The sequence below is a fragment of the Stutzerimonas kirkiae genome, from assembly GCF_004327335.1.
GTDB classification, from domain to species: Bacteria; Pseudomonadota; Gammaproteobacteria; order Pseudomonadales; family Pseudomonadaceae; genus Stutzerimonas; species Stutzerimonas kirkiae.
Genome location: NZ_QJUO01000003.1, coordinates 112615 through 168000 on the forward strand (window position 1 = coordinate 112615; position 55386 = coordinate 168000).

A 55386-nucleotide genomic window follows, 5' to 3' on the forward strand; every position below is an offset into this window, starting at 1 on the left:
GCAGGACGGCGAGCTGTTCGGCCGCGAGGCTGTCGCCGGCGCTGGTGTCGTCCAGGGCGGGGATATGCAGTACGTCGCCGGCCCGCAGGGCACGGCCGGCGTGGCCGCCGAATTGACCGAGGGTGAAGGTGCTCTTGCTGCCCAGGTAGTCCGGCACCTGCAGGCCGCCACGCAGGCTGAGGTATGCGCGTGCGCCGCTGCCGGCGATGGTGCCGAGGGCGAGGGTGCTGCCGGCCTTGACCCGCAGGCTGGTGTTCATCGGTTGCGGGGTGCCGTCGAGGCTGACCGGGATTGGCGCGCCGGTCATCGCCACCACGGCGTCGGTGTTGAAGCGCAGGCTCGGGCCACTCATGGTGATTTCCAGGCCGGCGGCTCCTTCCGGGTTGCCCAGCAGGCGGTTGCCCAGGCGCAACGCGCGGTCGTCCATCGGCCCCGACGGCGGTACGCCGACCGCCCAGTAGCCGAGGCGACCGGGGAGGTCCTGTATGGTGGTCTGGGTGCCGGCGGTGAGCACTTCGAAGGTATGCGCCTGGTACACCAGGCCCTCCAGGCAACGTGTCCAGGGCGAGCCGCTGGCGAACGGCGCGTCCGAGAGGATCTGCCGCAGGTAGTCGCGGTTACATTCCACGCCGTACAGCAGGCTTTGCCCCAGCGCGGCGTCCAGTGCTGCGCTGGCCTGGTCGCGGGTCGGCGCCCAGGTGATGAGCTTGGCGATCATCGGGTCGAAGTAGGGTGGAATCTCACAACCGGCCTCGACCCAGGTGTCGATGCGCAGGGCCTTGCCGTCGGCCTCGGGGAAATCCACGGCGGTGAGCAGGCCGGGGCTGGGCTGGAAGTCGCGACCCGGATCTTCCGCGTACAGGCGCGCCTGGATGGCGTGGCCGCTGGGTTTCAAGCCTTTGCCCAGTTCGCTCAGCGGCGCCAGCTCGCCCGCTGCCAGCTCGATCATCCAGCGCACCAGGTCGACGCCCCAGACCTGCTCGGTGACGCCATGCTCGACCTGCAGCCGGGTGTTCACTTCGAGGAAGTAGAAGCGCTCGGCCTCGCTGTCGTAGACGAACTCCACGGTGCCGGCGCTGCGGTAGTTCACGGCGCGGGCCAGCTCGATCGCCGCCGCACACAGTTCCCCGGCCATGCCGGCCGGCAGGTTGGGCGCCGGGGTTTCCTCCAGCACCTTCTGGTTGCGCCGCTGCACCGAGCAGTCGCGCACGCCGAGGGCCAGTACCTCGCCCTGGCCGTCGCCGAATACCTGTACCTCCAGGTGGCGGGCGCGCTGGATGTATTTCTCGATGAACACGCCACTGTCGCTGAAGTTGTTCTGCCCGAGGCGCCTGACCGCTTCGAAGGCGTCGGACAGCTCCTCGGCCGAGCGGCACACGCGCATGCCGATGCCGCCACCGCCGGCGGTGCTTTTCAGCATCACCGGGTAGCCGACCTGGTCGCCGGCCTGTAGCGCGGCTTCGAGGTTTTCCAGCAGTTCGGTGCCTTCCAGCATCGGTACGCCGTGGGCTTTCGCCAGCGCCCTGGCGGTGTGTTTCAGGCCGAACACCCGCAATTGCTCGGGGGTCGGGCCGACGAAGGCGATGCCGGCGGCCTCGCAGGCTTCGGCGAACGCGGCGTTTTCCGAGAGGAAGCCATAGCCGGGGTGGATGGCCTTGGCGCCGCTGGCCCTGGCTGCGGCGAGAATCTTGTCGACCACCAGATAGGTCTGTGCGGCTGGGCCTTCACCGAGCGAGAAGGCTTCGTCGGCCTGCTGGATATGCAGGCTGGCGGCGTCGGCTTCGGAGTACACGGCGACGCCTTGCACACCGAGCGCGCGCAGGCTGCGCAGGATACGGCAGGCGATGGCGCCACGGTTGGCGATCAGCAGTTTTCCAAACATTCGAGGTGCCCTCGAAGAAGGCGGGCCGTCCCGCCGGTATTCGGTCTGCGCCACGGTCGTCCGGGCGGTAAGGACGAGAAGAGCGCTGGAAAGCTGGAGGCTGAACGAGGTTGCTCTTTCGACCAGCCTTCCGGCCTTCAGCGCTCTTTTCGGTTTTTATTCACCACACCAGCACCTCGGCCGGGGTCGGGTTCCAGCCATTGCAGGGGTTGTTCAATTGCGGGCAGTTGGAGATCAGCACGATGACATCCTGGTGCGCGAGCAGTTCTACGTACTTGCCGGGCGCGGAGATGCCGTCCTCGAAGGTCAGGCCGCCCTCGGGCGTTACCGGTACGTTCATGAAGAAGTTGATATTGGCGCCGATGTCGCGTTTCTCCAGGCGGCCATCGTGCAGGCTGGCGCGCAGGAAGTTGTCGCGGCAGCTGTGCATGTAGCGCTTGTCCAGGGCGTAGCGCACCGTGTTGCTCTCCTGGGCGCAGGCGCCGCCGAGGGTGTCGTGGCGGCCGCAGGTGTCGGCGACGATGCTCAGCAGCGGCTTGCCGAGGTTGGAGTAGAGCACCGTGCCGGTGGTCAGGTAGACGTTGTTCTGCCGGCGCAGGGTGCGCTGCGGGTCGAAGCGTTCGCGCGGGTTGCTGGCGCTGTAGAACAGCGTGTCCACCGCCTGGTTGCCCTCCAGGTCGAGCAGGCGCAGGGTCTGCCCGGCCCGGACCTCGAACAGGTAGGGCTCGCCGGCCGGGATGGTGTGGCGGAAGCTGGCGGTGGCAGCGTGTTTGTCGCTGGCGGTCAGGCTCATGGGGACTCCCTCAGATATAAAGCCGTTCGGTGTTGTGGAAGGCGCGGCCGTTCTCCGGGCGCGAGGTGCGGCAGAGCACGCTGATGCCGTCGCTCTCGACCTTGCTCCAGCTCAGCCTGACCGGCTTGGGCGCGTAGTGGGGGTTCGGGTCCATCGGGTGTTGCAGGGCGGTGAGCACCACCAGGGTGTCCATCGGCGCGTAGAGTTCGATGTAGTCGCCGGCCTTGCTGTTGCCGGGCTGGAAGTGGAAGGTTCCGGCGGCATCGACATCCACCCGGCTGAACAGGTTGAGGTTCATCAGCAGGTCCTGCAGGTTCAGGTTCCACTTGCCCATTTCCACCAGCAGGTTGTCCATGCCGTTGCGGAAGAAGCCGTTGCGCAGTTCCTGGTAGCGGCCCTGGCCATACTTCTCGGCGACTTCCTCGGCATTCAGCACGCCGCCGAAGCTGTCGTGCCAGCCGCAGGTGTCGGCGGTGATGGCGGCCAGTACGCGGCCCATGTCCGAGTACAGGCAGTGGCCGCTGGTGAGCCTGGCGGTGTGCTGGCCCTTGAGGGTGTCGGGCAGGTTCAGGCGCTCGCTTTTTTCGCTGGCGTTGAACAGCAGCAGGCTGACGTTGGCGCCGCCTTCGACATCGCTGATGCGTAGCAACTGGCCGCGCTTGAGCACGAACGAGGTATGGCCGCCAGCGGGGACGGTTTCCTCGTAGAGAGTCGGGCGCAGGGTGAGGGAGGCTGTCATGCTTGGGCTCCTTGGTGATCGGCTTGCAGGCTGTCGACGAGATGCGTCGGCAGCAGCTCGATGGCGGCGCGGCGGCCGCTGTTCAGGGGAATGTCGTAGGTGATGCGCGCACCGAAGGCGTTCGGCGCATGTGGGTCGTGGCGTACCTTGTCGAAGACCAGCAGGCGGGTGCCGAGGCTGAAGCCTTCGCTGAGGTCATGGGTGACCATGAAGACGGTCAGCCGGGTCTCGTTCCACAACTCCAGCAGCAGGCCGTGCATGTCCTTGCGGATGCCCGGGTCGAGGGCACCGAAGGGCTCGTCCAGCAGCAGGATGCGCGGTTTCATGATCAGCGCCTGGGCGATCGCCAGGCGTTGCTGCATGCCACCGGACAACTGGCTCGGGTACTTGTCCAGGGCATGCCCGAGGCCGACCCTGGCCAGCATCGCCGCGGCCTGTTCACGGGCTTCGCGTTTCGCCTTGCCGAGCAGGCGGCCCAGCAGCGGTGCGCGCGGCAGTTCCAGGCCGATGGCGACGTTGTCCAGTACCGACAGGTGGGGGAATACCGAGTAGCGCTGGAACACTACGCCGCGGCTGGCGTCCGGTTCGTCCGCCAGCGGCGTGCCGGACAGCAGGATGCGACCCTTGCTCGGGCGCTCCTGGCCCAGCAGCAGGCGCAGGAAGGTGGACTTGCCGCATCCCGAGGCGCCGACCAGGGTGCAGAATTCGCCTTCGGCGATATCCAGGCTCAGGCCTTCCAGCACGACCTGGTCGCCATATTGCTGCCAGATATTGCTGACACGGATAAACGGGAGTGCGCTCATGACTTGGCTCCTTCGTACCAGGGAAAGGCCAGCCGCGTCAGTTGTCGCAGGCCGAGGTCCATCAGCCAGGCGAGCAGGGTGATCCACAGCACGTAGGGCAGGATCACGTCCATCGCCATGTAGCGGCGCACCAGGAAGATGCGATAACCCAGGCCGTCGGTGCTGGCGATGGCCTCGGCGGCGATCAGGAACAGCCAGGCGGCACCGAGCACCAGGCGCAGGGCGATCAATAAGCGCGGCAGCAGTTGCGGCAGCACCACCCGCAGGATCAATGTCCAGGTGCTGGCGCCGAGGGTCTGTGCCTTGATCAGCAATTCGTTGGGGATCTCCCGCGCGCGTTGTTCGATGTCGCGGGCGAGGATCGGCGTGATACCGATGACGATCAGCATCACCTTGGACAGTTCGCCCAGGCCGAAGACGATGAACAGGATCGGCAGGATCGCCAGCGGCGGCACCATCGACAGCACCGCCAGCAGCGGCGACAGCGAGGCACCGAACAGCGGCAGGGTACCGGCCGCCAGTCCCAGGCTCAGGCCGCACAGGGCGGCGATGCCGATGCCCATGCCGAGCCGCTTGAGGCTGGAGGCGGTGTCCTGCCAGAACAGGTAGTCGCCGCTGCGGCGGTCTTCGGTAAAGGCCAGGCGCTCCATGGCCGTGGCCATCTGGCTGGCGCTGGGCAGCAGCTTGTCGTTGGGATTTTCCGCCAGGCGGCTGGCCGAGCCGCTGAAGTAGATGAACAGCAGCAGGGCGAAGGGCAGCAGTGCCAGGCTCAGGCGTGTGCTGCGCGTAGGTGTGCGATTGATCAGGCGCATGGCAGTTTCTCGCGTATCCGCATGGGGGCTCTGTTCCCGTGGGAGCGGGCTGCCCCGCGAAGCGCTTGGCGCTGGCGGGTGGCACCGCTATTCGCGGCCGGGGCCGCTCCCAAGGGCTCTATGGGTTTCAGAGCGCGCCGTCGGCGGCCAGTTGCATGTAGCCTGGCTCGAAGCGCAGCTTGATGTTGTCGCTGTCACCATGGCTGACGCCGTTGGCGAAGCTCATGCCCACGGCGTCGGCGCTCTGGGCGCCGGCGCCGAGCAGGCCGTGCTCGAAGGAGAAGGCGGCGATGCGCGCCATGGTCTGCGGCAACTGCTCGCCGTTGGCGAAGGCGGCGGCTTCGTTGGCCGAGTAGAACATGCGGGTCTTGGCGAGCTGGGCCTCATAGCCGGGCAGGTCGGTGCCGGAGGCTTTGGCCATATGTTCCCGGGCCGCCTTGCCGCGCTCGGAGTCTTCGCTCATCACCGCCATGATCTCGTACCAGGCGCCCGTCAGCGCCTTGCCGAAGGCCGGGTTGTCCTCGAGGGTGTCGCTGTTGACCACCATCAGGTCGATGATCTCGCCGGGAATCTGGCTGGAGTCGAACACCTTGCTGACCCCGGGCCGGGCCTCGATCTCGGCCAGCAGCGGGTTCCAGGTGGCGCTCGCCTTGACCTCGGCGCTGCCGAAGACCGCGACCATGTCGGCATCCGAGGTGTTGACCACTTTCAGGTCGCGTTCGCTCAGGCCGACACTTTCCAGGCCACGGGCCAGCAGGTAGTGGGACACCGACAGTTCGACCAGGTTGACCGGCAGCCCCTTGAGGTCCTCGAGGCGCTTGCCTTCGCCCTTGATGACGATGCCATCGTTGCCGTTGGAGAAGTCGCCGATGATCAGCGCCGTGCTGTCCACGCCGCCCGCCGCGGGAATGGTCAGGGCGTCCATGTTGGTCATGCTGCAGCCGTCGAACTGGCCGGCGCTGTACTGGTTGATCGACTCCACGTAGTCGTTGATCTGTACCACGTCGATGTCGATACCGTACTTCTTCGCCCATTTGTCGACGATGCCTTGGGAAGCACCGTATTCCCAGGGCATCCAGCCGGCATAGATGCTCCAGCAGACGCTGAAACTGTCCTTGCTCGCGGCGTGTGCGGGAATGCTGAGGAGGAGGGCGGACAGGCTGGCGGCGGCCAGGGTGCTCGACAGGGATTTGCGCATGGGAACCTCCGGGTTCGTTTGAATGCGGGCAGGGAACGGCGCGACCATGCATGGCGCGTTCTCCCGGGCTTTTGTCCCGCCGTGTAACCCCGAACGAGGTCGCCAACTCTCGGACCAGACGCTCGCCTCATGGGCGGGCCGGAACCCTAGTCAGCCATTGCAAATTGTCGTACCGCACCCTTGCGGGTCTCTCCGCCAGGACAGAGCGAATACCGTGCCAATCGCCTGCAAGTCGTCCGCAAGCCTGCAAGGCCGCGGGGGCAAGAGGTTTTTCCAGGGAGGGCTGAAGAGTGTCCGTGCGCTATTTTGGTGCTATTGCATCATCCGGGTGCATCAGCGAATCAGCCAACTCATCAACCACAGGCCGAGCAGCAGCCAGATCAGCCCACTGATAAAGGATCTGCGCATGAAGGCGCGCACGGCGCTGAACAGCAGCCACAAGCCCAGCACCAGGGCCACCAGGCTGAGCAGGGAGTGGTCCATGCCCAGCGCACCGGACAACCCTTCGAGGAAGTTATGGCCGGCGCTGGCGATCAGATCGAAGAAGCCTTCCAGAGCATCGACGATGGTGCGGATGATGCTCCCCAGTAACTGGCCCAGCCATTCGAAAAAACTTTCCGTGCGCATTGCGTCATTCCTCAGCCATTGTTCGCTGAATCATCGGATGGCCTGGCCAACGGTGAGTTCCCAGGGAAAGCCTGTTATGTCGTTATCCCACGCCAAGGCAGTTCGGTAAATGCGCTGGAGGCTGGAGTGCTGGACGAAAACCACGGGCTGTCCGCATTTTCGTCCGACCCCGGCTTGCCAGCGCTTTTCCCGGCTGTTTGGCATGCCTGACGCGATCGCCCAGGGCGGGTTCCCTTTTGTAAGGTAATTGCCATGACGCTGGTGTAATGTCGGTGCTCATTTCAGAAATAGAGAAAAAAATGATTTCAATTGCCAAGGGGATGCTGGGACAGCTACCCGTGGTACGCCCATGGATGTGGTTATCGGCAGCGGGCTTTTCCGGCCTGTTCCTCCTGGCTGCGTTTTTCCACCTGGATGATCGGTTGCTGTTCTCGATCAAGACCTCCTGGCATGAGAGTAACTGGTCGACGCGCAGCCTCTGGTTGCCCGAATACGAAGTGAAGATCGATGCCCTGCCGGTGGCCACGGTGGAGAACAATCTTTCCGGCCTGACCTACGACGAGCGCGCCGATCATCTCTGGGCCGTGGTCAACAACCCCGAGGAACTGCTGGCGATCGGCAAGGATGGCCGCTTTATCGCGCGTTATCCGTTGCAGGGCTTCTCCGATGTGGAGGGCGTCACCTACCTCGGCGACGGGCTGCTGGTAGTGGCCGAGGAGCGTCGGCAGTCGCTGGTCATCGTGCCGGTGCCGAAGACGCCGGGGCCGTTGCAGCGTGAGGATTATCAGTCGATCACCCTGGGCTTGCACAGCGATGACAACAACGGTTTCGAGGGCCTGGGCTATGATCGCGCCGGCGACCGGCTGTTCGTGGTCAAGGAGCATTCGCCACGCAAGCTCTACGAGATCCAGGGATTGCGCGACACCCTGGCGGGGCGCCTGGGCCTGAAGATCATCGACCGGGAGAGCTGGATCGCGGACAAGGAAATGGCGACCGACCTGGCATCGGTGCATTTCGATGAGCGCACCGGGCACCTGGTACTGCTCAGCGAGGAAGCGAACATGATGCTGGAGCTGGATGCCGAGGGGAACATGGTCAGTTTCCGCTCGCTCTGGCGCGGCTTCGCCGGCCTGGAGGAAAGCGTGCCGCAGGCGGAAGGGCTGACCTTCGACGACGACGGCAACCTGTACCTGGTGAGCGAACCCAACCTGTTCTACGCCTTCGAGCGCAAGCGCGAGGGGTAGACGCTCCAGGGGCCGAAAAGAGCGCTGGAGGCTGGAGTTGGACGAAAAGCCTGGATCTCAGTCGCTTTCCGTTCGGCTTCCAGCCTCCAGCGCCTTTATGCGGTTTATTAGTGTGTCGGATACCGGGCCAGCACCTTGGCGACGATCTGGCGAATCCTGCTGGCGCGTTCCGCGGGGCTGAGCTGGCGGTCGCTCAGCGCCTGCTCGGCGCTGCCGCGCCAGACCAGCTTGCCGTCGCGGGCGTCGTGCAGGTCGATCTGCAGGGTGGCGACCTGGTATTCCACGATGCGGTTGTCGGCATAGATCGAGGGGCCCCAATAGGGATGCCAGGGGCCGCCCCAGTAACCGCCGCCGGTGCTGTATTGCTGGGTGCGGGTATCGACGATCAGCCAGGCGCGCACCTGCAGGTCGGCAGTGCCCTGGGCCGGACGCAGGCCGTGCTGGTCGAGCTGTTCGCTCACCGCTTCGCGAATGCGCTGTTCGGTCAGGCCGCTCTGGATGCGTGGATCGGCCGGGCGGAATTGCACGGCGGGCTCCATCCAGCTCCAACTGCGATAGGCGGAGAAGTCCCGGGTCGGGTCGAAGTCGCGCAGCGCGGGCTGGCTCTGGCAAGCGGCGAGCAGCAGTAGCAGGGGGATCAGTAGAAGCTGCCGTAACATGGTCGTTCTCCTGAAAGGGTTGTCTCGACAGTCTACGCCGAAAACGGCCGGATACTGCATAAGCCCGGGCGTCGTTTTCAACGTCGTGCGGCGACGGCCCGAAGGGGCGGGGCGATGGATGCCCATGCATAAAAAAGGGAAGATGGCGTTGCCTGGCGCCATCTTCCCTGAACTTCAGTGAGCGCCGGATGAGCGCTCACCTGCGAGGTTCACCTCCCTGTGGAATCTTGCTCGACAAGATTCACTCCGTAAGGCCCGCATGGGCATGCGGAAAACTTCAATTCCAGATGGTCACGTCCTGTGCATCGACTTTGCCTGGCAACAGTTTCTCCTTGAAGAAGGCATCCGCGATCTTCTGCTGTTCGCCCAGGCTTTGCGCGTTGACCTTGCGTACATCGTAGCTGCGCCGGGCATTGGCCTTCTCGACGATGGCCGGGTCCAGGTTGCCCCACAGTGGCCCGAGGATACTGGCCGCTTCCTGCGGATTCTGGCGCAGCCACTGGCCGGTGCGCACCAGTTCCTCGAACAGGGTTTCCAGTACCTGCGGGTGCTGTGCGGCGAAGGTGCTGGAGGCCAGGTAGTAGCGCTTGTAGTCCGCCAGGCCCTGGCCATCGGCCAGGGTGCGGGTGTCGAGCTGCTGCTGGGCGCTGCTGAGGAAGGGTTCCCAGGCGACCCAGGCATCCACTTTGCCATTCTCGAAAGCGGCTCTGCCATCGGCCGGCGTCAGGTAGGCCGGCTGTATATCGCTGAAGGAGAGGCCGGCCTTGGTCAGGGCGGCCAGCAGCAGGTAGTGGCTGCCCGCCGCCTTGGTCACGGCGACTTTCTTGCCCTTGAGGTCGCTCAGGTCGCGCAGTGCAGAATGCTCGTGCACGAGAATCGCCTGGGCGGTGGGCGAGGCGGTTTCCTCGGCGAAATAGGTCAGCCTGGCCCCCGCGGCCTGGGCGAATACCGGCACGGTATCGGCCACATCGGCGGAAACGTCGATATTGCCGACATTCAGGGCTTCGAGCAGTGGCTGGCCATTGGGGAATTCATGCCAACTGATGCGGATGCCCTGCTTGCCCAAGACCTGTTCCAGGCTGCCCTGGGTCTTCAACAGGCTGATCAGTGTCGAGGATTTCTGATAGCCGATACGCACCTGGGTATCGGCCTGCGCCGTCCAGGGCAGGGCGGTAAAAATGCCCAGTGCCAGGCCAAGGGCCAGCAAGGGGCGGCGTTTGAGTTGCAGAGACATGGGGAACCTCATCCATAGCTGCACAGCCTGGTGTGGCTGAGGGGAGTCGTTCGGCGGTTCAGGCCGGGCTTTGACAAGCTATACGATATAAAAAATCTAAAATAAATAATTTTTAGGAATTAGCTTAGAAAGACGGGTCGTCGCCTCATATTACTTTTTAGAATTTGTTTTAAATGAAATATTCTTTTTAAGAATTACAGTGACTGCTTAATCTTGTCATCAAGCTTTCATAAAGCGCACAGCGCCGAAGCTGTGGAAAAAGACCGCCCCGTGGGAAAACGCCGGCGGCCCATAAGAAGTCAAGTCCTGCAACTGGAGCATCGAGCATGAACAAATCTACCTTGGCACTGGCTATTTCTCTGGGCGTCATCGCCCAGCAGGCCGGTGCGGCCGGTTTTATCGAAGACAGCAAGGCGAACCTGGGATTGCGTAACTTCTATTTCGACCGCAACGACAAGGACACAGCCAACAGCAACAGCGAAGCCAGCGAGTGGGGCCAGGGCTTTATCTTCAACTACCAGTCCGGTTTCACCGAAGGGACTGTAGGGGTAGGGGTCGATGTGATCGGTCTGGCAGGTATCAAGCTGGACTCCGGTGGCGACAGCAGTATCCCGCGTAGCCGTGCGCCGGGTGCTCTGTTCCCGCAGGAAAGCGATGGCAGCGCCGTGGACAGCTATGGCAAGGCGGGCGCCACCCTGAAGCTGCGCCTGTCGAAGACCGAGGCGCGTATCGGTACCCTGCAACCCAAGCTACCGGTAGTGAACATCAACGATGGCCGCCTGTTGCCACAACTGTTCGAAGGCGGGCAGGTCACGTCCAATGAGATCGACAACCTGACCCTGACCGCGGGCCAACTGGAGCACACCAAGACCCGCAGCTCCAGCGACAGCATCGGTCTGCGGATCGGTGTGCCGAACAACACGCCCTTTGCGGATTCCAACAAGTTCTACTTCGCTGGTGGCGACTACAAGCTGAGCAAGGACCTGACTGCCCAGTACTACTACGGCAACCTGAAGGATTTCTACAAGCAGCACTTCCTCGGCCTGGTGCATAACCTGGTGTTGCCGGCCGGCTCGCTGAAGACCGACCTGCGTTATTTCGACAGCAGTTCCGATGGCAAGAACGGCAGCGTTGCCGGTCGCGCCGAGGGCTACAGTAGCAATGGCTACTACGCTGGCAGCGCTTCCCCGGGTGAGGTCGACAACCGTACCTGGAGCGCCCTGTTCACCTACAGCCTGAGCGGTCACTCGCTTGGCCTGGGCTATCAGCAGGTTTCCGGTGACAGCGCCTTTCCCTTCCTGAGCCAGGGCGACGGTGCGACCGCCTACCTGATCACCGACCGCCAGATCAACAAGTTCCTCAGTGCCGGCGAGCGCACCTGGCTGGCTGAATACGGCTATGACTTCGCCAGCCTCGGCGTGCCTGGCCTGAAAGCCAGCGTGGCCTACCTGTCCGGTACCGATATCGATGCCGCGCAGAGTGATCGCAAGGAGTGGGAGCGCGATTTCCGCGTGGACTACACCCTGCAGGATGGAGCATTGAAAGGTCTTGGTTTCTCCTGGCGCAATGCGAGTTTCCGCAGCAACGCGAGCACCAGCCAGGATGAGAATCGCCTGATCGTCAGCTATAGCATTCCGCTGCTGTAAGCGTTGATTCGCGACTCCCTGGAGAGATGCTGCGGGCCGCCATCCTCGGTCCGCCGTAGCGCGAGCTTTATGTGTAGGTGTCTTTTCGCCGGCCTTTGGGGTCGGCTTTTTTTTATGGTGCGCCCGGCAGGGCGCTGTCTGCTCGATGTCTGCCATTCCTTCGGGGCGGGAGGGCGGCAGAATTGCCCCGGGTCGTTTGTGTGGCGTCGATCAGCTTGCCGAGCGCAGGCCCGACCAGGCCACGGCGCCCAGGATCAGGGCACCACCGAGCAGCATGCCGCCACTGGGCGTCGAGCCGAACACCAGCCAGGCGCCGGCAATGGCATATACCGGCTCAACGGCGATGACCACCGCAGCGGTGCTGGTCCTGACTTGCTTGAGGGCGGTGATGAACAGGCTGTAGGCCAGGCCGGTGCAGAATACCCCCAGTGCCATCAGCAGCAGCCAGTCGCGGCTTTCGACCAACGGCAACTCCCGCCAGAGCGGCGGGAGGAGCAGCAGGCTGATGGCCAGGCATTGCCACCAGCAGGCCGGCAGCCCGCCGACATCGCTGGAGAAATGCTTGTTGGCCACGGCAATGGCGGCATAGCTGGCGCCTGACAGCACGCCCCAGAGCAGGCCCTCGGTGCTGCTATCGTTGAGATCGAAGGACGGCGTGACCAGCACCAGGCCGGCCGATACCAGGAGCAGGATCAGGCTGTCGATGTGCCCTGGCCGCAGGCCGGACAGCAGCCATCCGATCAGGGCGGTGAAGGCTGGAAACGTCGCGAAACCCAATGTCGCCATGGCTACGCCACCGGTCTGCACCGCGACGAAAAACAATATCCAGTGCATGCCCAGCGCGCTACCGGTGGCCAGCAGCTTGCCCGCCGTCGCCACCGGTACCCCGCGCCAGGGGCGCTGCCGCAGGCACAGGCAGAACAGGCTGAGGGCGAGCAGGGCGAAGGCCGCCCGGCCGAGGACGATCATGCCCGCACTGACTGCAAGGGATTGTCCGAGCAGGGCGGAAATACCGACCAGGAAGGCTGCGCCGTGCAATTGCAGGTGGGCGATATATCGGTTCATGGAGCGCTGTGCTGGGCTGGGGCGGTTATGGTGGCGCTGAATGCACCTCCCGTAAACGGGCTGTGATGACCCACGCGCCTCGATAGAGGCGCTGGAGTCGGGGTGCTGGGCAGGAAAGTACGGCGGCAGGCGATTTTTCGTTCAACGCAGCGCTGTCCAGGGCTCTTGCCGGGGCTTCTGGCGTATGGGCGCGGGTGTGGCGGTGAGTCGTGCGCGTCAGGCATCGCAGGCGGTGGTCGTATGACTCGCCAAGGCTGGCGATGCTGGCCTGTTTATATTCTTTTTTAGGATAAATAAATCATTATTTATTCTTTTTAATTTTGATGATTCCTGAGCATAGTGTCCCCAGCAAACAGACAACCTCAGGAGCAAGGCAAATGAGTATTCGACTTGGCGATATCGCCCCGGACTTCGAGCAGGACTCCAGCGAAGGGCGTATCCGCTTCCATGAGTGGCTGGGCGACAGTTGGGGGATCCTGTTCTCCCATCCCGCCGATTTCACACCGGTCTGCACCACCGAACTGGGGTTCACCGCCAAGCTCAAGGACGAGTTCGCCAAGCGTGGCGTCAAGGCCATCGCGCTCTCGGTGGACCCGGTGGAGTCCCATGTGAAGTGGATCGACGATATCAATGAAACCCAGAGCACCCGGGTCAATTTCCCGATCCTGGCCGATGCCGACCGCAAGGTTTCCGATCTCTACGACCTGATCCATCCCAACGCCAGCGATACCCTGACCGTTCGTTCACTGTTCGTTATCGATCCGAACAAGAAGGTGCGGCTGACCATTACCTACCCGGCCAGTACCGGCCGCAACTTCAACGAAATCCTGCGGGTGGTCGATTCGCTGCAACTGACCGACAGCCACAAGGTCGCCACGCCGGCCAACTGGCAGGACGGCGATGAGGTGGTGATCGTGCCGTCGCTCAAGGACGAAGAAGAGATCAAGCAGCGTTTTCCCAAGGGCTACCGTGCGGTACGTCCCTACCTGCGCCTGACGCCGCAACCCAACCGTTGATTCCATACACAGTCGTTCAGGTGGTGTGATGCTGGTTGTTTCTCTTGCGGGCAGTCCGAGTGAGCGTTCGCGCGGCGGGGTAGTGCTCGAAAAGGCCAGGGAATGGCTGCAGGGGCGCGGGGTCGAGGTGGTGTGCTACGGCATACGCGACTTCGTTGCGGAAGATCTGCTGCATGCGTGTTTCGACAGCCCCCAGGTACTACGCCTGCGTGAGCACATCGCCGCGGCCGACGGCCTGCTGGTGGCGACGCCGGTGTACAAGGCGTCCATCGCCGGAGCGCTGAAGGTGCTGCTCGACCTGTTGCCCGAGCGCGCCCTGGCGGACAAGGTGGTGCTGCCGATCGCCACGGGGGGCAGCGAGGCCCACATGCTGGTGGTCGACTATGCGCTGAAGCCGGTGCTGGCGGCGCTCAAGGCCCAGGAGGTGCTGCAGGGGGTGTATGCAATCGACCGTCAGGTCAGCTATGCCGAGCCTGAGCGGCCGGCCAGCCTTGAGCCCAGTTTGCAACGACGGCTGGACGATGCGCTTGCGCAGTTTTTCGAGATCCTGGCGCGACGCCCCCGTGCGCTGGCGCCGGAAACACTTTACGAACGGCTGGTGCAGTCGCGCTGGAGTATCTGATTTTTTCGGTGCCCGGAACGATTCCGGGTATCGGCTGGTTCACGGGTGGTTGCCGCTGGCGGTCGTCCATTCATTGATCTGTTCAAGGAGAGTGCCATGCGCACCATTACTTTGCGCCGTAGCCTGGCGGCCCTGCTCGCCGCGGCCATTTCGCTGGGTGCCATCACCCAGGTCCAGGCCGAATCCCTGCGTATCGGCTATCAGAAATACGGCACGCTGGTGCTGCTCAAGGCCAAGGGAACCCTGGAGAAACGCCTGGCCGAACAGGGCGTCGAGGTGCAGTGGACCGAGTTCCCTGGCGGGCCGCAACTGCTGGAGGGCTTGAACGTCGGCTCCATCGACTTTGGCGTGACCGGGGAAACGCCACCGGTATTCGCCCAGGCGGCGGGCGCCGACCTGCTTTATGTCGCGCATGAGCCGCCAGCCCCCAGTGGCGAGGCGATCCTGTTGCCGAAGGACTCGCCGATCAAGTCGGTGGCCGAGCTGAAGGGCAAGCGCGTGGCGTTGAACAAGGGTTCCAACGTGCATTACCTGTTGGTGCGTGCGCTGGAGGATGCCGGCCTGAAATACAGCGATATCCAGCCGGTCTACCTGCCGCCCGCCGATGCGCGCGCGGCATTCGAGCGTGGCAGCGTGGATGCCTGGGTCATCTGGGACCCGTTCCAGGCCGCCGCCGAGAAGCAACTGGATGCACGCACCCTGCGCGATGGCAATGGCCTGGTCGACAACCACCAGTTCTACCTGGCGACCCGCCCCTTCGCCGAGAAGCACCCGCAGGTGATCAGCACTCTGGTGGAAGAGATCCGTGGCGTTGGCGAGTGGGTGCAGAACAACCTGGACGAGGCCACCGCACAGGTGCAGCCGCTGATCGGTCTGCCCACCGATATCACCCGTCTGGCCGTCGAGCGGCAAGGCTATGGCGCCAGCTTCATCAGCCCGCAGGTGGTCGAGGCGCAGCAGAAGATCGCCGATGCCTTCACCGACCTGAAGCTGATTCCGAAGAAACTCAGCGTCAAGGACGTGATCTGGACGCCCCCGGCGAACGCCGCGGCGGGCCACGCCCACGCCCACGCCCACTGAACGCTTTCGCGGGCTCCTTCCCTTCGGGGCGGGAGCTTCGCGGGCAAGCCCGCTCCCTGAACAGCTTGAACGATGCCCTTTGCCGGTAGAGGAAGGGCCCTGAATGACGAGATCACGAGATCACATCAATGAGCCTCAATATTTTCTGGTTTCTGCCAACACACGGCGATGGGCACTACCTCGGAACATCCCGAGGAGCGCGCGCGGTCGATCATGGCTACCTGCAACAGGTCGCCCAGGCGGCGGATCGCCTGGGCTACGGTGGCGTACTGATTCCCACCGGGCGCTCCTGCGAGGATTCCTGGCTGGTGGCGGCGTCCCTGATCCCGGTGACGCAGAAACTCAAGTTCCTGGTGGCATTGCGCCCCGGCATCATCTCGCCGACGGTGGCCGCGCGCCAGGCGGCGACCCTGGATCGCCTGTCCAATGGCCGCGCGCTGTTCAACCTGGTGACCGGTGGCGACCCGGACGAACTGGCCGGTGACGGCCTGCGCCTGTCCCATGCCGAGCGCTACGAGGCGTCGGTGGAGTTCACCCGTATCTGGCGGCGGGTACTCGAAGGGGAGAACGTCGACTACGAAGGCAAGCACATCCAGGTCAAGGGGGCGAAGCTTCTCTACCCTCCGGTCCAGCGCCCGCGTCCGCCGTTGTACTTCGGCGGCTCGTCCGAGGCCGCGCAGGATCTGGCCGCCGAGCAGGTCGAGCTGTACCTGACCTGGGGCGAACCGCTGGAGGCGGTGGCCGAGAAGATCGCCAGTGTGCGTGAAAAGGCCGCGCGCCAGGGGCGCACCCTGCGCTTCGGTATCCGCCTGCACGTGATCGTGCGCGAGACCAGCGAAGAAGCCTGGCAGGCGGCCGAGCGGCTGATCAGCCATCTGGACGACGACACCATCCAGCGTGCCCAGGCATCCCTGGCCCGTTATGACTCGGTCGGGCAACAGCGTATGGCGGCCCTGCACCAGGGCGACCGCAATCGCCTGGAGGTCGCGCCGAACCTGTGGGCCGGCGTCGGCCTGGTACGCAGTGGCGCCGGTACCGCGCTGGTCGGCGATGCCGCGACCGTGGCCGAGCGCATCAACGAATACGCGGCGCTGGGCATCGACACGTTCGTCCTGTCCGGCTATCCGCACCTGGAGGAATCCTACCGGGTCGCCGAACTGCTGTTCCCGCTGCTCGACGTGGCGCCCCAGCAGACGCCGGAAAACCTGGCGCCGGTGGTGGCGGCTGGCGAGATGATCTCCAGCGATATTCTGCCCACGGCCGTTGCGGCGCAGTGACCTGTGGTCCATCCGGGAAATGACTCATGAGTGATAGAGCCAATAAATTGATCCTGCGCCTGGCACCCTGGGCACTGCCGGTCGCCCTGCTGGCGATCTGGCAGTTGTCGGTGAGCGCCGGGCTGTTGTCCACGCGTATCCTGCCGGCGCCCAGCGCGGTGCTGGCGGCCGGCTGGGCGTTGCTGGCGAGCGGTGAAATATGGACCCACCTGGCCATCAGCGGCTGGCGTGCCGGTATCGGTTTCGCCATCGGCGGCGGTATCGGGCTGTTGCTGGGGTTCATCACCGGCCTGTCGAAGTGGGGCGAGCGCTTCCTCGACAGCTCGGTACAGATGATCCGCAACGTTCCGCACCTGGCGCTGATCCCGCTGGTGATCCTGTGGTTCGGCATCGACGAGAGCGCGAAGATCTTCCTGGTCGCGCTGGGCACGCTGTTCCCCATCTATCTGAATACCTATCACGGTATCCGCAACGTCGATCCGGCGTTGGTGGAGATGGCGCACAGCTATGGCCTGTCCGGCTTCTCGCTGTTCCGCCAGGTGATCCTGCCCGGCGCCTTGCCGTCGATCCTGGTGGGGGTGCGCTTTGCCCTGGGCTTCATGTGGCTGACGTTGATCGTGGCGGAAACCATTTCCGCCAGCTCGGGCATCGGCTACCTGGCGATGAACGCCCGTGAATTCCTGCAGACCGATGTCGTGGTGCTGGCGATCCTGCTGTACGCGGTGCTCGGCAAACTGGCGGATGTCGCGGCACGGACACTGGAGCGTGTCTGGTTGCGCTGGCATCCGGCCTATCAGGTCAAGGGGGAGCGGACATGACCGTCCTGCACAATCTCAAGCGTGGCATTCCGCTGTTCATCGACGGGCTGCGCAAATCCTTCGGGGAACGTGAGGTGCTCAAGGGCATCGACCTGAATATTCCCGCCGGGCAGTTCGTGGCGGTGGTCGGGCGCAGCGGTTGCGGCAAGAGCACTCTGTTGCGCCTGCTGGCCGGGCTCGATCAACCGACTTCCGGGCGCCTGCTGGGGGGGGCGGCGGCGCTTTCCGAGGTCCGCGAGGATACCCGCCTGATGTTCCAGGACTCGCGCCTGCTGCCCTGGAAGAAGGTCATCGACAATGTCGGGCTGGGGCTTTCCGGCAACTGGCGGCCGCGTGCCTTGCAGGCGCTGGAATCGGTGGGGCTGGCCGATCGCGCCAACGAGTGGCCGGCGGCGCTGTCCGGTGGGCAGAAGCAACGTGTGGCGTTGGCGCGTGCGCTGATCCATGAGCCGCGCCTGTTGCTGCTCGACGAACCGCTCGGTGCGCTGGATGCGTTGACCCGTATTGAAATGCAGCAACTGATCGAGCGCCTGTGGCAGCAGCATGGCTTCACCGTGCTGCTGGTGACCCACGATGTCAGCGAGGCGGTGGCGATTGCCGACCGCGTGATCCTGATCGAGGAAGGGCAGGTGGGGCTGGACCTCAGCGTCGACCTGGCGCGCCCGCGCAATCGGGGTTCGGCGCGCCTGGCGGCCCTGGAGTCGCGTGTGCTCGACCAGGTGCTGGAACGCCCGGCGCCACCGGAGGAACCCGATCCCGTATCACCGCTCCCGACGCAGTTGCGTTGGGCACTCTAAGAGCAACTGCAAGTGGCAAGCTTCAAGTCAGAGCACGACGCGCTCGCTTGCAGCTTGCCGCTTGAATCTTGAAGCTAAATTCGACCCAGGAGAAATACCATGACCATCAAGGCAATCAACGTTCGCAACCAGTTCAAGGGCACTATCAAGGAAATCATCATCGGTGATGTACTGTCGGAAATCGACGTACAGACCGCCGCCGGTACCGTGACTTCGGTCATCACCACTCGTTCGGTGCGCGAGCTGGAACTGGTGGTGGGCAGCGAAGTGATCGCCTTCGTGAAGTCCACCGAGGTCTCCATCGCCAAGCTCTGAGGTCCATGCCAGGCGCCTGATTGGGTGCATTGGAGTCTGGAGGGTGGCGGCCTTGGTAGGGCGCGAGCACCTGGACGGCGAAACCGGTGCGCGCGGCGTACCCTACGGTGAGTCGTCGGCAGCTTCTCAGAAGGCGCCGATGACCCTCCCCAGCACAGCCATTGCCTGCTCGCTACGGGTATCCCAGGGATGCCCGTGGTTCAGGCGGGCGCAGTTCTCGAAACGGCGGGTCGCCGAGAATATCGGGCCGGGGGCCGGGCTGATGCCTTGCGCCAGTGCCTGTTGGAACAGGTGCAACGAATCGACGCGCCATGGGAATTCGAACCAGAGGAAGTACCCGCCGATCGGGCGCGTTACCCGCGTGGCCGCTGGAAAGTGCCTGGCCGCCTGCTGGGATTCCAGGGCATGCCGCAGTTTGCGCAGGTGCCGGTCGCAGCCACCCTGTTGCAGGTAGTCGGCCAGCGCCGCCTGGGCCGGCACTGAGGGGGGAGATGGTCGTCATCAGTTTCAGTCGGCTGATCTGCTGCGCATAGCGCCCGCCCGCCACCCAGCCTACCCGGTAGCCGGGGGCCAGGCATTTCGAGAAAGAGCCGCAGTGCATCACCAGGCCCTCGGTATCGAAGCCTTTCACCGGCCTCGGTGGTTGCGGCCCGTAGTACAGCTCCGCATAGGCGTCGTCCTCGATAAGCGGCACCTGATGCTTTTTCAGCCGTTCATGGAGGCCGCGCTTCTTCTCCTCGCTCATGCTGGCGCCGAGGAGGTTCTGCAGGCTGCTCATGAACCGGCAGGCCTTGATCGGCAGGTGCCGCAGGCTGTCGGTCCATGCCGTCGCGAGGGTGTACAGGGATCTCCAGCGCTTTCAGCTCCAGGCGCTCGAGGCACTTGCAGGGTGGCGTAGAAGGCCGGGGATTCTATGGCCACCAGGTCGCCGGGGCGGGTCACGCATTGCCGACACAGGTTCAATGCCTCCATCGCACCGCTGGCGATCACCAGCTTCTCCGGCGACAGCATGCCGGGCGACCATGGGGCTGCGTCCAGCCTGGTACGCTGGTTGCGATCGCCCTCGGTGACTTTCTCCGCCCACATGAAGACCCAGGTGAAGACGCTCTGCGGGCAGGCGTAGCCGCACCAGACCCGGCCGGCGAAGACCGTGATGAAGAACAGGCCGAAGGCGCAGATGATCAGCAGCACGCAGAGCAGGATGAAATCCTGTGGCCAGATGGTCGTGCCGAATATGAAGAACTTGCCCCCGGCCAGGTCCCGGAGCACGGCCTGGCGGTCTTCCTGGTTCAGCGCCAGGCCGTACCGAAGAACAGCAGGAACCGCAACCCGGCCCCGAAATAGATTGACAAGAATCCTCCGTAAAAGATAATGCGATGAATTCCTATTTGGTGTTGCTGTAGGCGGGATGCATATGTCGACATCACCTGATCGCATCAGGGCCATGCAGGTCGTTCGCTCCGCTTTCCAGGCCGTCTTGCCACAGTGCTCGACCGCCTCACGGCAAGGGCCTTCGCCGGAGGAGTATCCCGGTCGCTACACGGGTGCCGGGAGTGTCAATTCATCTCATTGCAGGAGGATGCTGCCATGATCGATACCGCCGTAGAACGCATAGACCGGATGTTGGCAGGCTTGCCGACGCGGGCCCGCAGGGCATTCCTGCTCAACCGCCTGGAAGGTTTGCCCCGGCAGATGATCGCAGAGCGCCTGGGCGTATCCCAGGGCACCGTGGAACGCGATCTGCGCCGTGCCTTCATTCACTGCCTGGCACCGAGTGGTGAGTGCCGGTGAGCCAGGCCAGGGTCGATCCGGTAACCCGCGAAGCCATCGACTGGCTGCTGCGGCTGGATGCCGGTTACGCCCGTGCGGGAGAGCGGCAGGCATTCAATGCCTGGCTCGACAGCGACCCGCAGCATATGGATGCCTGGCGCCGTGTCAGCGGCCTGTTGCAGGAGCCGCTGGCCGAGCTGCAGAACGCCGAGGCGCACAGCCCGGGGCAGATGGAGGCCGCCAGCCGGCTGTTGAGCGCCTCCTGGAGAGGCTCGTTGCGCAGGCGCCTTCTCTACCTCGGGCTGGCGGCCCTGGCTGTGTTCGCTGGGCTGTTCGGCCTGCTGCGAAGCTGAAGCTTCACTGGCTGAAGCGTTCCAGGCGGCGGCGCAGGTAGCGATTCTCGTCGCGCAGGTTTTCCATTTCGCCGAGCAGCTCCAGCATCAGGGCGGTGGTTGCCCAGTCCAGTTCCAGATCGCGTTGCAGCCGCCTGGCCTGGCGTAGCCTACCCAACGCCTGTTCATCGAAGCGCCATTCCCCTACGTGTCGGCCGGAAGGGGAGACGACACCGTACTCGACCAGTTCGATAAGGGCCTCGGTCGGCAGTTCGCTGGCGCGGCAGCATTCTTCCAGGCTCAGGTAGATGATCAGGTGAGTGCTCATTGGCGTACGCTCCAGTTCGCGCGAGGGTCGAAAGGGCTCTGCTGTTGCAACTGCCGCCAGAGTGCCTGGGCCTGTTCATCGGAAGCCTTGGGCATGACGATCCGCAGGACCGCATAGAGGTCGCCTGCTGTTTCTTTCGTGGGTAGCCCCTTGCCTTTGAGGCGCAGGCGCTGGCCATTCTGACTATTGGCGGGGACGTTGAGGAGGAGCTGGCCGCCCAGGGTCGGAATGGTGATCCGTGCGCCGAGGGCGGCTTCCCAGGGAGCTAGGGGAACGGTCAGGATCAGGTCGTGCCCATCGACATCGAACAGTGGGTGCGGCACCAGGCGGATGGTCAGGTACAGATCGCCGGCAGGCGCTCCCTCCCGCCCAGGCGCCCCCTGGCCCTTGAGGCGGATACGTTCGCCGTCGCCGACACCCTTGGGCAGGGTGACGTTGAGTGTCCGGGACTGGTTGCCGGGCAGCGGATAGCTGATCGGCTTGGGCTGGCTTGCCAGCAGTTCTTCGAGAAAGACCGGCAGCTCCAGCTCGATGTCCCGGCCAGGCCGCGGGCGATTTCCAGCCGATGCCTGGCGAGCTCCGAAGAGGGATTCGAAGAAGTCGGAAAAGTCGCCTTCGAAGACCGTTCCGCCGTCGTTGAACGAGGACGACGACTGCCACCCCGGCGGTGGCTGGAAGGAATCCTGCGCGCTGCCATGGCGCCGCAGGTGATCGTATTCGCTGCGTTTTTCGGGGTCCTTCAGCACTTCGTAGGCTTCGGCGACTTCCTTGAAACGTTCCTCGGCGTTCTGCTCCTTGCTGACATCCGGGTGGTAGCGATGCGCCAGCTTGCGATAGGCGCTCTTGATAGTCTTGGCGTCGGCCTGTTCATCGACGCCGAGAATTGCGTAGTAATCCTTGAACTCCATTAGAAGCCATCCTTTACTGCACCTGAATCGAGTCTACTCCTGGTTCCGGCGTAACCAATACCTTCCCTGTCAGGGGCTTTCCCGTTCGCGTACCCAGAATAGTGTGGCGCCGGCGACCGCAGCCGGCATGATCAGCAGGTTGACCAGCGGCACCAGCAGCGCCGCATAGGTCACGGCACCGAAGCTCAGGCTCTGCCAGCGGCGCTGGCGTAGCCAGACGAGCATGTCTTGCCAGCTCATCTTGTTGTTGTCCGCCGGGTAGTCGATGTATTGCACCGCCATCATCCAGACCCCGAACAGCAGCCACAGCGGGGCGGCCAGGATATTCAGCACGGGGATGAACGACAGCACCAGCAGGGCCAGCGCCCGGGGGGCGAAGTAGGCCAGTTTGCGCAGTTCGCGGCCCAGGGTGCGCGGCAGCATGGCCAGCAGCTCGGCCCAGTCGAAGGGCGGCGCATTGTCCTCGCCGCGCACCACGCGCTCGACTTTCTCCGCCAGAAAGCCATTGAACGGCGCGGCGATGATATTGGCCAGCATGGTGAAGCTGAAGAACACGATCAGCAGGACCAGTAGCACGAACAGCGGCCACAGCAGGTATTCGAGGAAGCCCAGCCAATCGGGCAGGCTGGGCATGATCGCAGCGACCCAGCTCGAGAACTGGCTGATGGCGAGCCAGATCAGGCCGACGAACAGTAGCAGGTTGATGCCGATCGGCAGGATCACGAACAAGCGCAGGCCGGGGCTGAGCACCAGCCGTATGCCTTCTCTGAGGTATTGCGGGCCGGAATGTGCGGCCAGGCTGACCGGGCCCTGTTTCATTTGCGCTGCAGCGGCTGCTGGTCGAAGCGCACCGCGGCAAGGCCCGCTGCCATCAGTGCGCGGATATTGCCGTGATCCTCAGCCTCGGGCGTGGCGAGGACACTCCGGTAATGTTCGCCGAATGCCAGTAGCGCTTCTTCAGTCGAAAACCCTTCCAGTAGCGCCAGACCGAGTGTCTTGCAAGAGCCCTCGTTGTGGCCGGCGGCATTTTCCACGCCGGCGTTGACGAAGCGGCTGGGTTGGTAGCTGTAGTTCCGCGCGATGAATGCCAGGGTGTCCTCGAACGGGTGTTCGCGGTCATGCAGGCTGGCTCGGAAGGCTTTCAGGGTGTCGCTCATCTGGGGTTCCTCGGTCAGGCGCCGCCAGGGCTGTGGCGACGATTTTTCTACTATTTCTAAGGCCGGCCAGGCAGGCGAAGGTTCAGTCGCGGTGGGCCGTGAGGGTGATCGACACCGATTCGGAAAAGCGCAGGGCATGGGGTTTGTCGACCTCCACTTCGGCGTAGCGCACGCTTTCATGCAGCATCACCAGGTCGAGGATTTCCTGTGTCAGGCGCTCCAGCAGGGCGAAGCGGTTGTCCTCGACATGCTGGATGATCGCCTTGGTGATGGTGCGGTAGTTCAGGGCGTGCTCGATGATGTTGTCGCGCACGGCGGCATTGGCCGGGTACAGGATCGTCAGGTTGATGATGACATCCTGCCGGTTGAGGATCTCTTCTTCCTTGATGCCGATGAAAGTGCGCAGGCTCAGGTTCTTGACGCGGATGCGGGCCAGGCCGGGGTCGAGTCGAGGCATGATGGCTCCCTAGATGAGGTGGCGGCCGCCATTGACGGCCAGGGTGGTTCCGGTGACGTAGGGCGTATCCAGCAGGTAACGCAACGCCTGGTAGATGACCTGGGGGCCGGGCTCGATGCCCAAGGCCGACTTGGCCAGGGCCCGGCGCCGGTATTCGTCGTCGTCCTGCGGGTTGAACTGGATCAGGGCCGGCGCGATGCCGTTGACCTTGATGGCTGGCGCCAGGTCGGCGGCGAAGGACAGCGTGAGGTTTTCCAGGCCTGCCTTGCTCGCGGCGTAGGCGATGTGCTTCCTGCTGCCCTTGTGCGTGACGTCGTCGCTGATATGCACGATGTCCGCCGCGCCGCCATGCCGTAGCAGGCCGGCGCAGTGCAGGTTGATCAGGTAGGGGGCCTGCATATGCACCTGGAACATGTGCTGGAAGGCCGCCGCCTGCTGGCCCGCTTCGTCGGCGTGCCAGTCGGAGGCATTGTGGACGATCGCCCGCAGTTGATCGGTATGGGCCTTGATTCGTTCTATGAAGGCGAATATGCCGGCATTGTCGGAGAAGTCGGCGTGGAGGGTGATGGCGCCTCGTTGGCGCAGGATATCCAGGCCTTCGCGTTCCCGGCGGTAGCTGACGATCACCGGCTGGCCTTCGTCCAGCAGTCGTTGCGCGCAGTAAAGGCCTATGCGCTGGCTGGCGCCAGTGATCAGGATAGGGGCCCGGTGGTCCATGGTAATCCGTCGCAGAGGTTGAGTGATGACCGCCCTGGCGGTGCCCCTCAGTTTACCAGATCGTCCGGTAGTTCCGGCTGCAATTCCGGGTGCAGCTTCTGGTGCTGGGCATAGAGGAAGCTGCGTACCCGCTCGGCATCCCGCCCTTCGGGGAACTCGACTTCATAGGCGGCCATGCCGTCCCGTGCCTCGCTGATGCGCCGGGCATTGATTTGCAGCGAGCCTTCGCCAGGCAGCGCCAACTGCAGATGGAAGTGGCGAGGGGCGCGGCGTTTGTGGCTGGTGTCGACCACCAGGCTGTCGGGAGACAGTTCGTGCACGCTCAGAGGGCTTTCTTCGCCATCTTCTTCGAGCAGCGGCAGTGGTTGTTCGAGTTGCAGGCGCCAGGTGCGCATCGTGGGGCCGCGCTCGTAGATGGTGGGGGGCGCCAGTTGCAGCCGCAGGTTGTGGAATTCATCCTCGTTCAGTTGCAGCGGGAAGGACATGCAGAATTCATCGAACTGGGCCTCGAAGGTCAGCCGGGTCTGGGCAGCCAGTTGCAGCAGCAGAGCGTTGGCCTTGCCGCCGCCGTCGATATGAAAGCCCGGACCTTCCTTGTTCGAGGCATCGCAGGGGGTGCGCATCAGTTTGTGGATATAGCGCAACTCGGCTTTTGTCAGAACATTCGTTGCCATCATGCTGAGACTATCCTGGAAGAGCGAGACACAGGATCGTGGCATGCCGTAGTCGAACTAGTGGCAGGCACAAGGTGGGACTCGCGGCTCGACCATAAGTTTTCTGTGATGTTCCTGATATCCGACCAGCGGTGTCGGTCTTGTGGGTTGTCGGTCCTGGCAAGGTGTTGCGAGAAAGGCGCGGAGGCTGGAGCGCTGGAAGACAAGGGCGGGCTGTCTTGCGTTTTCGTTCAGCCTCCAGTTTTCCAGCACTCTTCCCGACGCTTCCCCGCGCCTGGCGCAATCGCCCTGCATCTATCCATGGTGAATACCTCGAGCGATATGGTTCTAGGGCATAATGCCGCGCTCGGATTCAGTAACGGAGCCGCTTCATGAGAGTCGCCATTCTTTCCGGTACCGTCTACGGCACTGCCGAAGACGTTGCCCGCCATGCCGCCAGCCTGCTCGGGAGCGCCGGTTTTGAAACCTGGCACGATCCTCGCGGGCAACTGGACCAGGTGTTGGCCTTCGATCCGCAGGCATTGCTGGTGGTGACGTCTACCACGGGCATGGGGGAACTGCCGGACACCTTCGTCGGCCTGTACAGTGAGATTCGTGATCGTTTCCCGGCCTGGAGTGGCCTGCCGGGTGGTGTCATTGCCCTGGGAGACAGCAGCTACGGCGATACCTTCTGTGCCGCGGGCGAGTTGATTCGCGAGTTGTATCAGGAGCTTGGCATTCGCGAGGTGCAGCCGATGCTGCGCCTTGATGGCAGTGAAACCGTGGACCAGGAAACCGATGCGCAACCCTGGCTGGCCGCTTTCGCCGAGGCTCTGCGTTCCTGAGTCGTGTACTGCCACGTACCTGTGTGATGCAAGCCTGCGCGCTGCGCTGATGAGAGACAGATGAACAAGGACGAGCGGGTATTGGTCGAGGTGCGGGATGAATTCGGTTCCATTCGCGTACTGGAGGTCGGCGATTATCGCTTTCTCGAGTTCGGCGAATGCATCGAGCAGAGTTGTGTCTTCACCCGTGACCCGAGCTGGCTGGAGTACGATTACACCCGCGCCATGCTCATGGGGGCACTGGCGCATCCGGCACCGGAAACCGCGCTGTTCCTCGGCCTGGGCGGTGGAACGCTGACCCAGGCATGCCTGAAGTTCCTGCCGCTGGAGGACGTGGAGGTCATCGAGCTGCGTCCGGCGGTGCCCGAACTGGCGATGCGTTATATGGGGCTGGAGGACGACGAGCGCCTGTATATCCGCATCGGCGATGCGCTGGAACTACTGGCCTCGGCCGAGAGCGCCGATCTGATTTTTGTCGATCTCTACACCGATACCGGGCCTTCGGCAGCGCACCTGGCCTGGTCATTCCTGAGGCGTTGCCAGGAAAAGCTCAATCCGGGCGGCTGGCTGGTGATCAACCAGTGGGGTACCGACGAGGACAAGCCCTTGGGCGCCGCACTGCTGCGTGGCCTGTTCCACAGGCACTACTGGGAATGCCCGGTGAAGGAAGGCAACGTAGTACTGCTCATTCCCGCCGATCTCGAACAGTGCCTGGACCTCGCGGGTCTGCATGAGCGGTCGGCATTCCTGGCGGCACGCCTTGGCTATTCCCTTGACTCGCTGATAGCGGCATTGAGGGCACCAACATAGAACATTCATATATGAAGTGATCTTATTTGGTGCAATTTGGTTTGTTCTCGCGGAAGGCCCGGTTACGGCGTGTTTTTCTCCTGTCGTTCCATTGCGTGGGGTGATTTACGTGGCGCGGCAAAGGGCATGGGTACAGCCGGCGAGAGGATTGTCCGACTGGTCCGTTAATTGCTTTTTGCCAGTATCCCGGTATGGCAATGAAGGAAGAACATGGATACGGCAAAGATGCATCTGTCTGCCCAGGAACGTCACTGGTTGCCGGTGTTCGGTAAGACCGGTAAGTTGGCCATGCGCTGGTCCTGTTGGTTGAATCGCGAGGTCCAGCCGGCTATCGGGCAAGCCTTCGAAGGCATTTCACAGAGTCGTGTAAGGCTATTGCAGGGCTGGGCCGCGGCGCACTGGGAGCATCTGGCCGAACTGGCCGAGAGCCTGGGCGGCGATGCACTGGTGGCCGATAGCGGGCTGCTCGATGACAAGCGGGCGCAGATGCCTGATTTTTCCGAACTGTTCGTCGTCGATGCAGCCGGGCGGGTCAGCGCCTCCAGCCATGCCGGGCACAACGGGCGCAGCCTGGCGGATGCTCGCGCCCTGCAGCAGGGGTTGCGCGCGCCTTTCCTGCATGGCCCCTACAGCGATCCGCTGACACTCGCATTGGGGCCTTCCACTTCCAGCTTTCATGATGCGGTCACGCTGATGTTCTACCAGCCTCTGGCCGATGGCCGGGGTTGCCTGTGCGGGCGGGTGCCGAACGATGTCTTGGGGGATCTTATCCAGCGGGAGGCCGGGCATATCTATCCGGAGTCCGGCGACAACTATCTGTTCATGGTCGAGTCGCGCTTCGAGCCGTCGATCCAGCCGGGAACGGCGCTGTCGCGTTCGCGTTTCGAGGATTCCACCTTCAGCCTGGGCGATAACCTCAAGGATGGTGTCGCCACACGCTGGGGCACGGTACAGGTGCGCCAGCACACCGAACTCGAGCTGCGTTTCACCGATCCGGCCACCGGCCAGTTGCACCCGGGGGTAAGGGAAACCATCGCCAAGGGGGCCAATCTCTATGTGGCCTACCCGGGCTATTCCGATTACCGGCATATCCCGGTGGTGGGCAAGGGCACCACATTCCAGATGCAGGGTTCTCCCGACCGCTGGGGAATGATGTGCGAGGGGGATCTGGAGGAGGTCTTCCGGCGGCGCTCGCTGAGTTTCAACATGATGAAGACCTACCTGGCGACGGTGACCAGCCTGCTGTTGCTCAGCACTCTGCTGCAGGCGTTCAGCGGTTTGCCCGAGGCCGTCCTGTATGGCCTGGATGTCGTGTTGATGCTGCTCGGGGCTTGGGCCTTCTCGATATTCGGGCCGAAACGGCTGGCGCGGCGCATGCAGTCGATGAGCGATGTGGTGAGGACCCTGGCCGAAGGCGAGGGGGACCTGTGCCAGCGGCTGACGGTCGAGGCCCGGCGGCGCGACGAAGTGGTCGATCTCGGGCGCTGGCTCAATAGTTTCATTGATAGCCTGGACACCGTTGTCGGGCGGGTGATTCAGGTTTCTCGACATGTGCGGCAGGACAACGAACTGATGCTCGAACGCAGCCGCGAGGCGGGTGATGCCACGCGCGAGGTGGGGGACTCGATTCACCGTCTGTTGCTGCTGGTCGAGCAGCAACTGGGCGAGATCCAGCAGGCCGGGGTCACGGCGCAGGAGATGAAGGATGCCATGGCGCGGGTGGTCGAGCGTGCACGCGAGCGTTTCGAGACCGTGCGCGACAGCACCGAGTCGATACGCAATGTGGTAGAGCGCTCGGCTGGCAGTGTGCAACTGCTCGACAGCCGTATGGGCGAGATCGGCAATATCGTGCGGCTGATCACCGATATCACCACGCAGACCAACCTTCTTGCGCTGAACGCGGCGATCGAGGCGGCGCGGGCCGGCGAACATGGGCGCGGCTTCGCCGTGGTGGCGGGCGAGGTGCGCTCCCTGGCCGAGCGTACCGCCCATGCGGCCACGGATATCCGGGTCATGGTCGAGAGCCTGCAGAATGAGACGCGCCAGGCGGTGTCGCTGATGGAAAGCGGGGTGGCCGATGTGGATGGCAGCCTGCGCCTGAGCGAGCAGGTTTCATCGGAGAACCAGGAACTGCATGAGGCGGTGGCACGCGTGCTCAGCGCGATCCAGCAACTCAACGAGCGCAGCCTGCAATATGGGCAGACGGTCGGTGGCGTGGAAGTGGTGTCGGGTGAAATGGGGACGACACTGCAGGTCTTGCAAGGCAGTGCCGAGCGGGTGCGACACACGGTCGGCAAGCTGCATTCGCTGGTCGGGCGGTTTCGTGTCAGTACTGGCGAGAGCAGGGCGGCCTGATCCATTTCCGCATTCCGGGTTGATCGTGGCATTGCCAGTCCAGTATCAGCACATTCCCATGCAAGGCCTGGCGCGACGGTCCTGTCTCGATGCGGGGCGATCGCGCTCTGCGGCGCGACAAGGGCCGAAAGCGCTGCAAAGCCAGGGGGCGTATGCGAAACCACAGGCAACCGGTATTTTCGTCCAGCCTCCAGCCAGCGTCTATCGGAGCGGCTTGCCATCGGATAGCGAAATAGCTCGATCGCCCGGCATCCATATGCAAAATACGAGCACGGCCGGCGAAAATTCCGGTATAGTACGCGCCGGCTGAAATCCAGCCGGCGTTCAGGTACTGCAACAAAACGAAGCGCGTGCTTCGGCTGCTGTCCGCTCGACGGACTATCCTTGACGATTCATCATCCATACGTTTTCGCAAACCCGCCGACCAGGCTGCCAGGGTGACCCACAAGGTCTTGCATGGCATGCGCAGCTTCGGAGCATGGGTCTTTGCGGAGCATCAGAGACAAGACCCATGACCCAGGAAATCGGCGGCTTTGCCGCACTCGGCCTTCATCCCGCTGTTCTGGCCGCGATCGCGGCAGTCGGTTACGAAGAGCCTTCACCCATCCAGAACCAGGCGATCCCGGTGATCCTTGGCGGCCACGACATGATCGGCCAGGCGCAGACCGGCACCGGCAAGACCGCAGCTTTCGCGCTGCCACTGCTGTCGAAGATCGACCCGGCCCGCCGCGAGCCGCAAGTGCTGGTGCTGGCGCCTACCCGCGAGCTGGCGCTGCAGGTCGCCACTGCCTTCGAAGTCTATTCCAAGCAGATGCCCGGTGTTGGCGTCGTGGCTATCTACGGTGGCGCCCCGATGGGGCCGCAGCTCAAGGCGATCCGCCAGGGCGCGCAGATCATCGTGGCCACGCCCGGTCGCTTGGTCGACCACCTGAGCCGTAATGCCGGCCTGCTCTCGACCATCGGCTTCCTGGTGCTCGACGAAGCCGACGAGATGCTCAAGCTGGGCTTCATGGACGACCTGGAAGTGATCTTCGAAGCCATGCCCGAAGGCCGCCAGAGCGTGCTGTTCTCGGCCACCCTGCCGCATTCGATCCGCGCCATCGCCGAGAAGCACCTGCGTGACCCGCAGCATGTCAAGATCGCCGCCAAGACCCAGACCGTCGCCCGTATCGAGCAGGCGCACCTGATGGTGCATGCCGACCAGAAGATCCCGGCCGTACTGCGCCTTCTCGAAGTCGAGGACTTCGATGCGCTGATCGCCTTCGTACGCACCAAGCAGGCCACCCTCGATCTGGCCAGCGCCCTCGAAGCCAAGGGGTACAAGGCGGCGGCGCTGAACGGCGATATCGCGCAGAACCAGCGTGAGCGGGTCATCGAGTCGCTGAAGGACGGCCGCCTGGATATCGTGGTCGCCACCGACGTCGCTGCGCGTGGCCTCGATGTGGCGCGTATCACCCACGTGTTCAACGTCGACATGCCGTATGACCCGGAGTCCTATGTGCACCGCATCGGGCGTACCGGGCGTGCCGGCCGTGAAGGTCGCGCGCTGTTGCTGGTGACCCCGCGCGAGCGGCGCATGCTGCAGGTGATCGAGCGGGTCACCGGGCAGAAAGTGGCTGAAGCCCGTCTGCCCAACGCGCAGCAGGTGCTGGAAGCACGTATCCGCAAGCTCACCAACGGCCTGGCGCCGCTGGTGGCCGAAGCCGAGGCGAGCCATGGCGAGTTGCTGGATAAGCTGATTGCCGAGATCGGCTGCAGCCCGCGTGCCCTGGCGGCAGCCTTGTTGCGCAAGGCCACCAATGGCCAGTCGCTGACCCTGGCCGAACTGGAGAAGGAGCAGCCGCTGGTGCCGAGCAGTGCGCCCCGCGAGCGTTCCGAGCGCAGCGGCGAGCGTGACCGCGAGCGTCGCGCTCCGGTTCCCCTGGCCGAAGGCCGTGCGCGTTGCCGCACGCCGCTGGGTGCGCGTGACGGTATCGCGGCGCGCAACCTGCTGGGGGCGATCCTCAATGAGGGCGGGCTGGTGCGCGAGGCGATCGGGCGTATCCAGGTGCGCGACAGCTTCAGCCTGGTGGAATTGCCCGAAGAGGGGCTGGAGCGCCTGCTGACCAAGCTCAAGGATACCCGCGTCGCCGGCAAGCAGTTGAAGCTGCGGCGTTATCGCGAAGACTGAGGCGGAGCCGGCGCCCGCTATTGCTCGGTGGGCGCCTGCGCTGAGGGAATGGGCCATTCGCGGGCCAGCCCGCGGAAGACCGTGTCGATCATCAGCGGGGCATCCTCCACTGGGTCGAACTGATCGGGGTTGCGTGTCCAGTCGGTCACCAGCCCTACGATCAGGGCATGTACCGAAAGTGCGGCCAGGCGTGGCGTCAGGCCGGGCCGCAGGTGTTCCGTGGCGCGCTGCAGCAGTTGCTCGCTCAGCCTGATGAATTCGTCAATAAAGGCGTTATGCCGCTCTTCCGCTTCGCGCAGTTCATCGGTGAACTCGCAGCGATGCAGCAGAATGGTGAATATCCTGCTTTTTTGCGGATTCAGGCTCATCGACTGGGTGACTTCGATGCACATGTCCCGCAGGACCGTCAGGGGCTGGTGTGGGCCGCAGGCCAGCAAGCGCTGCGCCAGTTGTTCCGGCGGCAGGCGTACCTGGTTGACCATTTCGTTGAACAGGTGGGCCTTGTTCTGGAAGTGCCAGTAGACCGCGCCTCTTGTCACGCCTGCATCGCGGGCGATCTGATCGAGGCTGGTATGGGCCACACCCTTGTCGAGGAACAGCCGCTCGGCGGCCTCGAGGATGGATATGCGGGTCTTCTCGGCTTCTTCTTTGGTTCTGCGCATGGTTCTACTGGGCAATTCGTAGGGTAGTGCCGGGCTGCGTGCACCGGAGCGGGTCGGCTATTTACAATCGACTCTGTATGTAACAGCATCTGCCGGTCTTGTAAATCGCCCGCTTGCCCGCGCTTTTGCCAAGCCGTGCGACTTTTTCTTCTGTTCGTGAGCTTCTTATGCCTTTTCGGATTCTCCTGATACTGGGAGCACTGAGTGCTTTCGGCCCCATGGCCATCGACTTTTATCTGCCCGCTTTCCCGGCCCTGGCTGAAGGTTTCGCCACGGATGTCGAGCAGGTGCAACTGACTCTGGCGGTCTATTTCGTCGGCCTGGCGGTAGGGCAACTGGTCTATGGGCCACTGGCGGATCGCTATGGGCGGCGCAGGCCCTTGTTGCTGGGAATTGCACTGTTCACGCTGGCCTCGTTCGCCTGCTCGTTCGCGCCCAGCCTGCACTGGCTGATCGCGGCGCGTTTTGTCCAGGCGCTCGGCGGCTGTGCCGGAATGGTGATCTCGCGTGCGATCGTGCGCGATCTCTGCGATCCGATCACCTCGGCCCGGGTGTTCTCCCAGTTGATGCTGGTCATGGGGTTGGCACCGATCCTGGCGCCTTTGGCGGGTGGGCTGCTACTCAATCTGGCGGGCTGGCAGGCGATCTTCTTCATACTCGGCTTTTTCGGCGTATTCTGCCTGCTGGCAGTAAACCTGTGGCTTCCGGAAACCCTGGACCCGCGGCAACCGTCCGCACCTCTGCGTGGCGCCCTTGGAGAATACCGGCGGCTTTTCCGGGACCTGCCGTTCGTCGGGCATGCGCTGACCGGTGGCCTGGCGATGGCCGGCATGTTCGCTTATATCGCCGGCTCGCCCTTCGTTTTCATCGAATTGTATGGTGTCCCGAGCGAGTACTACGGCTGGCTGTTCGGTCTGAATGCCGCGGGTTTCATCCTGTTCGCCCAGGTGAATGCCTGGTTGGTGGCGCGCCGTGGGCCGGGATACTGGGCCAGGCGTATCGCCTGGTTCTATTGCAGTTGCGGTGTGTTGCTGCTGATCGTCGCCCTGGCCCGTCCCGAAAACCTGTGGCCGCTGTTGCTGCCATTGTTCGGTGGTATGGCTTGCCTGGGTATCCTGATGCCCAATACCTCGGCTTGCGCCATGGCTGGCCAGGGCCGCCATGCCGGGAGTGCGTCGGCGTTGCTCGGCAGCCTGCAGTTCGGCATCGCCGCCTGTGCAGCCAGTGCCGTGGGCTTTCTGCATGACGGCAGCACCCTGCCCATGGCGCTGGTGATCTGCGGTTGCAGTCTGCTGGCGCTGGCGATGTCGCGCCTGACACTGATGGCCGAGCGGCGTGCAGGGCATCCTCTGGCGTGATGCCTGGCGGCGCCAGGATCTTCGAAGTGGCGGCTGTCGAGCAACAGGGGGCGCTTTCGCCGTAGTGCTGTGAGCCTTTCGTATGTCGCCGGCGATGTCCGGGCTTGCGGCGAATACCGGGGCGATTATGGAAAGCGCCGTCGCCCGATGCCCGAGTCATTCGTAGGGCTTTCGGTTTCCCAGGCTGTTTCTTTCAGGTGCCGTCGACAGTGGCTGTGTGGATGCCGGGTGGCGGGCGGGGTCTTCGCCGCCGGGGATGGCGATGTATTCACGCGTGCCCCGTTCCGCCACCAGGCATCCGCACGGATACGAGGATACCGAGATCGCGCTCTACGGCTTCATGGCCAGGCACACTCTCATGAAACAAGAAATAGCTCTTTGATTGAAAAGGCTGTTTCTTGGCGGCAGGAACGCGCCTGTCTGCTGTGCGACAGCGTGGAGTGCGACGAAACGTCAACGAGACCCTAGAGTTGGCCGGGACGAACCAGGCGTTCTATGGTCGGCTCCAGGCGGCGTTTCAGTTCGGCTTCGATCTGCGGGATGAATTCGTCGATGACTTCTTGCAGGATCGATTGCGCGGAGACGCGCAACTCATGGTCGATATGGCGTTCGGCCAGGTCGCGGAAGGCCGTGCGGGCAGGGGACGGGCGTGCCTCCTTCGCTTCCTCGCTGGCCTGGACCACGCTGAGCACACATGGGCCGGTGCTTTCCACGGTATTGGTCAGCAGGGGCGGCTCGATGTTTTCATCGAGCAGGGCGCGGATGGATTCCAGGTCCTCCAGCAGGGCCGGGGCGGGGGAGGTCTTCGTGTGCATGTGGGTTTTCAGTGTACTGCCGTCCATCAGAGGTCGAGTCGTTGTGGAGCATAGCCCCGTTGGCGGTAATGGCGGAAATTCTCGCGACAGCGGGCCAACAGTTCGGGCTGCTGGTTGACGATCTCTATCACGCGACTGAACTGGTCGACATGGGGCGAGAGGGTCGCGCCGAGGTTGATCAGCAGGCCCTGGGGATGCCCGGGGGCCTGCTCCAGTCCGATGGCGACCGGTGTCTGGGGATTGTCCTGGTGCAGGTCGTGGGGGATGAAGCGCTCGCTGCGAAAGCTCCACAGCAGCTCGTCCAGCGTGTCGCACTGCTGTTCGTCCTGGCAGCGGATAAAGACCGGCATATCGTGCTGCCAGCCTTTCAGCGTCAGTTTGCAGGCCGCGCGCAGACGGCCTGCCGGATCACTGTCCGGCAGTACGTAGAAGTCGATGCGGGTCATCGGCGCGACCTGCCGAGGCCTGTCGGCATGCTCAGCCTGCCCGGTCCAGCAGGTACTGGGTCAGCAGCGGGACCGGGCGGCCAGTGGCGCCCTTGTCCTTGCCGCCGCTGATCCAGGCGGTGCCGGCGATGTCCAGGTGCGCCCAGGAAAGGTTCTTGGTGAAGCGCGAGAGGAAGCAGGCGGCGGTAATGGTGCCGGCTTTTGGCCCGCCGATATTGGCGATGTCGGCGAAGGGGCTGTCGAGCTGCTCCTGGTACTCATCGAACAGCGGCAGTTGCCAGGCGCGGTCATAGGCCTGGTTGCCGGCCTGCAGCAGTTGCTGCAGCAACTCGTCGTCGTTGCCCAGCAGGCCCGATGTGTTGCTGCCGAGGGCGACGATGCAGGCGCCGGTCAGGGTGGCGATGTCGATCACCGCGCGTGGCTTGAAGCGTTCGCTGTAGGTCAGTGCATCGCACAGCACCAGGCGGCCTTCGGCGTCGGTGTTGAGGATTTCGATGGTCTGGCCGCTCAGGCTGGTGACGATGTCGCCGGGGCGGGTGGCACCACCGCTGGGCATGTTCTCGGCACAGGCCAGGACGCCCACCACGTTGATCGGCAACTGCAGTTCGAGGATGGCGCGGAAGGTGCCGAAGACACTGGCGGCGCCGCCCATGTCGTACTTCATCTCGTCCATGTTCAACCCCGGCTTGAGGCTGATGCCGCCGGTGTCGAAGGTGATGCCCTTGCCGACCAGGGCGTAGGGGCGCTCGTCCTTCTTGCCGCCGTTGTATTGCAGGACGATCAGGCGCGGCGGTTGCTCGCTGCCCTGGGCTACGGCGAGGAAGGAGCCGGCGCCGAGTTTGGCGAGTTTCTTCTCGTCGAGGATCTCGACCTTGAGGCTCTTGTATTCGTCGGCCAGGGCTTGCGCCTGTTCGGCCAGGTAGACCGGATTGCAGACGTTCGGCGGCAGGTTGCCGAGGTCGCGGGTCAGCGCCATGCCGTTGGCGATCGCCTTGCCATGCTGGGCGGCGCGCTTCAGTTGTGCCTGTTCGTCACGCCCGCCAAGCAGGGTGACTTTCTTCAGGTTGCGGGCCGGGGCCTTGCTGCTCTTGAAGCGGTCGAAGACGTACTGGCCGTCCGCGAGGATCTCCACCACCTGGCGGGCGCTGGCGTAGCTGTCCAGGTCGCTGACCCGCACATCCTGCAGAGCCAGCACGGCATCACGGCCATTGAGGTTCTTCAGGGCGCCGAGCAGTGCGGAAGCGATCTTGCGCCATTGGCGGACGTTGCGTTCGGCATCCTGGCCGGTCCCCAGCAGCAGTACCCGTTCGGCCTTGAGGCCGGCGAGCCCTTGCAGCAGCAGTGTCTGGCCGACCTTGCCGGTCAGGTCGCCACGTTCTAGGGCGGTCTTGAGTGCGCCGCTGGCGAGGTTGTCGATTTCCTGCGCGGTGTTGTCCAGCACGCCGCCTTCGGCGACGGGCAGGACCAGGATGTCGGTTTTCAGGGTTGTGGCTTTGGCGCTTTTGACGACGAATTCCATTGGATGAGGTGTCCCCGGTCGATTTGCTGCCGACAGGCCTGTCCGGTATCGGCATGCTGTTCCGGGACCGGGCGTCGGCTTGGTGTGCCGGTATCCTACCGCTGCGGAGGGCCGATGCCCAGTCACAGAGCGGCGTGAAGCCATAAATGCAAACGCCCCGAACGGGGCGGGGCGTTTGTTTTCAGCTCATGACACCCTGGGCGGATGTCATGTCGTCCGGGTTATCAGACTTCGACGACCTGGATCTTGGCCTTTTCCGCGGACTCGCGGAATTCGGCGATCTGGTCGAAGGACAGGTAGCGATAGATATCGGCAGCCATGCTGTCGATGTTCTTCGCGTATTCCATGTACTCCTCGACGGTCGGCAGCTTGCCGATGATCGACGCGACCGCGGCCAGTTCGGCGGAAGCCAGGAACACGTTGGTCGCATCGCCCAGGCGGTTGGGGAAGTTACGGGTCGAGGTGGAGACCACGGTGGAACCGGTCTGTACGCGTGCCTGGTTACCCATGCACAGCGAGCAGCCTGGCATTTCCATGCGCGCGCCAGCCTTGCCGTAGATACCGTAGTAGCCTTCCTCGGTCAGTTGGTGGGCGTCCATCTTGGTTGGCGGAGCCAGCCACAGACGGGTCGGGATGCCACCCTTGACCTTTTCCAGCAGCTTGCCGGCGGCGCGGAAGTGACCGATGTTGGTCATGCAGGAGCCGATGAAGACTTCGTCGATCTTCTGGCCCTGGACGCTGGACAGCAGGCGGGCATCGTCCGGGTCGTTCGGTGCGCAGAGCACGGGCTCCTTGACGTCGGCCAGGTCGATCTCGATGACGGCGGCGTATTCGGCGTCCTTGTCGGCTTCCAGCAGTTGCGGGTTGGCCACCCAGGCTTCCATGGCGCGTGCACGACGTTCCAGGGTGCGCGGGTCACCGTAGCCTTCGCTGATCATCCAGCGCAGCAGGGTGATGTTGGACTGCAGATACTCGGCGATGGCTTTTTCCGGCAGCTTGATGGTGCAACCGGCAGCCGAGCGTTCGGCCGAGGCGTCGGACAGTTCGAAGGCTTGCTCGACGGTCAGTTCGTTGAGGCCTTCGATCTCCAGGATGCGGCCGGAGAAGATGTTCTTCTTGCCCTTCTTCTCGACGGTCAGCAGGCCCGACTGGATCGCGTAGTAGGGGATCGCATGCACCAGGTCGCGCAGGGTGATGCCCGGTTGCAGCTTGCCCTTGAAGCGCACCAGTACCGACTCCGGCATGTCCAGCGGCATTACGCCGGTGGCGGCGGCGAAGGCGACCAGGCCGGAACCGGCCGGGAAGGAGATGCCGATCGGGAAGCGGGTGTGGGAGTCACCACCGGTACCGACGGTATCCGGCAGCAGCATGCGGTTCAGCCAACTGTGGATGATGCCGTCGCCCGGACGCAGGGACACGCCGCCGCGGGTCATGATGAAGTCCGGCAGGGTGTGGTGGGTGGTGACGTCGATCGGCTTCGGATAGGCCGCGGTGTGGCAGAAGGACTGCATCACCAGGTCGGCGGAGAAGCCCAGGCAGGCCAGGTCCTTCAGCTCGTCGCGGGTCATCGGGCCCGTGGTGTCCTGGGAGCCGACGGTGGTCATCTTCGGTTCGCAGTAGGTGCCTGGGCGCACGCCCTGGCCTTCCGGCAGGCCGCAGGCGCGACCGACCATCTTCTGCGCCAGGCTGAAGCCCTTGCCGCTGTCGGCGGGGGCAACCGGCTTCTTGAACAGGTCCGCCGGGCCGAGGCCCAGTTCGGCGCGGGCCTTGTCGGTCAGGCCACGGCCGACGATCAGCGGGATACGGCCGCCGGCGCGGACTTCGTCGAGCAGCACGTCGGTTTTCAGTTCGAAGCTGGTGACCAGCTCGTCGCTGCCGTGGCGGCGTACTTCGCCCTTGTACGGGTAGACATCAATGATGTCGCCCATGGCTAGGTTGGTGCAGTCGAATTCGATCGGCAGGGCGCCGGCGTCTTCCATGGTGTTGTAGAAGATCGGCGCGATCTTGGTGCCGAAGCAGAAGCCGCCGGCGCGCTTGTTCGGTACGTTCGGGATGTCGTCGCCGAAGAACCACAGCACCGAGTTGGTGGCGGATTTACGCGAAGAGCCGGTGCCGACCACGTCGCCGACGTAGGCGACCGGGAAGCCTTTTTCCTTCAGGGCTTCCATCTGCTTCAGCGGGCCGACGGAACCGGGAGCGTCCGGCTCGATGCCGTCGCGGGCCATCTTCAGCATGGCCAGCGCGTGCAGCGGGATGTCGGGGCGCGACCAGGCGTCAGGCGCGGGCGACAGGTCGTCGGTGTTGGTTTCGCCGGTCACCTTGAACACGGTCAGGGTGATTTTCTCGGCCAGGGCCGGGCGGTTCTTGAACCATTCGCCGTCGGCCCAGGACTGCAGTACCGACTTGGCGATGGCGTTGCCGGCCTTGGCGCGTTCCGCGACATCGTGGAAGGCGTCGAACATCAGCAGGGTGTGCTTCAATTGCTCGCCGGCGATCTCGGCCAGTTCGGCGTTGTCCAGCAGTTCGACCAGGGTGGCGATGTTGTAGCCGCCCTGCATGGTGCCGAGCAGTTCGACCGCGTGCTTCTTGTCGATCAGCGGGGAAGTCGCCTCGCCCTTGGCGATGGCGGACAGGAAGCCGGCCTTGACGTAGGCGGCTTCGTCGACTCCCGGTGGTACGCGATTGGTGATCAGATCGAGCAGGAAGGCTTCTTCGCCTGCTGGAGGATTCTTCAGCAGTTCGACCAGACCTGCGGTTTGTTCGGCGTTCAGCGGCTGGGGCACGATACCCTGGGCGGCACGCTCTTCTACGTGTTTGCGGTAGGCTTCAAGCACAGTTTTTACCCTCATCATTGGTCCCATGGTGGAGCGGGACGCTCATCCGGAAGCTGCTTTCAAAGTTTTACGCCGGGTCGATGAGAGCGGGTGGCGGAGGAGGGGGCGCGCACCCGGCTCTGGACCGGTTCAACTGTGCCGTGACGCTTTGAAAACAGCTTCGCAAGGATAGTGGTGCCGAAAACGGCGTGCCGATTCTACTGGATCGGCATCATAAAGTTAAGCCGCAACACCGTCGGCAAGGCTTTCTGCCGTCTGTCGGCGATCCGTGCCGGAGCTGCGTGGCACCTGGCTTGCAATACTTTCGGGGGCGCGCGGGGTGACCCTGCTAGGACAAAAGTCTAAGATGCCGCTACCGTTCGTATCGACGTTTCGCTCCCCATGTCTTCTTCGCGTATCAAAACCCCCTGTGTCGGTCTCTGCTCGACGGTCTATGGCGATCTGGTCTGTCGTGGCTGCAAGCGTTTCCATCATGAGGTGGTGAACTGGAACGCCTACGACGAGGAGCAGAAGCGCTCGGTCTGCCGCCGGCTCGAGGTGCTGCTGGTGCAGGTGATGATGGCCAAGCTCGAGGTGTTCGACAGCGACTTGCTGCGTAGCCAGTTGCAGGGCCGCAACGTGCGTTTCGTGCCCGAGCAGTCGCCCTATTGCTGGGCCTATCAATTGATTGCCCGCGGCGCGCGCCTGATCCAGCAGACGGAAGCCTATGGCGTGGCGCTGCTGCCGGAGTTCAGGGGCTGGGAGCTGCCGCGCCTGCGCGATGCCATCGACCGGGAATTCTTCCTGCTGTCCGAGGCGCATTATGAGCGTTATATCGCGCCGGGTTTTCTGCGCGAGGTGCTGGCGGGCCGATAACTGCGATGGTTCCGGGCGTTGTCCGGGGCTGGCACCCTGCGCTGTGGCGGCAGGCGCGCCAGTTTCCCGGCGAACGCCTGGCTTCAACTGATATGGAAACGTTGCACCTGGCTTTCCAGGGTCTGGACGATGCTTTCCAGGGCCTGGGTGGCGGCGGTATTGCTCTGGATGGCTTCGGAAGTGTCCCGCGACATCGCTGCGATCTGCTCGACATTGCGGGCGATCTCGTTGATGGCCGCTACCTGCTGTTCGGCGGCCCGCACCACGTCCCGCACGTTGTTGAGCGAGTCGGTGGATTGATGGTGAATCTCGTCGAGGCGCTCCGCCGCCTGGTTGGCCAGTTCCAGGCCGTGCTCGACCTGTGGCCCGGTGGTGTGCATGGCGGCCACGGCGTCGCGGGTTTCGCTCTGGATCAGTTCGATCATCCGGGCGATGTCCGCTGTCGCGGTGGTGGTGCGTTGTGCCAGGGAGCGCACTTCGTCGGCGACCACCGCAAAGCCCCGGCCGTTTTCGCCCGCTCTGGCGGCTTCGATCGCGGCGTTCAGGGCCAGCAGGTTGGTCTGGTCGGCGATGGCGCGGATCACCCCGGCGATGCCGGCTATCTCTTCCGAGCGGCGTTGCAGGGAGGCGATCTGTTCGGATGAGTCGGCCACGGTACGGGCCACCGTGGCCATCTCTCCGGCGGCGTTCCTTACCAGTTCCACACTGCTGCTCGACAATTCGGCGGCCTTCGCCGAATTTTCCTCGGTGTGACGGGCGATCAGCGAAACCTCGTTGATGCTGACGGTCATCTCTTCGATGCTCGCCGCCGAGGCGGTGGACAGGGAGGCCTGTTCTTCCGCGGAGCTCAGTACGCTGCGGGTCGACTGGCCAAGGTGGCCTACCCCTGCGCTGATGTTGTGGGCCGCGCTGCTGATCTGGCCGATCATCTCGCGCAGGCTCTGCTGCATGCCGCCGATATTGGCCAGGATGCTGTTCGTGCGCCGGTCGTCGACCGTCATGTTCAGGTCGCCGTTGGCGATGCGCTGCACGGTGCTGGCCACGTCGGCCGGTTCGCCGCCGAGGTTGTTCTGCAGGTGCAGGATGATCCGGTAGGCCACCGTGCTGCCGATCAGCAGGCCGATGATGCAGGAGATGATCATCAGGATGGTGAAGTTGCCTGCCACCGAACGGGCCAGTTCGGTTTCCTGCTGGCTCTTTTGTTCCTGCCAATCGATGAAGTGGTTGATGCTGGCCAGCCATTCGCGGAAGGCCGGGCGAGCATCGCGTACCAGGGTTTCGGTGACGGTCCGTAGGCTGCCGGCATGATAGCCGTGCATGATGCGCTCGATGAGAGGCAGGGTCTTGGCTTCGACCGCCTTGATCGCCTCCAGCAAATCACGCTCCTCGGCATTTACCTGGCTGGGGTTGGCGAACAGGGTATCCAGCTCCTTGGCCGCTTCGGTGTACTGCAGGGTCAGCCGGTCGATTTCCGCCAGGGTCTTCTCCAGCTCGGCTTCGTCATCCAGCAGGACCAGGTCGCGCAGGGCAATGGCCCGATCGTGCACGCTGCCGCGGAAGTTGATCGCCTGGCGCTGTTTGAGGGCGTTGACGTCGGTGATCTCGGTCAGGGTCGCGTCGATGATCCCCACCTCGCGGCTGCCCACCAGGGCGACAGCGACCATAAGCGCCAGCATCAGGCCGAAACCCAGGGCCAGGCGTGTACTGATCTTCATTCGGGAGTGCTCCTTCATCGTATATTTATCTGTGAATCATTGTGTCGTCATATGCAGGCCGATATATGGAGCCGAGTAGCCGGCTACCCATCTATCTGCTTTTTCTTGATGGGGGCTGTTTGTACTCGTTAATTGTTTTTATGACGCCATAAGTTTGTCTTTGTCGTTTGTGGGTATCGGTCTTTCACTCGACTGAGGAGGCCTGCTTGTTCTGCTGAATGTCCGTGCGGGAAAGGCTTTTGCTCACGATCCTGAAGTCTCTGGATTTGCGGATTGCCAGGCGGGGCGCGGTGTCAGGGCTTGAATGAACATGTTGTCTCGGTAGTGGATCAGTCGATCCAGGCTCCCAGGCGCCAGTATATGGCCAATCGCTATATATGTCTTTTTTATATTGCCGGATATCAAGTGGTTATGTTTCGTCTGGTATGAAGATGCAGCGATGCGGATTGCCAATAGTGTTCGTTCGTTATGTGCCAGCCTGTGGCCCTGCGTATGAGCGGAATTTGGATCTATCGATCCACCGGTAAAGTATTGGCAGGGGCGGGCTTGCCCGCGAAGCTTTTGTGGCCGGCGATGCACTGCTTGGTGGGCAAAGACCGTTCTTGCGGATGCAATAGCGCTGGAGGCTGGACGCAAGCGTGGGGCCGCCGCTATCTCTTGTCCAGCGTTCCAGTCTCCGGCGGCTTTATCGAAGCGCATTGCCCTGGATAACGACATCGCACGATCGCCCCGGGGTACGCCGGGCGCCTCCAGCGGATAGGCGGTATCAGCGCTGGGCGACCAGTTCCTCCAGATGTTCGATGATGTCATCGGGCTTGAGTACCAGTACATCGCTTTCCAGCGCGTCCAGCACCACTTCGGCGGTGTTGCCCATCAGTGCGCCAGAGAAGCCGGTGCGTGCCACCGTCCCCAGCACGGTGACGACGGCATCCAGCCGATTGCAGGCATAGGGGATCAGCGCATCGGCCGGGCCTTCCTCGATATGCAGGTGGTCGTCGGGAATGTCGAACTCGCTCTGGAACTGCCGGCAGGCGTCCCGGTAGCGTGCCTCGATGGTTTCCTTCAACTGGAAGGCCGGGTCGGCCGCCGACAGCATCGCCGCCGGGTGAGCGCTGATCACATGCAATTGCCCGCCGGCCAGCGCGGCGATGTCGTAGCCATGGTCGACGATACTGCTGTGCAGGGTACGGTGTTCGTCGTCGGCGTTGCCGACATCCACGGCGGCGAGGACGTTGCCGCCCGCCCAGGAGCGGTCGGTTTTCACCATCAGCACCGGGCAGGGGCAATAGCGCAGCAGTTTCCAGTCGTCGGGGGTGAGCAGGGCGCGTTTCAGCGGATTGTCCGGGACGTGCTGCTTGATCACCAGGCCGCAGCCTTCGGCCTGCTGTGCGTTGATGATGGTCTGGTGCACGCTGCCGTCCCAGGCTCGGCGGATGGAGACGCTATGGCCCTGTTGCTCCAGGCTTTCGCGCAGATTCTCCAGGTAGGCGCTCTGTTCCGGGCGTGCGTCGCACAGCAGCAGGTGCAGGTGCGACTGGCTGATACTGGAAATCAGGTGGGCTCGCCTGAGCGCCAGCGCTTCCGGCAAGGTGGGATCGACTACTACGAGAATGCAGCGGATGGCTTGCATGATCGGCTCCGTTTCCGGTCTGGATACTGTCCACTATAGGCAATTGGCGGCCGGTTTGGATGACGTGTATCAGTCCGGCGGCATTTTCACCCGTGCCTCCTGCGAGGGGCTCCGTATAATGCGGCCCCCTGAATCGTTCGAGGAACGTTGCCGTGCTGCCTGAAATCCATGAATTCCTGGGTTGCCGTACGCCCGATGGCTGGGTGCGGGCAGCCCTGGCCGAGCAGGATGTGATGCTGATCGATCACAAGAATTGCGAGTTCAAGGCCGCTTCGACGGCACTGAGCCTGATCGCTCGCTACAACCTGCATATCGACCTGGTGAACTACATGTCGCGTCTGGCCCGGGAAGAGCTGGTGCACCATGAGCAGGTGCTGCGTTTGATGAAGCGGCGCAAGGTCGCGCTGCGGCCCATCTCGGCCAGTCGCTATGCCTCCGGGCTGCGCAAGGTGGTGCGCAGCCATGAGCCCTGCAGGCTGGTGGATACCCTGGTGGTGGGCGCTTTTATCGAGGCGCGTTCCTGCGAGCGCTTCGAGTCGCTGGTGCCGCATCTGGACGATGAACTGGGCAAGTTCTACTTCGGCCTGCTGAAGTCCGAGGCGCGGCATTTCCAGAATTACCTGCGCTTCGCCTATCAGTATGGCGAGGCCGCCGACGTGGATCAGGTGATCGAGCGGGTAAGGGCGGTGGAGCGCGAACTGATCGAAAGCCCGGACAGCGAGTTCCGCTTCCACAGTGGGGTGCCGGCGAGCGAGCAGTCGCAAGCATGATTCGCTGCCGCCGATAACCGTGCGCATGCTCTAGATTGAAGCCCGTCGCTGCGTTCAGGCTTCGAGGGGGAAAGGCGCCTGGTGGAAGCCCTGTTCGTCGACCTGCAGCGCCCAGCCATTATTGTCCCAGTCGCCAAGAACGATGCGGCGGGCGCTTTGCCCGTCGATCCGTAGCGGGTGTTCCGCAGGGCGGTGGGTATGGCCGTGGATCAGGGTGCGTACATGCTGGCGTTGCATCAGCCTGGTCACTTCCTGCGGCGTGACATCGACGATATCGCTGGCTTTCATGCGGGTCTGTTCGCGGCTTTTCGAGCGCAGCTTGCGCCCCAGCTTCTGCCGCGTAGCCAGTGGCAGGTTGCGCAGGATCAGTAGGCTCAGCGGGTTGCGCAGCCAGCGGCGCAGGCGCATGTAGGCGATATCGCGGCTGCACAGGGCATCGCCATGGCTCAGCAGGACGGGTTCTCCGGCGATTTCCAGGCGGTATGGATCGGGTAGCAGGCGGCAGCCCGCCTCGCGGCAGAATGCCTTGCCGAGCAGGAAGTCCCGGTTGCCGTGCATCAGGAATACCTGGGTGCCGCTTTCGCCGAGCTGGCGCAGCAGGCTGGCGATGTAGTGGTGAAAGTCGCTCATGGCATCGTCGCCGACCCAGGCTTCGAAGAAGTCGCCAAGGATATACAGGGCCGATGCCTGGCGGGCGCGTTGTTCGAGGAAGCGGGCGAACGCCCGGGTGATGTCCGGGCGTTCCTGTTGCAGATGCAGATCGGAGATCAGCAGGATCATTCGATGATTTCGGCTTTCTCGATGATCACGTCTTCGACCGGCACGTCCTGGTGGCCGGATTTCATGGTGGTCGGCACGTTCTTGATGCTTTCCAGCACTTCCAGGCCCTCGGTTACCGCGCCGAATACGGCATAGCCCCAGCCCTGGGTGGTGGGGGCGCTGTGGTCGAGGAAGTCGTTGTCCTTGACGTTGATGAAGAACTGCGCGGAAGCGGAGTGAGGGTCCATGGTGCGGGCCATGGCCAGGGTGCCGGTCTTGTTGGAGAGGCCGTTGTTGGCTTCGTTCTTGATCGGCGCGCGGGTGGCCTTCTGTTTCATGCCGGGCTCGAAACCGCCGCCCTGGATCATGAAGTTGCCGATCACGCGGTGGAAGATAGTGCCGTCGTAGTGGCCGCTCTTCACGTACTCCTTGAAGTTGGCCACGGTTTCCGGGGCCTTGTCCTCGAACAGTTCGATGGTGATGTCGCCGTGATTGGTGTGCAGTTTGATCATCTGGGTTTCCGTAGTCTGTCGGGCTTGTCGTTGGGCACTATGTGAACGCCTGGCACCACGGCCTGGCGCTTTGCTCTGTCAGGGGGTTGACGGGTTCGCTATCATAAGCCCTTTATTCCGACCGGCCTACCTTGAAACGTCTCGAGGCCGCGTACCCGCAGACCATTAAGGACATCATGAGCAAGCCCGAGATCACCGCCGCCACCAACTTTCTCCGCGCCATCGTCCAGGCCGACCTGGATGCCGGCAAGCACGCGAAGATCATCACGCGTTTCCCTCCTGAGCCCAATGGCTACCTGCATATCGGCCATGCCAAGTCGATCTGCCTGAACTTCGGCCTGGCCGAGGAATTCGGCGGCCAGTGCAACCTGCGTTTCGACGATACCAACCCGGCCAAGGAGGACCAGGAGTACATCGACGCGATCAAGGCGGATGTCGAGTGGCTGGGCTTCAAGTGGGCGGGCGACGAGCATTACGCCTCGGACTACTTCGAGCAGTTGCATGCCTGGGCGGTGTATCTGATCGAGGCCGGCAAGGCCTACGTCTGCGACCTGACCCCGGAGCAGGCCCGCGAATACCGTGGCAGCCTGACCGAGCCGGGCCGCGACAGCCCGTTCCGCGAGCGCTCCGTCGCGGAGAACCTCGAGTTGTTCGCGCGCATGAAGGCCGGCGAGTTCCCCGATGGCGCGCGCGCGCTGCGGGCGAAGATCGACATGGCTTCGCCGAACATGAACCTGCGCGATCCGATCCTCTACCGGATTCGCCATGCCCACCACCACCAGACCGGCGACAAATGGTGCATCTACCCGAGCTATGACTTCACCCATGGCCAGTCGGATGCCATCGAGGGCGTCACCCACTCGATCTGCACCCTGGAGTTCGAGGACCACCGCCCGCTCTACGAGTGGTTCCTGGAAAACCTGCCGGTACCGGTGCGGCCGCGCCAGTACGAGTTCGCCCGGCTGAACCTGAACTACACCGTCACCAGCAAGCGCAAGCTCAAGCAACTGGTGGACGAGCGGCACGTAAACGGCTGGGACGATCCGCGCATGTCCACGCTGAGCGGCTTCCGCCGGCGCGGCTATACGCCGGCGTCGATCCGTACCTTCTGCGACATGATCGGCGTCAACCGCGCCGGTGGCGTGGTGGATGTCGGTATGCTGGAGTTCGCCATCCGCGACGACCTGGATGCCAACGCCGCCCGTGCCATGTGCGTGCTCAAGCCGCTCAAGGTGGTGATCACCAACTATCCCGAAGGCCAGGTCGAGCAACTGCAACTGCCGCGTCATCCCAAGCAGGACATCGGCGTGCGGGTGCTGCCGTTCTCCCGCGAGATCTACATCGACGCCAGCGACTTCGAGGAAAATCCCCCGGCCGGCTACAAGCGCCTGGTCCCTGGCGGGGAAGTGCGCCTGCGCGGCAGCTACGTGATCCGTGCCGACGAGGCGCTGAAGGATGCCGCCGGCAATATCGTCGAACTGCGCTGCAGCTACGATGAGAACACCCTGGGCAAGAACCCCGAGGGCCGCAAGGTCAAGGGGGTGATCCACTGGGTGCCGCTGGCCGAGAGCATCGAGTGCGAAGTACGCCTGTACGACCGGTTGTTCAAGTCGGCCAACCCGGAGAAGGCCGAACAGGGCGGCAGTTTCCTCGACAATATCAACCCGGACTCGCTGGTCGTCCTCCAGGGCTGCCGCGCCGAGCCGTCGCTGGCCAGCGCCACGCCGCAGGAGCGTTTCCAGTTCGAGCGCGAGGGCTACTTCTGCGCCGACTCCCGCGACAGTGGGCCGGATGCCTTGGTGTTCAACCGCACTGTGACCCTGCGCGACTCCTGGGGAGGGCAGTGATGGCCCTGTCGATCTACAACACCCTGAGCAAGACCAAGGAGCCCTTCAGGCCGCTGGTCGGCAACCAGGTGCGGCTGTATGTCTGCGGCATGACCGTCTATGACTTCTGCCATATCGGCCATGCGCGGGTGATGGTCGCCTTCGACGTGGTGACGCGCTGGCTGCGCGCGCGCGGCTACGAGGTGACCTATGTGCGCAACATCACCGATATCGACGACAAGATCATCCGCCGCGCGAATGACAACGGCGAGCCGTTCGAGGCACTGGTCGAACGCATGATCGCCGCCATGCACGAGGACGAAGCGCGCCTGAACGTGTTGCGCCCGGACATCGAGCCGCGTGCCACCGGGCATATCGACGGCATGCAGGCGATGATCCGCACGCTGATCGACAAGGGCTTCGCCTATGCCCCCGGCAACGGCGATGTCTACTACCGGGTCGGCAGGTTCGCCGGTTACGGCAAGCTGTCGCGGCGCAGGATCGAGGACCTGCGCATCGGCGCGCGGGTCGAAGTGGACGAGGCCAAGGACGATCCGCTGGACTTCGCCCTGTGGAAGGGCGCCAAGCCCGGCGAGCCGAGCTGGCCGTCGCCCTGGGGCGCCGGGCGTCCGGGCTGGCATATCGAATGCTCGGTGATGTCCACCTGCTGCCTGGGCGATACCTTCGATATCCATGGCGGCGGGCCGGACCTGGTGTTCCCGCACCACGAGAACGAGATCGCGCAGAGCGAGGCGGCCACCGGCAAGCCTTACGCCAATGCCTGGATGCATGCCGGCGCGGTGCGGGTGGATGGCGAGAAGATGTCCAAGAGCCTGGGCAACTTCTTCACCATCCGCGAGGTGCTGGAGAAATATCATCCGGAAGTGGTGCGCTACCTGCTGGTGTCCAGCCACTACCGCAGCCCGATCAACTATTCGGAAGACAGCCTGCGCGAGGCGCGTGCCGCGCTGGAGCGTTTCTACCAGGCGTTGCGTGGCCTGCCGCAGGTGCCGCCGCCATGGATGACGACTTCAATACTCCGGAAGCCTGCGCCGTGCTGTTCGAGCTGGCGCGCGAGATCAACCGCTTGCGCGACGGCGATGCGGCGGCCGCCGCCGGGCTGGCGGCCCGTCTGCGGGAGCTGGCCGACAGCCTCGGGGTGCTGGGCCTGGAGGCGGATGTCTTCCTGCAGGGGCAGGCGGCCGGCAAGGTCGATGCGCAACAGGTCGAAGCCCTTGTGGCCGCGCGCCTGCAGGCGCGGGCGGAGAAGAACTGGGCCGAGTCGGACCGCATTCGCGACCAACTGGTCGGACTGGGCGTGGTGCTCGAGGACGGCAAGGGCGGGACGACCTGGCGCCTGGCCGATTGAGGCGGCAGGTTTCGCGGCGGGCCGATGGGCTTGAGGTGAAGCGCACCCCGCTGTGGCTTCCAGCCTGCCGCTTGCCGCCGCTCCTGCGTCCAGGAACCTGGCAAGGTGTTTCCTCGGGTGGCGTTTTCATCGGTATTGATTTGTTTTTTTTGGAATAAACAAATAATTTCTTATTCCTTAACATGCTGTCCCTGCCGCTCTAGACTGGTGCCAAATCCAGTTCCGAGAGGTGTGCCATGCGCAGCCAGAGCATTCGTTACCTGATCCTGCCCGGCTGGCAGGGGTCGCCGCAAGAGCACTGGCAGAGCCATTGGCAGCGTTGCCTGCCGAATGCCGGTAGGGTGCAGCAACGGGACTGGGACCAGCCCGATGCGGAAAGCTGGGTGCAGTCGCTGGAGGACAGTATCCTCGCCGAGAATACCCCGGTGATCCTGATCGCCCACAGCCTCGGTTGCGTCACGGTGGCGCGCTGGGCGGCCCGGGCCAGCAGTGATGTGCTGGCGAAGGTGCGTGGTGCCCTGCTGGTCGCCCCTGCCGATGTCGAGCGCCCGGCTTGCCCGCCCGCCTTGCAGGGCTTCGCACCGATTCCGCTGCAGCCGCTGCCGTTTCCCTGCCAACTGGTCGGCTCCGACAACGATTCGGCGGCAAGCGCTGCCCGGGCGTTGGAGTTGGCTCGTGGCTGGGGCGCCGAGGCGGCGATCCTTACCGATGCCGGTCATATCAATGTCAAGTCCGGGCATCGGCGCTGGGAGCAGGGTTTCGTTTATCTATACCGATTGCAACGGCGCATCGAACAACTGGCAAGGCGTCGGGCTTGAAGGCTGCGCAGTCGTTACACCGAGCCTGCTGGCTCATTCTCAGGAGAGCACGATGAGTCGCCCCGCAGTACCCCAGCAACCCCTGCTGACCTTTCCCGATGCGGAAAGAAGCCCACTGAGCATTCGTGCCAAGGCACTGGTGTTCGTCGACCCGCGTTCGCGCGAGCTGCGCAAGGAGGTCGAGCGGCTGGCGATCCGCCCGGCTCCGGTGCTGATACAGGGTGAAACCGGCAGCGGCAAGGAGCTGCTGGCGCGTCATATCCACAATGCCAGCGAACGTTCCGGCCTGTTCGTGGCGCTGAGTTGCAGCGGCCTCGGGGCGCGCACCGCCCAGGCGGAGTTGTTCGGCTACGTCACGGCCGGCCAGGAAAGCACCGTGGCTGGTCGTGCCGGCTGGTTCGGTTCGGCCAATGGCGGCACGCTCTATCTCGACGAGATCGGCGATCTGTCACTGGGCTTGCAGGAGCAACTGCTGCAGGCGCTGGAAACCGGCGAGGTGTTGCGGGTCGGTGCCAATCGCGCCACGCCGGTCGATGTGCGGGTGGTGGCGGCCACCAGTATCGACCTGGCCCAGGCCGTCGCGGCGGGCAAGTTCAGCGAGCGGCTCTACCAGTACCTTGGCGATGGCCTGTTGAGCCTGCCGCCGCTGCGCGAGCGAGTGGGCGATATCCTGCCGATGGCCGAGTATTTCCTCGGCATCCATGCGCAGCGGCTGGGCCTGGCGTTCCCTATCATCGGCGAGAGGGCGCAACGGACCCTGGAGGCCTATTCCTGGCCGGGCAATACCCGGGAACTGGAGAACATCATTCATTTCGCCCTGCTGGTCAGTACAGGCGACGAGATCGAGCCCAGGCACCTCAATCTGCCGGGTATCGGCGATCCGCTGGCGCTGCTGGAAAGCGGTTTCCGTCAGGCGCTGGCAGTGGATGACGCATCGCTGCGGGAGCGGTTGGGACGGTGGCTGCGCGAGGCCTCGCAACGCCTCGAGGGTTGATGCGGGGGGCGCCGTGCGAACGCTCGACGTGGCGCCATCCCCTGGTGCGCGCTGCGCACCCTACGCAAAGCCGCTGTTATCCACCGCGGCTTGATCCGTGACGCGACCCTAACCCGGCGGGTAGTCGGCCAGGGCGCGGCGGGTCGCATCGCGTAGCGCCTCCCGCCGCTCCATCTGCTTGTCGCTGCTGCGCGCCTCGGCCTGGTTGCTCCAGACGGTCTGCCCGTTGCGGCTGTCCAGCAGCTCCAGGTAGACCACCAGCACATTCTCTTCATAGTTGCGCACTACCGGTGCGCGTCCCCAGGCCCCGTAGTCCCTGCCGTAGCGCCCATGGCCGTAATAGGTGCCGTAGTCGTCATAGACCTGGCGCACGCGTTTTTCCTGGCGGACGCTGGCTTTCAGCTTCAGGTCGGCCTGGGCTTGTGCGCTGGCGGGGCGCAGGCCGCGTTGTTCCAGGGCATCGGCGATGATCTCCTGGATTTCCTCGCTGCCAATGGAAGCGCTGGACGCGGGGCGTGCCTGCCAGCTCCAGCTACGGTAGCTGGAGAACGCCAGGGGAGCGGCGGGATAGGGGCCGTCGATCCGCTGCGTGCCCTGGGGTTCGGCGGGCAGCGGGGCGCTTTGCGGCTGGTAAGGGTTGCTGCCCTGGCAGGCCGTGAGCAATGCCAGGCAGGTCAGGATGCCCAGGCGAAGCCATTTCGACGACAGGGGTATGGAAGTCATGGCCTTGTTCCTCCGGCGGGTTTCAGCGTGGGCGGCACAGCCAGTGTAGATACCGTCCCAGCCCTGCGAAAGCCGGGTGGCGGCGGTGTGCCAGCTCCATTTCGAGCAGCGCCTGGGTATCGGCGCGTGCCTGGAAGTCGGCAGGCATGTAGTCATGGAATACACGGATGCCGCTGCGATGTTCGACCTGCCAGAGCCCTTCGAGTTGCTTGTCCAGCAGGCGAGGGTCCAGGGGTTGCTGTGGGGTCAGGCTCTGGCCCTCTCCAGCATAGACCTGGCTGCGCAGCTTCTTGAAATGGCCTTTCAGCAGGTTGCGATAGATCAGCGCATCGCGGTTGTAGAAGGCCAGGGACAGCCAGCCGCCAGGCGCGGTGAAGCGGTGCAGGGCCGGCAGGATCGCCTGGGGCTCGGCCAGCCATTCGAGTACCGCATGGCACAGCACCAGGTCGTAGTGGCTGTCGAGGTGCGCACCCAGTTCCTGCCACGGCGCCTGGATGAAACGGGCCTGCAGGTTCGCTTCGCTGAAGCGCTGGCGTGCGCCATCGAGCATGGGTGCGGCCGGCTCGGCCAGGGTGACGCAGTGCCCCAGGGCCGCCAGCCACAGGCTCATATGGCCGAGCCCGGCGCCGATATCGAGTACCCGCAACGGCTTTTGCGGCAGCACCTCGGCCAGGTCTTCCTGCAATACCGCCAGGCGGATCGCACCCTTGGCGCCGCCGTAGATCTTCTCGGCGAAACGTGTGGCCAGTTCGTCGAAATGGCGGTCGCTCATCGGGCGAAACGCCGCTCGTTGTCGGCCAGCTTGGCCAGCAGCGCCTGTTCCATGTCGATGCCCAGTTCGCTGCACAGCAGCATCAGGTACATGAGGACGTCGGCGACTTCCTGGCCGGCGTGCTCGAGCTGTTCTGCGCTCAGTTGCCGCGCCTGTTCGGGCTCCAGCCACTGGAAGATCTCCACCAGCTCGGCCATTTCCACGCTGGCGGCCATGGCCAGGTTCTTCGGATTGTGGAACGGCCGCCACTGGTTGGCGTCGCGGATGGCATGCAGGCGGGCGAGGAGGTTGGGCAGGTTCATAGAGTAGCCTCAAGCTGCAAGCTGCAAGCCACTTGGCGCTTGTGGCTGGCAGATTACGGCTGTATCGAGTATCGCAAAAAGCGGTCTGGCGGGTGCGCCGCGCGCACCTGAATAACCGGTGGCGCTATCCGGCAAGCTGCAAGCCACTTGACGCTTGCAGCTTACAACTGCATTTAGTGGTGTTCACGGGTGGCGCGGAAGTCGATATCCGGCCAGCGTTCTTCCATCAGGTTCAGGTTCACGCGGGTCGGCGCCAGGTAGGTGAGGTGGCCGCCGCCGTCGATGGCCAGGTTCTCGTAGGCCTTGTCCTTGAACTCCTTGAGCTTTTTCTCGTCCTTGCACTCGATCCAGCGCGCCGACCAGACGTTGATCGCCTCGTAGGCGCACTCGACCTTGTATTCCTCCTTCAGGCGGCTGGCGACCACGTCGAACTGCAGCACACCCACAGCGCCGAGGATGATGTCGTTGTTGCGCTCGGGGAAGAACACCTGGGTGGCGCCTTCCTCGGCCAGTTCCTGCAGGCCCTGGCGCAGTTGCTTGGACTTCAACGGGTCCTTCAGGCGCACGCGGCGGAACAGTTCCGGGGCGAAGTGCGGGATGCCGGTGAAGCCGAGCGCTTCGCCTTCGCTGAAGGTGTCGCCGATCTGGATGGTGCCGTGGTTGTGCAGGCCGATGATGTCGCCGGCCCAGGCTTCATCGAGCTGTTCGCGTTCGGAGGAGAAGAAGGTCAGGGCGTCGGCGATCTTCACGTCCTTGCCCAGGCGCACGTGGCGCAGCTTCATGCCTTTTTCGTAGCGGCCCGAGCAGATGCGCATGAAGGCGATGCGGTCGCGGTGCTTGGGGTCCATGTTCGCCTGGATCTTGAACACGAAGCCGCTGAATTTCTCCTCGGTCGGCAGCACCAGGCGTTCGTTGGCTTCGCGTGGCAGCGGGCGCGGCGCCCAGTCGGTGATGGCGTCGAGTACATGGTCGACGCCGAAGTTGCCCAGCGCCGTGCCGAAGAACACCGGGGTCATCTCGCCCTTGAGGAAGGCCTCGGCGTCGAACGCGTGGCAAGCGCCCTGGACCAGCTCCAGTTGTTCCAGGAAGTCGTCGTACATGTCGCCCAGGTGCGCGCGGGCTTCGTCCGAGTCCAGCTTCTCGATGATCCTGGCTTCGGTGCGCTCATGGCCGTGGCCCGGGGTGTAGACGACGATGCGGTCTTCGTTCAGGTGGTAGACGCCCTTGAAGTCCCGGTAGCAGCCGATCGGCCAGGTGATGGGGGCGGCCTTGATCTTCAGCACCGCCTCGATCTCGTCGAGCAGTTCGATGGGGTCGCGGATATCGCGGTCGAGCTTGTTGATGAAGCTGACGATCGGCGTATCGCGCAGCCGGCAGACATCCATCAGGGCGATGGTGCGCGGCTCGACGCCCTTGCCGCCGTCGAGCACCATCAGCGCCGAGTCCACCGCGGTCAGGGTACGGTAGGTGTCTTCCGAGAAGTCTTCGTGGCCGGGGGTATCGAGCAGGTTGATCATGTGCTCGCGATAGGGGAACTGCATCACCGAGGTGGTGATGGAGATACCGCGCTGTTTCTCCATTTCCATCCAGTCGGAGGTGGCATGCCGGTCGGATTTGCGCGACTTGACCGTGCCGGCCACGGCGATGGCCTGGCCCATCAGCAGCAGGCGCTCGGTGATGGTGGTCTTGCCCGCATCGGGGTGGGAAATGATGGCGAATGTGCGGCGCTTGGCGACTTCGGTGGCCTGGGTGGTCATGATCGGTGCCTGATGAATATGGGGTGCATGGCAAAGCCGGCGATTATAGCGTCAACCACCCGTTCCAGGGTGGCGGTTGGCGTTATGCGCTTGAAGAACCGATAAAAGCGCTGGAGGCTGGAAAGCTGGACGAAAAACACCGGTTGCCACGCTCTTTCGTCCAGCCGTCCAGCGCTTTTAGCGAAGGCTTTAGCCGATAGCGCGATTGCCCTGCAATTTTCGCGACACACGGTCATGGACGAATGCTTCTCATATATAGTGGCGCCCCATCGTCAATGGCTCACATCAGGACCGTTACATCGTGCTCAAGAAAATCATCTTCCAGTTGCACTGGTTCTTCGGTATCAGTGCCGGCCTGGTGCTGGCCGTCATGGGGGTGACCGGCGCCCTCTACAGCTTCGAAGGCGAGATACTGCGCCTGCTCAATGCCGATCGCTGGCAGGTGCGGGTGAGCGAAGAGGGCCGGCTGGAGCCGGCCGAGCTGGTGGCGAAGGTCGAGGCGGCCACTGGCGACAAGGTCAGCGGGATCTGGCTGGATGGCCGGCATGAGGGCCCGGGCAGGGTGTTCCTGACTCCGCCGGCGGGTGAGCGGCGAGGCCCGATGCACAATTTCGATCCCTATACCGGAGAGTTGTTCGCCGAGCCGCTGGGCGAGGAGTTCTTCCGGGTGGTGATGCAACTGCACCGTTGGCTGGCAATGGGCGATATCGGCAAGCAGATCACCGCGGCCAGTACCCTGGCGCTGATCTTTTTCTGCCTCTCCGGCCTCTACCTGCGCTGGCCGCGCCAGGCCGGCAACTGGCGCGCCTGGCTGACCCTGGACTGGGCGAAGAGTGGCCGTAGCTTCAACTGGGACCTGCACGCGGTGATCGGCACCTGGGTATTGCTGTTCTACCTGTGCGCGGCCCTGACCGGGTTGTACTGGTCCTATGGCTGGTACCGTGACGGGCTGACCAGGTTGCTGTCGGACAGCCCGGCCGAGCAGCGCGATGGCGGCGGCCGCCGTGGCGAGCGGGCAGCGCCTGCCGCGACGCCCCCGGAGGTCGACTACGTGGCGCTCTGGCAGGGCGTCAGGCAGGCCGTGGGGGCGGACATGGCGGCCTGGAACCTGCGTCTGCCGCCGGTGGCGGGGCAGCCGGCGACGGTTTCCTACGTGCTGCGCGATGCCGAACACGCGCGGGCCTTCAACCAGTTGCGCATCGACCCGCAGAGCGGTGTGGTCAGCCACCACGAGCGCTATGCCGACAAGAGCTTCAGGGCGCAGTTGCTGGCCAGTGTCTATGCCCTGCATTCGGGCGAGTATTTCGGCCTGCCGGGGCGGATCCTGATGCTGCTGGCCAGTGCGGCGATGCCGCTGTTCTTCATCACCGGCTGGCTACTCTACCTCGACCGGCGGCGCAAGCAGCGCGCGGTGCGGTTGGCGCGCGGGGCACTGGCGGGCAGTACGTCGGCGGAGGGCTGGCTGGTGGGCTTCGCCAGCCAGAGCGGCTATGCCGAACAGCTTGCCTGGCAGAGTGCCGGCCAGTTGCAGGCCGCCGGTATTCCCGTGCGGGTCGAGCCGCTGTCGCGCCTCGATGGCGACAGCCTGCGCCAGGTGAGCAATGCGTTGTTCGTGGTGAGTACCTTCGGTGATGGCGAGGCGCCGGACAGTGCGCAGGGTTTCGAACGCAGGGTCCTCGGCTCTTGCTTGCCGCTGGAGCGCTTGAACTATGCGCTGCTGGCGCTGGGGGACCGGCAGTATCGGCATTTCTGCGGTTTTGCCCGGCGTGTCGACGACTGGCTGGGCCGGCAGGGGGCGCATAGCCTGTGCGAGCGTGTCGA

53 protein-coding genes, 3 pseudogenes and 1 riboswitch (2 of these 57 cut by a window edge) are annotated in these 55386 nt (G+C 63.8%); of the genes and pseudogenes, 23 read left to right on the forward strand and 33 right to left on the reverse strand.

The window, feature by feature from the left end; genetic code table 11:
* The 7 genes from uca to DNJ95_RS03430 all read right to left on the reverse strand — a co-directional run.
* Positions 1-1882, reverse strand: partial view of an urea carboxylase gene (uca, locus tag DNJ95_RS03400; RefSeq protein ID WP_131183310.1) — the 5' portion only. Its footprint begins 1718 nt before the window's first position; 1882 of the gene's 3600 nt are visible here — the first part of the coding sequence; its start codon is at positions 1880-1882; its stop codon lies beyond the left edge, outside the window.
* 160 nt (positions 1883-2042) lie between these two features.
* Positions 2043-2675, reverse strand: a complete 633-nt coding sequence (locus DNJ95_RS03405; protein WP_131183311.1) for an urea amidolyase associated protein UAAP2 — start codon at positions 2673-2675, stop codon at positions 2043-2045.
* A gap of 10 nt (positions 2676-2685) precedes the next feature.
* The gene (locus DNJ95_RS03410) at positions 2686-3414 is read right to left on the reverse strand and encodes an urea amidolyase associated protein UAAP1 (protein WP_131183312.1); all 729 of its coding nucleotides are present in this window, start codon (positions 3412-3414) and stop codon (positions 2686-2688) included.
* Positions 3411-4217, reverse strand: a complete 807-nt coding sequence (locus tag DNJ95_RS03415) for an ABC transporter ATP-binding protein (RefSeq protein WP_131183313.1) — start codon at positions 4215-4217, stop codon at positions 3411-3413. The genes DNJ95_RS03410 and DNJ95_RS03415 overlap by 4 nt, the downstream gene beginning before the upstream one ends.
* Positions 4214-5029 (reverse strand): ABC transporter permease, encoded by an 816-nt coding sequence (locus tag DNJ95_RS03420; protein WP_131183314.1) that lies wholly within the window; start codon positions 5027-5029, stop codon positions 4214-4216. Before DNJ95_RS03420 ends, DNJ95_RS03415 begins: the two co-directional genes overlap by 4 nt.
* A 127-nt stretch (positions 5030-5156) precedes the next feature.
* The gene (locus DNJ95_RS03425) at positions 5157-6227 is read right to left on the reverse strand and encodes a putative urea ABC transporter substrate-binding protein (protein ID WP_131183315.1); all 1071 of its coding nucleotides are present in this window, start codon (positions 6225-6227) and stop codon (positions 5157-5159) included.
* Between the two features lie 58 nt (positions 6228-6285).
* A riboswitch (guanidine-I (ykkC/yxkD leader) is annotated at positions 6286-6388 on the reverse strand.
* A gap of 172 nt (positions 6389-6560) precedes the next feature.
* The gene (locus DNJ95_RS03430; RefSeq protein ID WP_131183316.1) at positions 6561-6854 is read right to left on the reverse strand and encodes a hypothetical protein; all 294 of its coding nucleotides are present in this window, start codon (positions 6852-6854) and stop codon (positions 6561-6563) included.
* Positions 6855-7153: 299 nt separating this feature from the next.
* Between DNJ95_RS03430 and DNJ95_RS03435 the strand changes: the two genes are divergently transcribed.
* Positions 7154-8098 (forward strand): SdiA-regulated domain-containing protein, encoded by a 945-nt coding sequence (locus DNJ95_RS03435; RefSeq protein WP_131183317.1) that lies wholly within the window; start codon positions 7154-7156, stop codon positions 8096-8098.
* A 107-nt stretch (positions 8099-8205) separates the two neighbouring features.
* Here the strand turns inward: DNJ95_RS03435 and DNJ95_RS03440 are convergent, their stop codons facing one another.
* Positions 8206-8757 (reverse strand): DUF4136 domain-containing protein, encoded by a 552-nt coding sequence (locus tag DNJ95_RS03440; protein WP_131183318.1) that lies wholly within the window; start codon positions 8755-8757, stop codon positions 8206-8208.
* A 277-nt stretch (positions 8758-9034) separates the two neighbouring features.
* The gene (locus DNJ95_RS03445; protein WP_242671843.1) at positions 9035-9991 is read right to left on the reverse strand and encodes an aliphatic sulfonate ABC transporter substrate-binding protein; all 957 of its coding nucleotides are present in this window, start codon (positions 9989-9991) and stop codon (positions 9035-9037) included.
* Between the two features lie 326 nt (positions 9992-10317).
* Between DNJ95_RS03445 and DNJ95_RS03450 the strand changes: the two genes are divergently transcribed.
* Positions 10318-11637 carry an OprD family porin gene (locus DNJ95_RS03450; protein WP_131183320.1) on the forward strand — a complete coding sequence of 440 codons (1320 nt, stop codon included), beginning with the start codon at positions 10318-10320 and terminating at the stop codon, positions 11635-11637.
* A gap of 210 nt (positions 11638-11847) precedes the next feature.
* On the opposite strand, the gene DNJ95_RS03455 is transcribed toward DNJ95_RS03450, so the two are convergent.
* Entirely contained in the window at positions 11848-12702 is an 855-nt protein-coding gene (locus DNJ95_RS03455) for a DMT family transporter (protein ID WP_131183321.1), read from the reverse strand.
* Between the two features lie 377 nt (positions 12703-13079).
* Between DNJ95_RS03455 and DNJ95_RS03460 the strand changes: the two genes are divergently transcribed.
* From DNJ95_RS03460 to DNJ95_RS03490, 7 genes are all read left to right on the forward strand, one after another.
* Positions 13080-13718, forward strand: coding sequence for a peroxiredoxin (locus DNJ95_RS03460; protein WP_131183322.1), 639 nt, complete (start codon positions 13080-13082; stop codon positions 13716-13718).
* A gap of 28 nt (positions 13719-13746) precedes the next feature.
* The gene (gene ssuE, locus DNJ95_RS03465) at positions 13747-14340 is read left to right on the forward strand and encodes an NADPH-dependent FMN reductase (RefSeq protein ID WP_131183323.1); all 594 of its coding nucleotides are present in this window, start codon (positions 13747-13749) and stop codon (positions 14338-14340) included.
* A gap of 96 nt (positions 14341-14436) precedes the next feature.
* Positions 14437-15420: a sulfonate ABC transporter substrate-binding protein gene (locus tag DNJ95_RS03470; RefSeq protein ID WP_131183324.1), complete on the forward strand. Its 984-nt coding sequence runs from the start codon at positions 14437-14439 to the stop codon at positions 15418-15420.
* Between the two features lie 128 nt (positions 15421-15548).
* A complete protein-coding gene (gene ssuD / locus DNJ95_RS03475) occupies positions 15549-16697 on the forward strand; it encodes an FMNH2-dependent alkanesulfonate monooxygenase (RefSeq protein WP_131183325.1) in 1149 nt (382 codons plus the stop codon).
* A gap of 26 nt (positions 16698-16723) precedes the next feature.
* A complete protein-coding gene (gene ssuC, locus DNJ95_RS03480; RefSeq protein ID WP_131183326.1) occupies positions 16724-17515 on the forward strand; it encodes an aliphatic sulfonate ABC transporter permease SsuC in 792 nt (263 codons plus the stop codon).
* Positions 17512-18312, forward strand: a complete 801-nt coding sequence (gene ssuB / locus DNJ95_RS03485) for an aliphatic sulfonates ABC transporter ATP-binding protein (protein WP_131183327.1) — start codon at positions 17512-17514, stop codon at positions 18310-18312. Before ssuC ends, ssuB begins: the two co-directional genes overlap by 4 nt.
* A 99-nt stretch (positions 18313-18411) precedes the next feature.
* Positions 18412-18627: a TOBE domain-containing protein gene (locus tag DNJ95_RS03490; RefSeq protein ID WP_131183328.1), complete on the forward strand. Its 216-nt coding sequence runs from the start codon at positions 18412-18414 to the stop codon at positions 18625-18627.
* 126 nt (positions 18628-18753) lie between these two features.
* Here the strand turns inward: DNJ95_RS03490 and DNJ95_RS19735 are convergent, their stop codons facing one another.
* The 3 genes and pseudogenes from DNJ95_RS19735 to DNJ95_RS19745 all read right to left on the reverse strand — a co-directional run.
* On the reverse strand, positions 18754-19107 hold the full coding sequence (locus tag DNJ95_RS19735) for an aminotransferase-like domain-containing protein (protein WP_338069360.1): 354 nt from the start codon (positions 19105-19107) through the stop codon (positions 18754-18756).
* 85 nt (positions 19108-19192) lie between these two features.
* Positions 19193-19405, reverse strand: a pseudogene (locus tag DNJ95_RS19740) (aminotransferase class I/II-fold pyridoxal phosphate-dependent enzyme); the annotation flags it as partial.
* A 224-nt stretch (positions 19406-19629) separates the two neighbouring features.
* A pseudogene (locus DNJ95_RS19745) lies at positions 19630-20051 on the reverse strand (4Fe-4S binding protein); the annotation flags it as partial.
* Positions 20052-20112: 61 nt separating this feature from the next.
* On the opposite strand from DNJ95_RS19745, the gene DNJ95_RS03505 reads away from it, so the two are divergent.
* Together DNJ95_RS03505 and DNJ95_RS03510 are read left to right on the forward strand one after the other, a co-directional pair.
* Positions 20113-20418 carry a sigma-70 family RNA polymerase sigma factor gene (locus DNJ95_RS03505; protein ID WP_341351904.1) on the forward strand — a complete coding sequence of 102 codons (306 nt, stop codon included), beginning with the start codon at positions 20113-20115 and terminating at the stop codon, positions 20416-20418.
* Positions 20415-20750 (forward strand): FecR/PupR family sigma factor regulator, encoded by a 336-nt coding sequence (locus DNJ95_RS03510; RefSeq protein WP_165491539.1) that lies wholly within the window; start codon positions 20415-20417, stop codon positions 20748-20750. Before DNJ95_RS03505 ends, DNJ95_RS03510 begins: the two co-directional genes overlap by 4 nt.
* 4 nt (positions 20751-20754) lie before the next feature.
* On the opposite strand, the gene DNJ95_RS03515 is transcribed toward DNJ95_RS03510, so the two are convergent.
* From DNJ95_RS03515 to DNJ95_RS03545, 7 genes are all read right to left on the reverse strand, one after another.
* Positions 20755-21057, reverse strand: a complete 303-nt coding sequence (locus tag DNJ95_RS03515) for a chaperone modulator CbpM (protein WP_242671842.1) — start codon at positions 21055-21057, stop codon at positions 20755-20757.
* Positions 21054-21965: a DnaJ C-terminal domain-containing protein gene (locus tag DNJ95_RS03520; RefSeq protein WP_131183332.1), complete on the reverse strand. Its 912-nt coding sequence runs from the start codon at positions 21963-21965 to the stop codon at positions 21054-21056. The genes DNJ95_RS03515 and DNJ95_RS03520 overlap by 4 nt, the downstream gene beginning before the upstream one ends.
* A gap of 69 nt (positions 21966-22034) precedes the next feature.
* Entirely contained in the window at positions 22035-22784 is a 750-nt protein-coding gene (cysZ, locus tag DNJ95_RS03525) for a sulfate transporter CysZ (protein WP_131183333.1), read from the reverse strand.
* Complete coding sequence (locus tag DNJ95_RS03530) at positions 22781-23122, reverse strand: HopJ type III effector protein (RefSeq protein WP_131183334.1); 342 nt, start codon at positions 23120-23122, stop codon at positions 22781-22783. Before DNJ95_RS03530 ends, cysZ begins: the two co-directional genes overlap by 4 nt.
* 82 nt (positions 23123-23204) lie before the next feature.
* Positions 23205-23579, reverse strand: a complete 375-nt coding sequence (gene folX / locus DNJ95_RS03535) for a dihydroneopterin triphosphate 2'-epimerase (RefSeq protein ID WP_131183335.1) — start codon at positions 23577-23579, stop codon at positions 23205-23207.
* A 9-nt stretch (positions 23580-23588) separates the two neighbouring features.
* The gene (folM, locus tag DNJ95_RS03540; RefSeq protein WP_131183336.1) at positions 23589-24296 is read right to left on the reverse strand and encodes a dihydromonapterin reductase; all 708 of its coding nucleotides are present in this window, start codon (positions 24294-24296) and stop codon (positions 23589-23591) included.
* Between the two features lie 47 nt (positions 24297-24343).
* The gene (locus tag DNJ95_RS03545) at positions 24344-24973 is read right to left on the reverse strand and encodes a PilZ domain-containing protein (protein WP_131183337.1); all 630 of its coding nucleotides are present in this window, start codon (positions 24971-24973) and stop codon (positions 24344-24346) included.
* A 368-nt stretch (positions 24974-25341) separates the two neighbouring features.
* On the opposite strand from DNJ95_RS03545, the gene DNJ95_RS03550 reads away from it, so the two are divergent.
* The 4 genes from DNJ95_RS03550 to DNJ95_RS03565 all read left to right on the forward strand — a co-directional run bounded on the left by DNJ95_RS03550 (position 25342) and on the right by DNJ95_RS03565 (position 31129).
* Positions 25342-25794: a flavodoxin gene (locus DNJ95_RS03550; protein ID WP_131183338.1), complete on the forward strand. Its 453-nt coding sequence runs from the start codon at positions 25342-25344 to the stop codon at positions 25792-25794.
* 60 nt (positions 25795-25854) lie between these two features.
* On the forward strand, positions 25855-26604 hold the full coding sequence (locus DNJ95_RS03555; protein WP_131183339.1) for a spermidine synthase: 750 nt from the start codon (positions 25855-25857) through the stop codon (positions 26602-26604).
* Between the two features lie 225 nt (positions 26605-26829).
* Positions 26830-28959, forward strand: coding sequence for a methyl-accepting chemotaxis protein (locus tag DNJ95_RS03560; protein WP_131183340.1), 2130 nt, complete (start codon positions 26830-26832; stop codon positions 28957-28959).
* 511 nt (positions 28960-29470) lie between these two features.
* Positions 29471-31129 (forward strand): DEAD/DEAH box helicase, encoded by a 1659-nt coding sequence (locus tag DNJ95_RS03565; protein ID WP_131183341.1) that lies wholly within the window; start codon positions 29471-29473, stop codon positions 31127-31129.
* 17 nt (positions 31130-31146) lie between these two features.
* On the opposite strand, the gene DNJ95_RS03570 is transcribed toward DNJ95_RS03565, so the two are convergent.
* Complete coding sequence (locus tag DNJ95_RS03570; RefSeq protein ID WP_131183342.1) at positions 31147-31791, reverse strand: TetR family transcriptional regulator; 645 nt, start codon at positions 31789-31791, stop codon at positions 31147-31149.
* A 167-nt stretch (positions 31792-31958) separates the two neighbouring features.
* On the opposite strand from DNJ95_RS03570, the gene DNJ95_RS03575 reads away from it, so the two are divergent.
* Entirely contained in the window at positions 31959-33149 is a 1191-nt protein-coding gene (locus DNJ95_RS03575; protein ID WP_131183343.1) for a multidrug effflux MFS transporter, read from the forward strand.
* Positions 33150-33613: 464 nt separating this feature from the next.
* Here DNJ95_RS03575 and DNJ95_RS03580 read toward each other — a convergent pair whose 3' ends face one another.
* The 4 genes from DNJ95_RS03580 to acnB all read right to left on the reverse strand — a co-directional run bounded on the left by DNJ95_RS03580 (position 33614) and on the right by acnB (position 38763).
* The gene (locus DNJ95_RS03580) at positions 33614-33964 is read right to left on the reverse strand and encodes a DNA polymerase III subunit chi (RefSeq protein ID WP_131183344.1); all 351 of its coding nucleotides are present in this window, start codon (positions 33962-33964) and stop codon (positions 33614-33616) included.
* Between the two features lie 26 nt (positions 33965-33990).
* Positions 33991-34410: a DNA polymerase III subunit chi gene (locus tag DNJ95_RS03585; protein ID WP_131183345.1), complete on the reverse strand. Its 420-nt coding sequence runs from the start codon at positions 34408-34410 to the stop codon at positions 33991-33993.
* A 31-nt stretch (positions 34411-34441) separates the two neighbouring features.
* Positions 34442-35929 carry a leucyl aminopeptidase gene (locus DNJ95_RS03590; RefSeq protein WP_131183346.1) on the reverse strand — a complete coding sequence of 496 codons (1488 nt, stop codon included), beginning with the start codon at positions 35927-35929 and terminating at the stop codon, positions 34442-34444.
* A gap of 224 nt (positions 35930-36153) precedes the next feature.
* Positions 36154-38763, reverse strand: coding sequence for a bifunctional aconitate hydratase 2/2-methylisocitrate dehydratase (acnB, locus tag DNJ95_RS03595; protein ID WP_131183393.1), 2610 nt, complete (start codon positions 38761-38763; stop codon positions 36154-36156).
* Positions 38764-39144: 381 nt separating this feature from the next.
* On the opposite strand from acnB, the gene DNJ95_RS03600 reads away from it, so the two are divergent.
* On the forward strand, positions 39145-39618 hold the full coding sequence (locus tag DNJ95_RS03600) for a DUF1289 domain-containing protein (RefSeq protein ID WP_131183347.1): 474 nt from the start codon (positions 39145-39147) through the stop codon (positions 39616-39618).
* An 83-nt stretch (positions 39619-39701) separates the two neighbouring features.
* Here DNJ95_RS03600 and DNJ95_RS03605 read toward each other — a convergent pair whose 3' ends face one another.
* The gene (locus DNJ95_RS03605) at positions 39702-41333 is read right to left on the reverse strand and encodes a methyl-accepting chemotaxis protein (RefSeq protein ID WP_165491538.1); all 1632 of its coding nucleotides are present in this window, start codon (positions 41331-41333) and stop codon (positions 39702-39704) included.
* Positions 41334-42099: 766 nt separating this feature from the next.
* Positions 42100-42963, reverse strand: a complete 864-nt coding sequence (locus DNJ95_RS03610) for a universal stress protein (protein ID WP_131183349.1) — start codon at positions 42961-42963, stop codon at positions 42100-42102.
* A 152-nt stretch (positions 42964-43115) separates the two neighbouring features.
* Here DNJ95_RS03610 and DNJ95_RS03615 point away from each other — a divergent pair, with 152 nt between their 5' ends.
* Positions 43116-43733, forward strand: a complete 618-nt coding sequence (locus DNJ95_RS03615) for a MiaE family protein (protein ID WP_131183350.1) — start codon at positions 43116-43118, stop codon at positions 43731-43733.
* Between the two features lie 54 nt (positions 43734-43787).
* Here the strand turns inward: DNJ95_RS03615 and lpxH are convergent, their stop codons facing one another.
* The gene (lpxH, locus tag DNJ95_RS03620; protein ID WP_131183351.1) at positions 43788-44513 is read right to left on the reverse strand and encodes a UDP-2,3-diacylglucosamine diphosphatase; all 726 of its coding nucleotides are present in this window, start codon (positions 44511-44513) and stop codon (positions 43788-43790) included.
* A complete protein-coding gene (locus DNJ95_RS03625) occupies positions 44510-45004 on the reverse strand; it encodes a peptidylprolyl isomerase (RefSeq protein ID WP_131183352.1) in 495 nt (164 codons plus the stop codon). Before DNJ95_RS03625 ends, lpxH begins: the two co-directional genes overlap by 4 nt.
* 176 nt (positions 45005-45180) lie before the next feature.
* Between DNJ95_RS03625 and DNJ95_RS03630 the strand changes: the two genes are divergently transcribed.
* From DNJ95_RS03630 to DNJ95_RS03645, 4 genes and pseudogenes are all read left to right on the forward strand, one after another.
* Positions 45181-46851 (forward strand): glutamine--tRNA ligase/YqeY domain fusion protein, encoded by a 1671-nt coding sequence (locus DNJ95_RS03630; RefSeq protein ID WP_131183353.1) that lies wholly within the window; start codon positions 45181-45183, stop codon positions 46849-46851.
* Positions 46851-48199: pseudogene (gene cysS / locus DNJ95_RS03635) on the forward strand (cysteine--tRNA ligase). The gene DNJ95_RS03630 and the pseudogene cysS overlap by 1 nt, the downstream one beginning before the upstream one ends.
* Before the next feature lie 236 nt (positions 48200-48435).
* Positions 48436-49017: an RBBP9/YdeN family alpha/beta hydrolase gene (locus DNJ95_RS03640; protein ID WP_131183354.1), complete on the forward strand. Its 582-nt coding sequence runs from the start codon at positions 48436-48438 to the stop codon at positions 49015-49017.
* Positions 49018-49069: 52 nt separating this feature from the next.
* Entirely contained in the window at positions 49070-50011 is a 942-nt protein-coding gene (locus tag DNJ95_RS03645; protein ID WP_131183355.1) for a sigma 54-interacting transcriptional regulator, read from the forward strand.
* Positions 50012-50119: 108 nt separating this feature from the next.
* Here the strand turns inward: DNJ95_RS03645 and DNJ95_RS03650 are convergent, their stop codons facing one another.
* From DNJ95_RS03650 to DNJ95_RS03665, 4 genes are all read right to left on the reverse strand, one after another.
* A complete protein-coding gene (locus DNJ95_RS03650; protein WP_131183356.1) occupies positions 50120-50734 on the reverse strand; it encodes a DUF4136 domain-containing protein in 615 nt (204 codons plus the stop codon).
* Between the two features lie 22 nt (positions 50735-50756).
* Positions 50757-51506, reverse strand: a complete 750-nt coding sequence (locus tag DNJ95_RS03655; RefSeq protein ID WP_131183357.1) for a methyltransferase domain-containing protein — start codon at positions 51504-51506, stop codon at positions 50757-50759.
* Positions 51503-51808, reverse strand: coding sequence for a nucleotide pyrophosphohydrolase (locus DNJ95_RS03660; protein ID WP_131183358.1), 306 nt, complete (start codon positions 51806-51808; stop codon positions 51503-51505). Before DNJ95_RS03660 ends, DNJ95_RS03655 begins: the two co-directional genes overlap by 4 nt.
* 173 nt (positions 51809-51981) lie before the next feature.
* The gene (locus DNJ95_RS03665) at positions 51982-53565 is read right to left on the reverse strand and encodes a peptide chain release factor 3 (protein WP_131183359.1); all 1584 of its coding nucleotides are present in this window, start codon (positions 53563-53565) and stop codon (positions 51982-51984) included.
* A gap of 301 nt (positions 53566-53866) precedes the next feature.
* Here DNJ95_RS03665 and DNJ95_RS03670 point away from each other — a divergent pair, with 301 nt between their 5' ends.
* On the forward strand, positions 53867-55386 hold the 5' portion of the coding sequence (locus DNJ95_RS03670) for a PepSY domain-containing protein (RefSeq protein WP_131183360.1). The gene runs 1012 nt beyond the window's last position; 1520 of the gene's 2532 nt are visible here — the first part of the coding sequence; its start codon is at positions 53867-53869; its stop codon lies beyond the right edge, outside the window.

Coding starts and splice junctions, on each gene's coding strand:
- DNJ95_RS03405 (WP_131183311.1), bottom strand. CDS start 2,675: ATGAGCCTGACCGCCAGCGACAAACACGCTGCCACCGCCAGCTTCCGC.
- DNJ95_RS03410 (WP_131183312.1), bottom strand. CDS start 3,414: ATGACAGCCTCCCTCACCCTGCGCCCGACTCTCTACGAGGAAACCGTC.
- DNJ95_RS03415 (WP_131183313.1), bottom strand. CDS start 4,217: ATGAGCGCACTCCCGTTTATCCGTGTCAGCAATATCTGGCAGCAATAT.
- DNJ95_RS03420 (WP_131183314.1), bottom strand. CDS start 5,029: ATGCGCCTGATCAATCGCACACCTACGCGCAGCACACGCCTGAGCCTG.
- DNJ95_RS03425 (WP_131183315.1), bottom strand. CDS start 6,227: ATGCGCAAATCCCTGTCGAGCACCCTGGCCGCCGCCAGCCTGTCCGCC.
- DNJ95_RS03430 (WP_131183316.1), bottom strand. CDS start 6,854: ATGCGCACGGAAAGTTTTTTCGAATGGCTGGGCCAGTTACTGGGGAGC.
- DNJ95_RS03435 (WP_131183317.1), top strand. CDS start 7,154: ATGATTTCAATTGCCAAGGGGATGCTGGGACAGCTACCCGTGGTACGC.
- DNJ95_RS03440 (WP_131183318.1), bottom strand. CDS start 8,757: ATGTTACGGCAGCTTCTACTGATCCCCCTGCTACTGCTGCTCGCCGCT.
- DNJ95_RS03445 (WP_242671843.1), bottom strand. CDS start 9,991: ATGTCTCTGCAACTCAAACGCCGCCCCTTGCTGGCCCTTGGCCTGGCA.
- DNJ95_RS03450 (WP_131183320.1), top strand. CDS start 10,318: ATGAACAAATCTACCTTGGCACTGGCTATTTCTCTGGGCGTCATCGCC.
- DNJ95_RS03455 (WP_131183321.1), bottom strand. CDS start 12,702: ATGAACCGATATATCGCCCACCTGCAATTGCACGGCGCAGCCTTCCTG.
- DNJ95_RS03460 (WP_131183322.1), top strand. CDS start 13,080: ATGAGTATTCGACTTGGCGATATCGCCCCGGACTTCGAGCAGGACTCC.
- ssuE (WP_131183323.1), top strand. CDS start 13,747: ATGCTGGTTGTTTCTCTTGCGGGCAGTCCGAGTGAGCGTTCGCGCGGC.
- DNJ95_RS03470 (WP_131183324.1), top strand. CDS start 14,437: ATGCGCACCATTACTTTGCGCCGTAGCCTGGCGGCCCTGCTCGCCGCG.
- ssuD (WP_131183325.1), top strand. CDS start 15,549: ATGAGCCTCAATATTTTCTGGTTTCTGCCAACACACGGCGATGGGCAC.
- ssuC (WP_131183326.1), top strand. CDS start 16,724: ATGAGTGATAGAGCCAATAAATTGATCCTGCGCCTGGCACCCTGGGCA.
- ssuB (WP_131183327.1), top strand. CDS start 17,512: ATGACCGTCCTGCACAATCTCAAGCGTGGCATTCCGCTGTTCATCGAC.
- DNJ95_RS03490 (WP_131183328.1), top strand. CDS start 18,412: ATGACCATCAAGGCAATCAACGTTCGCAACCAGTTCAAGGGCACTATC.
- DNJ95_RS03515 (WP_242671842.1), bottom strand. CDS start 21,057: ATGAGCACTCACCTGATCATCTACCTGAGCCTGGAAGAATGCTGCCGC.
- DNJ95_RS03520 (WP_131183332.1), bottom strand. CDS start 21,965: ATGGAGTTCAAGGATTACTACGCAATTCTCGGCGTCGATGAACAGGCC.
- cysZ (WP_131183333.1), bottom strand. CDS start 22,784: ATGAAACAGGGCCCGGTCAGCCTGGCCGCACATTCCGGCCCGCAATAC.
- DNJ95_RS03530 (WP_131183334.1), bottom strand. CDS start 23,122: ATGAGCGACACCCTGAAAGCCTTCCGAGCCAGCCTGCATGACCGCGAA.
- folX (WP_131183335.1), bottom strand. CDS start 23,579: ATGCCTCGACTCGACCCCGGCCTGGCCCGCATCCGCGTCAAGAACCTG.
- folM (WP_131183336.1), bottom strand. CDS start 24,296: ATGGACCACCGGGCCCCTATCCTGATCACTGGCGCCAGCCAGCGCATA.
- DNJ95_RS03545 (WP_131183337.1), bottom strand. CDS start 24,973: ATGATGGCAACGAATGTTCTGACAAAAGCCGAGTTGCGCTATATCCAC.
- DNJ95_RS03550 (WP_131183338.1), top strand. CDS start 25,342: ATGAGAGTCGCCATTCTTTCCGGTACCGTCTACGGCACTGCCGAAGAC.
- DNJ95_RS03555 (WP_131183339.1), top strand. CDS start 25,855: ATGAACAAGGACGAGCGGGTATTGGTCGAGGTGCGGGATGAATTCGGT.
- DNJ95_RS03560 (WP_131183340.1), top strand. CDS start 26,830: ATGCATCTGTCTGCCCAGGAACGTCACTGGTTGCCGGTGTTCGGTAAG.
- DNJ95_RS03565 (WP_131183341.1), top strand. CDS start 29,471: ATGACCCAGGAAATCGGCGGCTTTGCCGCACTCGGCCTTCATCCCGCT.
- DNJ95_RS03570 (WP_131183342.1), bottom strand. CDS start 31,791: ATGCGCAGAACCAAAGAAGAAGCCGAGAAGACCCGCATATCCATCCTC.
- DNJ95_RS03575 (WP_131183343.1), top strand. CDS start 31,959: ATGCCTTTTCGGATTCTCCTGATACTGGGAGCACTGAGTGCTTTCGGC.
- DNJ95_RS03580 (WP_131183344.1), bottom strand. CDS start 33,964: ATGCACACGAAGACCTCCCCCGCCCCGGCCCTGCTGGAGGACCTGGAA.
- DNJ95_RS03585 (WP_131183345.1), bottom strand. CDS start 34,410: ATGACCCGCATCGACTTCTACGTACTGCCGGACAGTGATCCGGCAGGC.
- DNJ95_RS03590 (WP_131183346.1), bottom strand. CDS start 35,929: ATGGAATTCGTCGTCAAAAGCGCCAAAGCCACAACCCTGAAAACCGAC.
- DNJ95_RS03600 (WP_131183347.1), top strand. CDS start 39,145: ATGTCTTCTTCGCGTATCAAAACCCCCTGTGTCGGTCTCTGCTCGACG.
- DNJ95_RS03605 (WP_165491538.1), bottom strand. CDS start 41,333: ATGAAGATCAGTACACGCCTGGCCCTGGGTTTCGGCCTGATGCTGGCG.
- DNJ95_RS03610 (WP_131183349.1), bottom strand. CDS start 42,963: ATGCAAGCCATCCGCTGCATTCTCGTAGTAGTCGATCCCACCTTGCCG.
- lpxH (WP_131183351.1), bottom strand. CDS start 44,513: ATGATCCTGCTGATCTCCGATCTGCATCTGCAACAGGAACGCCCGGAC.
- DNJ95_RS03625 (WP_131183352.1), bottom strand. CDS start 45,004: ATGATCAAACTGCACACCAATCACGGCGACATCACCATCGAACTGTTC.
- DNJ95_RS03630 (WP_131183353.1), top strand. CDS start 45,181: ATGAGCAAGCCCGAGATCACCGCCGCCACCAACTTTCTCCGCGCCATC.
- DNJ95_RS03640 (WP_131183354.1), top strand. CDS start 48,436: ATGCGCAGCCAGAGCATTCGTTACCTGATCCTGCCCGGCTGGCAGGGG.
- DNJ95_RS03645 (WP_131183355.1), top strand. CDS start 49,070: ATGAGTCGCCCCGCAGTACCCCAGCAACCCCTGCTGACCTTTCCCGAT.
- DNJ95_RS03650 (WP_131183356.1), bottom strand. CDS start 50,734: ATGACTTCCATACCCCTGTCGTCGAAATGGCTTCGCCTGGGCATCCTG.
- DNJ95_RS03655 (WP_131183357.1), bottom strand. CDS start 51,506: ATGAGCGACCGCCATTTCGACGAACTGGCCACACGTTTCGCCGAGAAG.
- DNJ95_RS03660 (WP_131183358.1), bottom strand. CDS start 51,808: ATGAACCTGCCCAACCTCCTCGCCCGCCTGCATGCCATCCGCGACGCC.
- DNJ95_RS03665 (WP_131183359.1), bottom strand. CDS start 53,565: ATGACCACCCAGGCCACCGAAGTCGCCAAGCGCCGCACATTCGCCATC.